We start from the raw sequence: 55,022 nt of genomic DNA, 5'->3' as shown, positions 1-55,022 counted from the left end.
GGCATTGAGGTAACTGGCGCTGACCAGCGCGTTGACGTCCAGGTGCTTGCCATCGATAGCCACCGGAAACATCTTCCAGTAGTAGTTGAGGTCGATCATCTGCCCGACATTGCGACCGTTGCCGTTGGTGCCCTGGGTGATGGCGCGGTTGCGCTCCGAACGTTGGTCGCCGTTCATGCGGATCGGCAGGGTGCCGTCGGCATCGCGCAGGTCGAGCTGGGTCACCCGCAGGTCCAGCGCGCTGCGCGGGGTGGGGCGGGTCTCCACGGCAAAGCCGTAGTAGCTCAGGTTGCGCAGGTCGAGGGCGACGAACGAGCTGGTCAGGCGGGTGCTGTACGAGCCGGTGCGGGTGATGCGGTCGGACTGGATGGCGTTCAGGCGGAAGCCGTCGTTCTCGTCGCCGGGCTTGTCAGTCAGGCCGCCGCGCAGCGCCACGCGCGGGGTCCACGCCAGGTAGTCGAAGCGCTTGCCGACTTCGCCCAGCACCGCCCAGCCCTTGCTGCTGTGGCCGGTGGTGGTGACGCCGTTGCCGTCGGTGTTGTCCATCTTGCCGTCCAGCGCCGCCAGTTCCAGGTGGTAGTCGCTGAGCACCGGGTAGGCGAGGTTGTCGCCTTTGAAGAACAGCCCGTAGCGCATGCCCTTGAAGTCGTAGCGGTCGTCGGCGTCGTGGCCGCTGTGGTCGTTTTCGTGCATCAGGCGCACACCGACCTGGTTGTTCTGGCTCCAGCGGTAGGCGTACTGGCCCATCAGGTAGGTGGTGCGCTCTTCGCTGTCGGCCAGGCGGTTGACGTCGGTGTTGTAGTTGTGGAACTTCTGGCCGACGGCGAAGAACGCCTCGCTGAAGGTGTCCTGGTAATTGAAACGCAGCGATTCGAGGCTGTCGTCCCACCAGATGCCGTAGTCGTCATAGAAGCGCTGGCGGCCAAACGAGGCAGAGAAGCGTGGGTCGTCACCGATCAGGTTGCGCTTGACGTACAGCTCGCGCAGTTCGGCGTACCAGCCTTCGGGCTGCTCGCGTTCGTTGGCGTTGGACGCTTCGTTGGTCAGGTTGCTTGACTGGCTGGAGTCGTAGTTCAACCACAGGCGGCCATAGACCATCCATTTGGCCCAGCGCTTTTCCGGCGAGTACCAGGCGAACGATGGCTCGTAACGCAGGCTGTAGAACATCTCGCGGTCGCTGCCGACCTGGGAGTCTTCGGGGCCGTAGCCGGTCTGCACGGTGAGCTTGTTGAACACTTCCGAGGTGATGACCGGCTCGCTGCCATCCAGCGCGGCGACACGCACCGGTTCGTTGCTGTCGGCTTCGGGGCCGGTGATTTCTTCTGCGGCGAAGGCCGCTGGCAGCGGTGCCAGGGCCAGCAGGGCGCCGAACAGGGGGTGATGCGCTTTCACAGGGTGGCCTCCTTGAACAGCCCGTTGCGAGCGGCCAGGGCACGCTCGATGTCATCCTTTGGCAGGGTCTTTTCCAGGCGCTTGATCAGGCTGCGCGCGCTGCGTTCACCCAGGTCGAGGGCGACGCGGGCGTAGGTGTAGGCCTTGACCGGGTCGTGGCACAGGGCACGGCCGTAGGCGTGCAGGGTGGCCATGCGGTACCAGGCGGCGGTGTTGCCCTTGTCGGCTTCGGCCTTGAACAGCGCCAGGGCCTTCTCCTGGTCGGGCTGGTCCTCGACGCCCTTGCTGTAGTACTCGCCCAGCAGCAGGCCGGCACCGGGGTAGCCGCTGGCACGCAGCTCCTCGATCAGTGCGCGGGCCTTGTCCGGGTCCAGGGTCAGCCAGTTGTTGACCATGTAGAACTGCGCCTGCAGGGCCTTGGCCCGGGTCGGCTCGCGTTCGCGCACCTGGTCGATCAGCGCCTGGGTTTCCTCGGCGTTGTGCTCGGTGGGGTTGGAGATCATATAGTTGGCCTTGGACACCATGGCCGGCACGAAGCCGCGAGCCACAGCCACATCGCGCCAGCGCTGGACCCGGGCGGTGGCCAGGTTCAGCGCATCGCTCCGGGCTTTTTCGCGGGCCAGCTGTTCCGGGGTGGGTGGCAGCTTCTCGGCGCCGGGCGTGCTGGCCTGGTTCTCGTAGCGGTCGGCTTCCTGTTCGGCGCGCTGCACGCTGGTGATGCTGTCGAGCAGCGCGGCGACGCGGTGAATGATCTCCACCGGCAGCTGCTCGCGCTCAGGTTCGAGCTGGTCGGCGAAGGGCGGGAACAGGCGGTCCTGCTGCTCGCCGAGGAAGGCGTAGTAGCGGTCCAGGGCGCGCACGTCCACGCGCACCGCCTGGCGGTACCAGCGCTCGGCGCTGGCGCGGTCGCCCTGGCGCTCGGCGAGCACGGCGTGATACAGCTCCGGGCGGCAGTTGAGCAGGCAGGCCTGCTCGTACAGCGCCAGCAGTTGGGCCGCCTGGGCGCTGTCGACCAGCTCCGGGTAGGTCAGGAACACTTCCAGCGTGGTGCTGGTGTTGCGCGGGTCGAGGTTGGCCGGGTAGCGCGTCAGTGCCTGCGCCATCCACGGGCGCTGCGCCTCGCGCAGGCTCGGGGTGCGGTCGATCAGGCGGGCTAGCGAAGCCAGTGCCGGGACCATGCCATGGCCGTCGGCAAACGCCTTCTGGTACAGCGCCACCACTTCCGCGCGGCTGGCGTCTTCGCGGCCGGCCAGCACATCGCCAAGCAGCAGGGTACTGGCCAGGTCGCCACGGGCAGCCAGTTCGCGCAGGTCGGTGGTGACCTCGGCCGACGGGTCCTTGTACAGCGCGTAGCGGATCTGTTCCAGGCTCTGCCCGGCACTGGCTGTGGTGGCACAGGCCAGGGCCAGGCCGGCCAGCAGCAGGCGGGGAGGCATATTGGCGGTCATGGCGTCATCGTCCTCGGCCGTTTAGTGCGCTGCGCCGAACGGCAGGCCCATGAACAGGTCGACCGCCACCGCTTTCTGGTAGGCCGCGGCCGGCAGCGGGCTGTCGGGCTGGATGGTCAGCGCCAGGTTGCGGTTGACCTCGTCGACGCGTGCGTCGACCACTTTGCCGCTGTAGTGCTGGTCGAGGCCGAACACCTGCATGTCCACCGACTTCACCCGGTCGACATCGGCGAGCTTGTCGAACGGCACGTTGGCGCGCACGAACAGGCCCTGGTCCTTGGGCAGCAGGTGCATCAGCGGTGCTTCCTTGTAGCCGTAACCGTCAAGGCGCTGGCTCGGGTAGTAGACCGTGCAGTCGCACGGGCTGTTGATCACCGTTTCGATGGTGGCGCGGCCGAGCAGGGTCTGCAGGTCGCCAGGCGACAGGTCGGCAACCGCCTTCATGTCGGCCGGGCTGGTGAAGCTGGTGGCCAGCTGCGTGGAGATGCTGGCCAGCGGCTGGCCGGCCTTCACGTCGGTGGTGCCGGCGGGCAGCAGGTACTTCACATAGCCGTTGTCGGGCATGCTGATCACCTGGGCGTTGGTCGCCACCTGGGCCTGCAGCGCCGGGATGCGGAAGAACAGCAGGTAACCCTTGTAGCCGACGAAGGCCAGCGCGGCGATGCCGGCGGCGGTGTACAGCAAGGTGCCGGTCAAGGCCTTGAGGCGAGCGCCCGGGGTGCGTGCGCTGGCGTACTTGTGCTTGCGTTCCTTGATGTAGTTCTCACGCTGCATGACATTGAACAGGCCATTGATGTCAGCGATTTCGCCGGACATGTAGGCGCTGATCAGGTAGCGCAGGATGTCGCGCTTTTGCGCATCGAGCTCCACGAACTGTGCGCCGACTTCGCTGCCACGCTGGGAGACGATGCGGATCTTGCTGTCGATGTTCAGGTCCACCTGGTTCAGGCGCAGGCGGATCGAGGCGTCGTACAGCGTGCCGACTTTCAGCGGCGCGTCATGGGTCAGGCCCAGGCCACCCAAGGAGATGTCCTGCAGGGCCACTTCGAACGGGGCATGGCCGGCACTGGCCAGGCGCACCCGTGCGTTCATGCGGGTGCGCACGTACTGGCGCTCGTCGACCGCTTCGTGGACGATGTTGGCCGCTGTCTTGCCCGGGGCCGCGGGAATGTTCGTGGTACTCATGTGCAGGCGCCTTTCCTTAACGTTGCGAGAGTTGTAAAAGAACGGTGATGACCCCGAAGAAGATGGCGATCGACGAGCACAGCATCGCCTTCGAGGACCAGCGGTTGAGGCGAGCGTCGAAGTCGACGCTGCCAGTGGCCAGGGTGGTCTTCTGCCGCGTCCAGCTTTGCTGGTCCATGTGGAACATCGCGTAGACCTTCATCAGCGAACCGACGATCTGGTTGTAATAAAGAACGAAGGGGTACATCGGGCTGACCGGGTGGCCGGCGAAGACGAACAGCACCGTCACCAGGCTGCGCGAGATCAGTACCCAGAACAGGTACACCAGCAGGTACTGGATGCCGAACACCAGGCCGGCCACCACCGAGGCGGTCAGCCCCATCAGGCAGGTCCACATCGACACACGCTGGTCGAGCAGCACGTACAGGGTGAACAACCCCAGGCGGGCGCGACCGAGCAGGGCAGTGGCGCGGAAGTTCTGCCGCAGCGAATTGCCATACCAGCGGAACATCAGCTGGCGGGTGGCGATCCAGAAGCTGTCGCTGGGTGGGTGCTCGACGGTCAGGGTGTGGCTGTCGGGCACGTAGTAGGTGTTCCAGCCGGCGCGCATTAGGCTCAGCCAGCTCGACTTGTCGTCACCGGTGAGGAACTGGAAGCGGCCCAGGCGCCAGTGTTCGAGGAAGTCGGCTTCGACGTCGCGGATGAACTCGGGGTCGGTCATCACTTCGGCGCGGAAGAACGACAGCCGCCCGGTCAGGGTCAGTACCCGGTGCGACAGGGCCATCGAGCACATGTTGATGTGGCGCTGGACGAAACGCATCGAGTGCCACTGGCGCATCCAGCGACTGCCCTCGACTTCGCAGAACTCGTTGGTAGTCAGGCCGCCCACGTCCGGCAGCACGGCAAACAGCTTGACCGCACGTTCGACACAACCGGGCAGCATCATGGTGTCGCCGTCCACCACGCCAACCACTGCGTCATTCAGCGGCATCTGCCGCGACAGCGCACGGAAGGCATGGGCCAGGCCGTCACGCTTGCCGGTGCCACGGGCGCGAACGATCACCAGCTTGATGTCGTCACGGTCCTTGACCTCGTTGCGCATGATCTCCTTGATGAAGGTCTCGTCGCCTTTCTCGACGATCGAGGCGATCACCGTGCACGGCACGTTCAGCCGTTGCACTTCCTGGAATACCGACTGGTAGACCTTGAAGGTGGTCGTGGTGGGGATGCGGAAGCTGGTCACCACCATGAACATGTGCGAGGGCAATGCGGCATCGCCCAGGCGCTCGACTTGCCGGCGCAGGCGCGGGAACTTCCAGTGCAGGAAATACATGCCGCGCAGGTAGTGGACGATGGCGTTGCCGTAGCGCCACATGCCCAGCGTGCCGATGATGAAGATGAACAGGTGATGGTTCGGGTCCAGGTACTGCGGCGCGACCATCTCCGAGGCCAGCGCGATCAGCCCGGCGAGGCACGCCCAGCCGAAGAAGCTGGCGCCTGCGCGCAGGTAGCCGGGTGCCACGAAGGGTGGTTGCTGTCGATCCATGTCGCCTTGACTCCTGTTTTTGCGGTGCCCGCGCGCCATCCCGCCCAGGCGTGAGCCTGTGGCAGGTGAAGCGCGGTAGGTGCCGGGTCGGTTACCAGCAGATGCCTTGGGTGCGGCTGTCGCTCAGGCCGGGCATGAAGCCGACCAGGTCGATCACCTGCTTGCCGTGGCCGGCTTGCAGGGCGCCGGTGAAGCGCGGGTCGTTGTTGCCAAGGACGATCACTTCGGCGTCATCGATCACCTGCTGCAGGTCGCTGTGCAGCAGCGACGACACATGCGGGATCTTCGCTTCGATGTACTCCTTGTTAGCCCCGTGCACGCGGGCGTATTCGACGTTCTCGTCGAAGATGTGCAGCTGGTACCCCTTGCCGATCAAGCGTTCGGCCAGTTCCACCAGGGGGCTTTCGCGCAGGTCGTCGGTGCCGGCCTTGAAGGCAAGGCCGAGCAGGGCGATCTTGCGTTTGTCCTGGCGCACGATGAGGTCGAAGGCGTTCTGCACCTGCGAGGCGTTGCTGGCCATCAGCGAGTCGAGCAGCGGCGCCTTCACATCCAGGCTGGCGGCGCGGTAGGTAAGGGCGCGCACGTCCTTGGGCAGGCACGAGCCGCCGAAGGCAAAGCCCGGGCGCAGGTAGTAGCGCGACAGGTTGAGCTTGTGGTCCTGGCACACCACATCCATCACCTCGCGGCCATCGACGCCGGCAGCCTTGGCGATGTTGCCGATCTCGTTGGCGAAGGTGACCTTGGCCGCGTGCCACACGTTGCAGGTGTACTTGATCATCTCGGCAACTTCGATCGGCTTGCGGATGATCGGCGCGTCGAGTTCGCTGTACAGCGACGCGAGCAGGTCGCCCGACTGGCTGTCCAGTTCACCGATCACGGTCATGGCCGGGAAGTCGTAGTCCTGGATCGCGGTGCTTTCGCGCAGGAATTCCGGGTTGACCGCTACGCCGAAGTCGACGCCGGCCTGTTTGCCCGAGTACTGCTCGAGGATAGGCACCACCACGTTCTTCACCGTGCCTGGCAGCACGGTACTGCGCACCACCACTGTGTGTCGGCTGCCCTTGTCGCGCAGGGCGGTGCCGATTTCCCGGCAGACCGCTTCCATGTACACCAGGTCCAGGTCGCCGTTCTTCTTGCTCGGAGTACCGACGCACAGCAGCGACAGGTCAGTGGCGAGGATCGCCGCCTGCACATCGGTGGTGCCGCGCAGGCGGCCCTTGCTGACGCCGTCCTGTAGCAGCTGCTCCAGGCCTGGCTCGACGATGGGTGACTTGCCCTGGTTGATCAGTTCGATTTTCGCCGGGGAAATATCCACCCCCAGCACATTGTGGCCGCGGGCCGACAGGCACCCTGCGCAGACAGCGCCAACATAGCCAAGTCCAAAGATGCTGATGTTCATAGATCCCTCTCCCTGGGGCACGGCAAAGCCGGCCGAGATACATCGTTCATGAAGTTGTCGAAATGGCAGACGCGCAGAAGTAAGCCGCGCTCAGAAGTGGCGTTGCAGGCTGTTTCTTAGTTGTCTTTTTACAGCCTAAAGGCGTTTATATTTTTATTGCAAGCCTTGATATCTGCTTGTTTGAAAATAACTTACAAGTTCCATGTGAAAGTTTAAAAACCGTTATAAATCAATAGGTTAAAGTTGTTGTTAGTTGGGCGTCAAAAAAATGATAACGCTGCCGATGGCAGTAAAGTGACGCCAAATGCGTGGCGCCTTTGCGGTTTCTTCCTCGCGATGCATGGTCTGGCGTGCACCGCCGGACGTATCAAATCCCTCTAAATCAGGGCCTCGCAGGGCTGAGTGGTGGCGCAATACTGGCTTGCGACCCTGGCCGGCGATGGGCATAGTGACTGCACAGTCTGCAACTGCTTACAGGATTGTGAGCGGCACCCATGACGGCAAAGGAACCAGGAGAAACGTCATATGAAAGGACTCGGTCCACGTCTGCGGGAAGAGCGTGAGCGGCTGGGCATGACCCAGCGGGTATTCGGTGATATCGGTGGCGTCGAGCCCAACGCTCAGGGCAAGTACGAAAGTGGTGAGCGTACGCCGCGGGCGGACTACCTGGCGGCGTTGGCGATCCGAGGCGTGGATGCGCTGTATGTGCTCAGCGGTGAGCGCACGCCAGCACCGCTGGAAAGCCTGACGGCCGATGAATGCGGTCTGCTGGGCGCGTTTCGGCGTTTGCCGGCGGCCGACAAGGCGGCTTTGTGGCACTTGTTGGGGCGTCTGGTGGGTGAGGGCAGCAGCAGTGAACTGGCACGGCAACCGCGTCATGAGCGTCAGACGTTTCTGTAGGAAGTTTTACGCTAGGTCCGCTATGAAAAATTTTGTTAAGGTGGCGGGATCCAATCGCCCTGTTGACGAGGTGTCTGCTTGATTAGGGTCCTAGTGGTCGACGATCACGATCTGGTTCGAACCGGTATTACCCGCATGCTGGCTGATATCGACGGCCTGCAGGTGGTAGGTGAGGCGGATTCGGGCGAGTCGGCGCTGAAGCTCGCCCGGGAACTGAAGCCTGACGTCGTGCTGATGGACGTCAAGATGCCTGGGATCGGCGGCCTGGAAGCCACCCGCAAGCTGTTGCGCAGTCACCCTGACATCAAGGTGGTGGCGGTTACCGTGTGTGAAGAAGACCCGTTCCCCACCCGCCTGATGCAGGCTGGCGCCGCCGGTTACCTGACCAAGGGCGCAGGGCTGGACGAAATGGTCCAGGCGATTCGCCTGGCATTTGCCGGCCAGCGCTATATCAGCCCGCAAATCGCCCAGCAGCTGGCGCTCAAGTCGTTCCAGCCGCAAGCGTCGCCGTTCGATGCGCTGTCGGAACGGGAAATCCAGATCGCCCTGATGATCGTCGGCTGCCAGAAAGTGCAGATCATCTCCGACAAGTTGTGCCTGTCGCCCAAGACCGTCAATACTTACCGTTATCGGATCTTCGAAAAACTCTCGGTCACCAGCGACGTCGAACTGACCTTGCTGGCCGTTCGCCACGGTATGGTTGACGCAAGCCTGTAAACCTTCATGTCACAAGTCTTTGATGCCAGCGCATTCCTGGCGACCTGCAGTGGTCGCCCGGGCGTTTACAGAATGTTCGACGCCGAGGCGCGGCTGCTCTATGTGGGCAAGGCCAAGAACCTCAAGAAGCGCCTGGCCAGCTATTTCCGCAAGACCGGCCTGGCGCCGAAAACCGCCGCGCTGGTGGGGCGCATCGCCCAGGTCGAAACCACCATCACCGCCAACGAGACCGAGGCGCTGCTGCTCGAGCAGAACCTGATCAAGCAGTGGCGCCCGCCGTACAACATTCTGTTGCGCGACGATAAGTCCTATCCGTACGTGTTCCTGTCGGACGGCGAATTCCCGCGTCTGGGCATTCACCGTGGGGCGAAGAAAGCCAAGGGGCGCTATTTCGGCCCATACCCCAGTGCGGGTGCCATTCGCGAGAGCCTCAGCCTGCTGCAGAAAGCCTTTTCCGTGCGCCAGTGCGAAGACAGCTACTTCGCCAACCGCACCCGCCCGTGCCTGCAATACCAGATCAAGCGCTGCAAAGGGCCGTGCACCAACCTGGTCACCCCCGAGGAATATGCCGAGGACGTGCGTCACTCGGTGATGTTCCTTGAGGGTCGCAGCCAGCAGTTGGGCAACGAGCTCAACGAGGAAATGGAAAAGGCGGCCATGGCCCTCAACTTCGAGAAGGCCGCTGAACTGCGCGACCAGATTGCCTTGTTGCGCCGGGTCCAGGACCAGCAGTACATCGAAGGCGGCTCAGGCGATGTCGATGTGGTGGCCGCCTTCGTCAACCCGGGCGGTGCCTGTGTGCACCTGATCAGCGTGCGCGGCGGCCGGGTGCTGGGCAGCAAGAACTTCTTCCCGCAGGTGGGCATCGAGGAGGAGGTGGCCGAAGTCATGGCCGCGTTCCTGTCGCAGTACTACCTGGGCAATGCCGAGCGCGAGCTGCCTGGCGAGCTGATCGTCAACGTGGTGCACGAAGACTTCGAGGCCATCACCGAAGCCGTACAGAGCCTGCGCGGTCGCGAGCTGACCATCAGCCACCGCGTGCGCGGCACCCGTGCGCGCTGGCAGCAACTGGCGGTGACCAACGCCGAGCAGGCGCTCAATGCCCGCCTGGCCAACCGCCAGCACATGGCCGCGCGCTTCGAGGCCCTGGCCGAAGTGCTCGGTCTGGATGAAGTACCGCAGCGCCTGGAATGCTATGACATCAGCCACTCCAGCGGCGAAGCCACGGTGGCCAGCTGCGTGGTGTTCGGCCCGGAGGGCCCGATCAAGTCGGATTACCGCCGCTTCAACATCGAAGGCGTTACCGGTGGCGACGACTATGCCGCCATGCACCAGGCCCTGACCCGCCGCTATGGGCGGATCAAGGATGGCGAGGGCAAATTGCCCGACGTGCTGCTGGTGGACGGCGGCAAGGGCCAGCTGAACATGGCCCGCGAAGTGATGCAGGAACTGGCCTTCACCGACCTGACCCTGCTCGGCGTGGCCAAGGGCGTGACCCGCAAGGCCGGTTTCGAGACCTTGTACCTCAATGACGTGGCCCACGAGTTCACCCTCAAGGGCGACAACCCGGCGCTGCACCTGATCCAGCAGATCCGCGACGAAGCCCACCGTTTTGCCATCACCGGCCACCGTGCCCGGCGCGGCAAGGCCCGCCGTACCTCGAGCCTAGAAGACGTCGCCGGGGTAGGGCCCAAGCGCCGTCGCGACTTGCTGAAACACTTCGGCGGGCTGCAGGAGCTCAACCGCGCCAGTATCGATGAGATCGCCAAAGCCCCCGGCATCAGTAAAAAGCTTGCCGAGTCGATTTATGCCAGCCTGCATAGCGAGTAGAATGCCGGGCTCAACCCGCAGCCAGTCGTACCGATGAATATTCCAAACCTGCTCACCGTTCTACGCGTCCTGCTCATCCCGATCTTCATCCTGCTGTTCTATGTGCCCTATCACTGGAGCTACATGGCTGCCAGCACGGTGTTCGCCATCGCCGCCGCCACCGACTGGCTGGACGGCTACCTGGCGCGTCGCCTGCAGCAGAGCACCCCGTTCGGCGCCTTCCTCGACCCGGTGGCCGACAAGCTGATGGTGGCCGTGGCCCTGGTACTGCTGGTGCAGGTGCACGCCAACTTCTGGCTGACCCTGCCGGCGGCGGTGATCATCGGCCGTGAAATCGTCGTTTCGGCGCTGCGCGAGTGGATGGCCGAATTGGGGGCACGTGCGCATGTGGCGGTGTCCAACCTCGGCAAGTGGAAGACTGCGGCGCAGATGCTGGCGCTGGTGATCCTGCTGGCCAACCCGCCGGTGGTGAGCTTCTGGGTGGTATTGGGCTATGGCCTGCTGCTGGTGGCGGCGGCCCTGACCCTGTGGTCGATGGTGCACTACCTGGTAGCCGCCTGGCCGCACCTGCGTGAAGGCTCAGAGCAAAAATAAAACTTTTTTGAATCAAGGGGTTGACGCCGTTTCAGATATCGCTAGAATGGCACCCATCACGACGCGGGAATAGCTCAGTTGGTAGAGCACGACCTTGCCAAGGTCGGGGTCGCGAGTTCGAGTCTCGTTTCCCGCTCCAAATTGGCCTTAACGAAGTATTTCGGTAAGGCAAGAAAGAAGGCCCTTCGGGGCCTTTTTTCGTTTCTGTCATATGCCTCTTTCACTCCGCGGGCACGCCTGTCTGCTTGACCGACACCATGCTAAGATTTGGTCAGGAATGGAGACTTGAGATGACCCGATCTTCTGATATCAGCGTCGCCACTGAGGTACGAAAGCTTGCCAAAATGCATAACGTTACCGCAGAGCGTGACGGGGTGAGTGGTATGGCTGTGACTATCAGTCGTCTGGCTGGCGATATCATCAACCTGGACGTTATCGAACAGTTGCTGGTGAACCTTAAAAGAAAAGGCGTGCTCAGCAAGGTTGAGATCATGGCACTGCAGGGGCGCTATCTCGCCGAAAAACGGCGTACCCGGAAACCGGTCCGCGCATGAGCTTCGATCCGTTCGGAGATTTCGAGGTGGCAGGTTATCTGCAGAATGCCCTGCAATTGAAAGACCCTGTCGAAGTCAAAGAATCGGAGCATTTGTCATTCGAAGCGAGTATCGAAGACGCGCTTGCGTTTCTCGAGAATGAGCCGTTGATCGACTATGGCGCTGTTCTCAAGGTCCATGAAATTCTCTTTTCAGACTTTTACCACTGGGCGGGCAAGGACCGGAATGAACTAGTGCCGCATCTGGCCGTCTTCAAGGGCGTGCATGGTGATCCCGGCACTACGATATTTGAGCATCCTGCACAGATCAGGCTGGCTGTGGATTATGCGCTCCAATTGGCCTGCAATCGTGAACGCTTTCGGGACCGCCCTGGCGAGGTCATGGGGCAACTGGCATTTGCTCACCCGTTCCTGGACGGTAATGGGCGCACCATCTTGCTGGTGTTCATGGAGCTCTCGTTCCGAGCAGGTTTCGCCGTCGATTGGTCAAAGACGCAGAAGGATCTGTATCTGCGCGCCCTCAGTGACGAAATTCGCGAGCCCTCGACCGGGCATCTTGACCGCTATCTGCAGCCGTTTGTGATCGACATTTGCAGCCGGGAAGAGTGGCCTGGGGTCATCAGTGGTATCAAAGGGCTGGATGGATTGGATAAAGAGGGGATTACATACGAAAGCCTCGATGATCCAGAAGTTCAGCAGATCTACAAGACCTATCGTACAGCTGCACAGGCCTCTGCGACCGAGGAGCCGAAAGCTGAATTTGAGCCTTGAGTTCGAGTGTCGTTTCCCGCTGCTGATTGGCCTTCTCGAAGTATATCGGTAAGGCAAAGATGAAGGCCCTCGGGGACTTTTACGTTTCTGGTTACTACAAAAATTCAGATTTTTTCCCTTCCTTGTAGTCCATTTCCCAAAGATACTGTTGCCCTCTGTTTTCCATTGCGGCTGAGCTCGCAGCGCTCTAGTCTCGGCCTGTCGTTGCATTCAACGACACGGCTTTGACAGGCCGCTTTCGACAGTGAAGTACGGCTTACCTCTATGGTGGCTGTGCGTGGGGCACCTTCGTGTGCGCCGGGTTAGGTATCTCTGTCGACCGGTCTGTCAACCCATGCACAGCTGCCACCCAATTGTTTGACAGCGATAGGTGTCGGCCTCATCGACAGAGGTACGCACATGCTCAAGATTGTCCCCGATCCACCCCACGATATTCATTCCCTCGAAGACACCCTGATCCAGGCCACCGACTATGCGCTGTGCGCGACGACAGTGGTGCATCAGGCGTTGCTGCTGCAGCCCAAATCACCGGCGTCGATCCTGATGATGACCTCGATGCATGAGTTGGAGGCGCTGCGGGCTTTGCTCGAATCCGCGTTGATCCAGGTGCAGATGCCCACTGGGCCTCGGACCTTGCACTAAGGCTCAGGTGATGTGCTGGCTGGTCTGGCCTCTTCGCGGGGCAAGCCCGCTCCCACGAGTACAGCGACGACCTTAGGCTGTGCGCTGACCTGTGGGAGCGGGCTTGTCCCGCGAAAGGGCCCGGCCAGGCAATGTAATTTCAGGGAGATTGAACAATGACCACAGACAACACCCAATGCACCGTCGGCAAGACCACCTTCTTCCAAGGTGAAAACCAGACCCACCCGCTGTTCCGCATCGAACCCGGCATTCCCTGCCAGGATGCCCGCGAACAGGCCTCGGAACTCATGGGCTATGTGCGGGAGCTGACCATCCTCGGCCTGATGGACGAAAAACCGATGATGATCTGGGCCTCGCATTACCTGAGCGCGATGGCCAAGGCGCTGATGGATGATGCCGAGTTGGGCATGAGGCATTGATGGGCCGGGGTTGAGGGTGCGTCAGGGCCGCAGGTGCATGCCACCACACCCTCAGCGCCCATGAGACCGAGCGCAGCGCGGGCGGCGCTCGATTTATGCCTCACCACTGAATCAAGGCAGACATGCTGATTCACACCCACAGCACCAGCAGCGCAGCCACCAGGGCTGGAGGCATCACCAGCAGACCCAGACGCAAGAATTGCCAGGCACTGACATGCTCGCCTTCGCGACGGATTGCCACCAGCCACAGCAGGGTCGCCAGTGATCCCGTTATCGACAGGTTCGGCCCCAGGTCTACGCCGATCAGCAGCGCAGCGGTCGCCTGTTGCGGCAATTGCACCAGCGAACCCATGGACCCGGCTATCAGCCCGGTCGGCAAGTTGTTCATCAGGTTACTGGCAATGGCGACACCCACTCCCGCAACCCAGCTGGCGGCGCCGGGCGAATCCTCGGCCAGCGTTGCCAGCGCTTGGGCAAGGCGCACGATCACGCCGGTTTGAGCGACCGCTTCGACCAGTACGAACAAACCCGCCACCAGTGGCAGGACGCCCCAGGCTACATGGCGCAACACCGGCATCGGGCTGCGCCGCTGGCGCAGGTGAACCAATGCCGTGGTCGCCACACCGGCGCAGAAGGTCGGCAGGCCCAGCGCCCGGTCCAGTGCCGACGCGCCCAGCAACAAGGCTGCGGTAAAGCCGATGCCCACTGCACTCAGCCGTGCGCCTGCGGTCAGTGGCTGGGTATCCACGGTCAAGGCCAGCGGCTGGCGGATCTGCCGGCGCTGGGCCAGGCGCAGCGTCAGGTAGGTGAGGGCAATCGCCGCCAGCGACGGCAGGCTGAACTGCCTCAGCCAGTCCAGCAGCGGTGGCATCTGGCTGCCGAACACCACCAGGTTGGCCGGGTTGGAGATCGGCAACACGAAACTGGCGGCGTTGGCGATGAAGGCACAGATGAACAGGTACGGCAACGGTTCCGCTCTGGCGGCCTTGCACGCGGCATACACCGCCGGGGTCAACACCACTGCCGTGGCGTCGTTGGACAGGAACACGGTAACCAGCGTGCCCACCAAAAACACCAGGTCGAACAGCCGTTGCCCGGAGCCCCGCGCATGGTGCACCGCATAACGGGCCAGCCAGTCGAACAGGCCTTCCTGGCGAGCCAGCTCGGCCAGCACCATCATGCCGATCAGAAACAGGTAGACGTCACTGCCTTTGGCAGCGGCGGCCAGCGCGTTGCCAGGAGTGATCAGCCCCAGACCGGCCAACAGCAACGCGCCGCCCATGGCCCAGACGTATTCGGGTATGCGCCAGGGGCGCAGGATGACGCCGCAGGTGGTCAAGGCGGCCACCGTCCAGATGATCGATGCGTTGTCGCTCAAGGGCATGCTGGGTCAGTTTCCGGAAGGTGCAGAGGAGGGCGAGGGTGAGGCGCCTGGATGGGTCTCGGGCAGCGCCACCAGCACCAGCGTGAAAGCGGCACCGGCAATCACGGCCAAGGTCAGGAATGCCGCGTTGTAACCGGCTGCCTGCACCACCAGCCCGGCAATGCCAGGGCTGAGTGCGGCGCCCAGGCCGAAGACTGCCGTCAATGCACCGAGGCTGACATTGAAGCGGCCGGTGCCTTCGGTCAGGTCCTTGACCACAATCGGGAACAGCGCGCCGAAAATGCCTGCGCCGATGCCGTCGAGCAGCTGCACCGCGACCAGCCAGAACGGGTTGTCGCTGAGCACATAAAGTGCCCCCCGCAGCGGCAGGATGAGAAAACCCGCCAGCAGGAAGGGTTTGCGTCCCCAGTCTTCGGCCTTGGCCCCCACCAGCAGTGCCATCGGTACCATCACCAGTTGCGCGGCAACGATACAGGCTGAGGTGAGGGGGGTGGCCAGCTGCAGGTTCACCTGCGAAAGCTTCTGGCTCACCAGCGGCAACATCGCCGCATTGGCCAGGTGGAACAGCGCGCAGCACACTGCGAACACCAGCAGGGTACGGTTGTGCAGCAGCAATTTGAACCCGGCGGGGTGCTCGTCGGTGGCGGGGCCCTGTGCCAGCCCGCGTGCCAGCTGGTGGTCGATCGCCGCTGCCGGTACCAGGCTTGCGGCCACGATGCTTGCCCCAGTCATCACCGCCATCAGGTAGAACACCACCACGGGGCCGAACAGGTAGGCCAGGCCGCCGGCCAGCATTGCCGAGCAGGCATTGCCGGCATGGTTGTAGGTCTCGTTGCGGCCCACGCGGGCAGTGAAGGCCTTGGGGCCGGTGATGCCCAGCGAGATGGCGGCGATCGCAGGGGCAAACACCGAGCCAGCCAGGGCACCGACAGTCTGGGTCAAGGCCACACCGGTGAACGATGAAATCCACGGCAGCAGCAGGCAGCTGCCAGTGACCAGCACGGCGGCGATCACTACCACCGCGCGCTTGGCCGTGGTCCGGTCGATCAATGCCCCGGCCGGCGTTTGCGCCAGCAGCGCCGCGATGCCTGCCAGGCTCATGACAAGGCCGATGCTTGCCGGCTGCCATTGGTGTACGGCGAGCAGGTAGATGGCCAAGTAGGGCCCAAGGCCATCGCGGACGTCGGCAAGAAAGAAGTTCAGCCAGTCCAGGGCGCGGTGTTGCGAAGCGAGTGGCCTTGAAGGTTCCAAGCGTGCAGTCTCGAAAAGCCATGGGGGGCGCGGTGGGCGGTTGCCCTGCGTCGTTTTCAGCCGATATGCAGGCGGTTGCGCCCCGCTGCCTTGGCGACGTACAACGCTTGGTCGGCGCGTGCCAGCAGCGCCTCGCTGTTGTCCAGGTCGCAGCCACGGGCACTGGCGACGCCGATGCTCACGGTCACCTGTTGAAAAGGACTGTCAGCGTGGGCAAGAGGTTCCAGGGCCAGGCAGTCGAGCATCGCCTGGGCGACCCTGGCCGCGCCTGCGCAGTCGGTATCCGGCAGGATCGCCGCCAGCTCCTCGCCGCCGTAGCGCGCCAGCAAGTCGGGTGGCCGGCGCGTGCAGGCCGCCAGGCGCTGGGCCACTTGCTGCAGGCAGGCGTCACCGGCCAGGTGGCCGTGGCTGTCGTTGTAACGCTTGAAGTGATCGATGTCGATCATCAGCAGCGCCAGGGGCCTGCCACTACGCCTGGCCCTGCCGACCTCCTGGGCAAGGGTTTCGTTGAAGCGGCGCCGGTTGGCTAGCCCGGTCAGCGCATCGTGCATGGCCAGGCGCTCCAGTTGCTGGTTGCTGTCGAGCAGTTGCTGCTGGGTCACCCGCAGTTCACCTTCTGCCAGGCTGCGACGACGCATGGCGCCGATCAACAGCCAGCCGATACTGCCGGTCAGCAGCAGCAGGCCGCTCACCACCAGCGCCGACAGTTGCGCTTCCAGCTGCCAGGCCGCCAGTGCCTCACGCTTGCCCAGGGCGACAGTGGTCACCAGAGGAAGCTGGTCGCTCTTGCGAAACGCATACAGGCGTTCGACGCCATCCAGGCTTGACGTGAACGAAGCGGTACCCACCGACTTGTCGATCAGGTACTTGGCATAAATGGGCGAGCTGGAAAAATTGCGCCCCATGTCCTGCTCGCGAAACGGGTAACGCACCAGCAGCGAGCCATCGGTGTAGGACAGCCCGATGGCCCCGTCGTGGCCGAGGTCGATCTGGCCGAACAGGCGCAGGAAGTTCTCCACGCCCAAGGTCACGGCCACCACGCCTGCGAATTGCCCGGTGGCGTCGTCGAAGCGGCGGCTGATGGTGATGACCCATTCTTGATTGGCGCGGCTGCGTATGGGCAGCCCTATGAAGGGCTCGCGGGAAGGGTCGTCACGGTGGTGGATGAAGTACGCCCGGTCGCTGCTATTGGCACCGGCCGGGATGGGGCGGTTGGACGACATCAGCCAGCGCCCGTCCCTGTCGTACACGGTGATCCCGCTCAACTGCGGCATCAGCGGTTGCTGCCTGCTGACAAGCTGGCTGAGGCGTTCGATCTGCCGTGGCCCGCTGCCTTCGGTTTCAAGGCGTTCGACCAGCCCGAGCAGGATCATGGAGCTTTGCCGGACAATCCCCTCGGAGTAGGTGGACAGGGCTTGGGTCAGGTTCAGGCCATGGATGTCGACTTCTGCAAGGGCGCGTTCGCGGGAAGCCATGACTTTCCAGAGCGTCAGCGAAGCGAGGGAGCAACCAATGACCGATAGCAGCAGAACGACGAGTTGAATGTCACGCTTCACGGTGGTACCTGATGGAAATCCGAATTCCGACGCTGGCGATCAATCGATGAAAGCCATGGCATATAGCCATTCCTGGCTGTTGGCAAGCATACAAGGCGCTAACTGAAAGCGCAGTAACTACCGTAACGCCGGGCCATGCCGAGCAGGGTGGCGCCATCCGTAGGCATGATCACTGGCGCCATAGCAACATGGCAGATTGAGACTATAGTAACGTCTTAAAAACAGGGACTGTGGGTGCCATGTCTACGATCGATCTGTCGTCCTCGCAAAGTCTTCGCAAACGCGTGTTGTTGGCTGGGGCGCTGAATATCGGCTCCATCGTCGCTTCCCAGGTCATACGACTGGGTGGCAACCTGATCATCACCCGCTTGCTGCTGCCGGAAATGTTCGGCCTCATGGCCATTGCCACCACGGTTTCGGTGTTGCTGCTGTTGCTGTCCGATGTGGGGCTGCGGCAGAACATCATTCAAAGCCCGCGCGGCGACGAGCCGCTGTTCCTCAATACCATCTGGTCGCTGCAGATCATTCGCGGCCTGGGGCTGTTCGTGGTGATGCAGCTGGTGGCGCTGGCGTCGTGGATTTCCCAGCATTTCGAAATGTGGCCGATGCATTCCACCTACGCTGACCCTCAGCTGCCTGGGATACTGGCTGTCACCGGCTTTTTCGCGATCATCTTCGCCTTCCAGTCGACCAAGATCGATGTGGCCATCCGCACCTTCCAGCAGAAGAAAGTGGTGCTGGTCGAGCTGGTTTCGCAAATCGCCGGCCTGGTGGTGATGCTGGTGATCGGCTACTTCTTCCGTTCCATCTGGGCGCTGGTGGCTGCAGGCCTGGTCTCCACCCTGGTCACCACGGTACTCAGCCACATGATTTTCCCGGGGCACAAAGACCGCCCACAGTGGGACCCGGCAGCCCTGCGCGAAATCATCAACTACGGCCGTTGGGTATTCCTGTCGTCCGCCATCGGCGTGCTGGCCATGCAGGGCGACCGGATCTGGTTCGGCGGTAGCATGACCGTGGCGCAGCTGGGTGTGTATTCGATTGCCATAGGCATTCTGGCGGCGTTCCAGCTCAGCCTGCAGCGGCTGGCCGGGGCGGTGGCCTTGCCGGCCTTCAGCGAGGCGGCCAGGACCGGTGACATGGATCGCCTGCGCAATTTGTATTTCCGCTTCAGGCTGATCTTCGATGTGCTGACCCTGTTCACCTGCGGCTTCCTGTTCACCGCCAGCCCGCTGATCATCCATTGGCTGTATGACGCCCGGTACCAGGACGCCGGGCAGATGATGGCTATCCTGTCGCTGTCGCTGTTCACCTTGCGCTACGGTCTGACGCAACAGATCTGGATGGCCTTGGGGCTGACCAAGTACATGGCCATGGACAATATCATCCGGGTGGTGGCGCTGTTCACCCTGATGCCGTTGCTGCTGGCCATCGGCGGGGTGACCTACGCGCTGTGGGGGGTGGCCCTGCATACCTTCTTCACGCTGTTCCTGATCTTCAAGGTCAGCCACCAGCTGGGCATGCTGAGTATCAAGCGTGAGCTGGTGGTACTGCCCGTCATGGTGTTTGGCGCCCTGTGTGGCCAGTTCATCAGCCACCTTTTCGCCTTCTGATCGGCTGTACCAAGGACCTGAACGATGAATGTGATCGACTTTTTTGATCGGACCCGAATCATCAATATCCCGTCCAGAACGGACCGCCGCGAAGAAACCGAAGCCGAGTTTGCCCGCAACGGCTTCCACATCGATGACCAAAAGATCGGCTTTTTCCCGGCAGTAACGCCTACCGACCAAGAGGGCTTCCCCAGCATCGGCGCCCGGGGCTGCTTCATGAGCCACATGCAGATACTGGAAGAAGCCGTGCGCCTGAATGTCGACAACATCCTCATCATGGAAGACGACATCCAGTTTTCCCGGCGCATTGGCCCGATAGGCAATAAAGCCATCGAGTCTCTGCAAGGCATGGACTGGGATATTGTCTACCTGGGGCATTGTTTCGAAGGCAATTCGGATACCCCCGGCTGGGTGCTGGTCGATCGCCCCATACACCTGTCGCACTTCTACGCGGTCAATGGCAAGAGCGTGGGCAAGCTGCGCGACTTTCTGGCGCAGATTCTGCAACGCCCGCCCGGGCACCCGGACGGCGGGCCGATGCACTACGACGCAGCTCTCAACACGCTCATCCACACCGACAAGAGCATCCAGGCCTACTACTTCACCTGGAACCTGGGTTACCAGAGGCCTTCGCGCACCGACCTGCATGCGCTGTCGATCTTCGACCGCATGGTCCTGCTGCGGCCGCTTATGGCCCTCTATCGGCGCTTGAAGGCAGAAAAGCTCAGGCTGACCCGCTAGCCGCTTCAGCTCAGCGCCGCAGCCTGCTGCAGGTTCAGTGAACGTGTCTCCGGCGCCAGCAGCCACGACAGCAGCAAGCCGAAGAAGGTGATGCCTGCGGCCACATACATGGTCTGGGCGATGCCGAGTGTGTCCAGCGAAATCGGCACCAGGTAGGTGCCCACCGCCGCGCCGATACGCGAGATCGAAGTGCCCACGCCCACCGCGAATGCGCGGATCTCGGTCGGGAAGATTTCGTTCGGATAGACCAGCGTCAGCACCTGGGCGCCGCCAATGAACAGCGCGTACAGGGCGAAGAACAGCAGCACCCAGATGCCCGCACCGTTGTTGAACGCGCCGAGGCAGAGTAGCGCCAGGCCCGACACGCTGAAGCTGTACAGCAACAGGTTACGACGGCCGAGGGTATTGATCAGGCGGGTGGCGATGATGCAGCCGAGCACGAAGAACAAAGTGATCAGCACCGAGCCGATGGAGGCGCTGTCGCCCTTCACGTTCATCGCGGCCAGCACCTTGGGCGCGAAGGCATACACGGCGAACAGCGGAATGATGCAGCAGGTCCAGAACACGATGATGAACAGCATGCGCTTGGCATAGCCCGAGTAGATCAGGCTCCACACGTTGACGGTGTAGTTCGGGCTCTCTTCCGGCAAGTTGTGCAGGCCGAAATCACCGCCGTAAACCTGTTTGATGACCTGCTCTGCCTCGGCATCACGGCCTTTGCTCAGCAGCCAGCGCGGCGATTCGGGGGTGCCGATGCGCACCAGCAACAGAGCCAGGCCGATGGTGGCCGAACTGGCCAGTACCCAACGCCAGGCGTCGTCGCCACCGCTGCGCAGCACCAGTTCACCGACGATGTAGGCCGCCGCTGCACCGGCAAACCAGAGGATTGTCAGCATCGCCAGGCGCGGGCCGCGGTATTTCTTGGGCATGAACTCCACCAGCAACGAAGTGGCGACCGGGTATTCGATACCCACGGCAATGCCGATGATCAGGCGCAGAACAAAGATCGCTGCAGCGCTATCAGCCCAGAACTGAGCGAGGGAGGCGAGAATAAAGAGGGTAGGGCCGACAAAGAACAAGCGCTTGCGGCCCAGGCGATCGGTCAGCCAGCCGCCGAGGAAACCGCCGAAGAAAATCCCGATCAAGGCCGATGCGGCAATCAGGCCTTCCCAAAAGTTGCTCAAGGACAGCGAAGTGCTGAGGTGTGCCAAGGCCACGCCGATGATACTGAGCACATAACCGTCGACGAACGAACCGCCGCCCGAGCGCAGCGTGAGTAGCCGGTGGAAGTTGTTGAGCGGTACATCTTCTACTGAAAGATTAGGGCGCGTCATTTTTATATCCTGATGCAAGGCTTTTTGAAATTTGGCAGCGCAATGTCGCGAAAAATGAACTTCGCGACCGAACTCGCTCAATAAATTCAGAGGGCGATAGTTGTCGTTATTGTTGTTGTGCAACCAGGCCTGTCCTTGACCTGATCAGGTTTCATACCTGATTTCTTTCGACGGCGGGTGCCCGAAAAAAGCGCTGTAGGATCGGCTGAAATGCGTGCATGAGACGAAACCGCACGCCAGCGAAACATCGAAGATCGAGGCATTGGAGTTTTGTATCAGGCGGCGGGCTTCGGTGATTCTGAGCTGGAAGTAGTATTTCTGCGGAGTGGTGTTCAGCTGGTCCTTGAACAGGCGCTGGATCTGCCGTATCGACAGGCCGACGACATCGGCAAGCTGGTCCGGGCTCAGCGGCTCTTCGATATTCGCCTCCATCAACGCGATGACTTCCCGCAGTACCTGGCTCACCTTGGGTTGTTGCGGTTTCTGCACACTGCGGTACTTGCTCTGGTCGGCGTCCAGCGTATCCAGTACCGCATCGGCAAGCTGGGGGGCAGAACCGACAGCGAGCCAGCGAATCATCATCTCGAAGGCGCCATTGGGCGTGGCGGATGTCATGCGATTGCGGTCGAACACCAGGGGTTCATGGGTGACGTTGGCATGCGGGGCCCGTTCGGCCAGGGCCGTGCGCTGTTCGGCGTGGATCGCGCAACGGTAGCCATCCAGCAGGCCTGCGCTGCCCAGGTACCAGGCACCGTTCCACAGGCCACCGAGGGCGATTGGCATTCTGGCGATCTTCTTCAGCAAGGTCGACAGCCAGTTCGGTGCTGTTCTGGCGGCCCGCAAGCCGCCACAGATGATCATCAGATCGAGGTCGGACAGGCGAATGTCGGTCAGCGGCGTGTCGGGCCTGATCGGGATGCCCAGGTCGCTCATGACTTCGCGGTGGTCATGGCTGAAGGTGTGCACGCGTACCGCACCCGGCGCCAGCAGATTGGCGGTGACCAGTACATCCAGTGCCTGGGTGAAGCAGGGTAACGAGAAGTTCTCGAGCAGGAGAAAACCTACCCTGGAGGTCTTTCGCTCGATCCGCTCGTGGGATATGAAGCCCAGGTTACGGTCGACGAAAGTACGGCTGAACGCTCTTGTAATTGTTTTCATGGCGGCACCCAGTAGCCCAGGCTCAATGCTTGCGCTACTCGTTGAATGTCGTTGCTTATTGAGGGCGGAAGTTGCCGTCAGTGTGCGCATTAATATAGGGGTGGTTCGCGGCGCTGGTCTAACGACTTTTCCAGGCTTTTCTTGATAACCCCTTGTTATGGCTGCGTAACATAATGTCGTGGGTAGTCGATTGTCCAGCGTCAATCAGCTTGGTTTCTCGCATGAATTTAAGTTATGTGTAAGGTAATTTTAGTGCCGGTGCAAGTTTTTCAGTGCGGCGTAATATGCGAAGGAGCGACTGAAGTTACAGTTATTTGCAGTGTCCGGAGGATAATAATGAACAGCAATGAATCCGTGATTGGCCTGATCAAGCAACGCAAACCTCGCCATGTGTTGCCGCGTGAGCTCTATCTCGATCCTGAGGTCTACCGGCAGGATCTCGCGCAGATCTGGCACAAGGATTGGGTGTTCGCCGGGCATACCTTCGAGATTCCCAAGGCTGGCCAGTATTTCACCCTGCAGATCGGTGATTACCCGGTGGCCGTGGTGCGCGGCAAGGATGGCGAGGTGCGCGCGTTCCACAACGCCTGTCGCCATCGCGGCGCCAAGGTGTGCGAGCATGCCAGTGGCAAGGTCGCCAAGCTGGTGTGCCCGTACCACAAGTGGACGTTTGAGCTCGATGGCAACCTGATCTATGCCGGCAACATGGGCGCCGACTTCGACAAGTCGAACTACGGCCTGAAGCCGGTGCATATCGAAGTGGTGCACACCTACATCTATGTTTGCGTCGCGGAAAAGGCCCCGGACTTCTCCAGCTTCCGCGCCGCCGTCAGCCCCTTCATCGCGCCGCACTTCCTGGAAAACTGCAAGGTCGCCTTCGAGTCGAACCTGATCGAGAAGGGCAACTGGAAACTGGTCTTCGAGAACAACCGCGAGTGCTATCACTGCGACGGCACCCACCCAGAGTTGCTCAATTCCTTTGTCGAAAACCTGTCGGTTGCCGGCGTGGGCGGCGATGACGATCCGGAACTGGTGGCGCACTGGGACCGCTGTGAAGCCGCTGGCATGCCCAGCCGGCTGAACATGGACCCGCTGGGGCGCTTCCGCATGACGCGTATTCCGCTGTCTGCCGGTGCGGTCAGCTACACCATGGATGGCAAGCCAGCCGTTGCGGGCCGGCTGGACAAGAGTGGCGAGGCGGATATCGGCGCGCTGCTGTACTTCAACTACCCCTCGACCTGGAACCACTTCTTGGGCGACCACGCATTGAGTTTCCGCGTGCTGCCGATCGGGCCAGGCGAGACGCTGGTGACCACCAAATGGTTGGTGCCGGAATCTGCGGTGGAAGGGGTCGATTACGATCTCGACCGCCTGACCAAGGTCTGGCTGGCCACCAACGACCAGGATCGTCGCCTGGTCGAAGGTACCCATGCAGGTGTTTCCTCGCCGAGTTACGAGCCTGGCCCGTTCTCCGAGAATGCCGAGAATGGTGTCTGCCAGTTCGATGACTGGTACTGCCAGACCATGCTCGAGCGCCTGGAAGGGCGGCCGCAGCTGAAATCGGTAGGTTGATTGGGCCAGGGCAGGGCGTCACGCGCCTGTCATGCGCGGCTGATAGTGTGCCGGTCCCCTTTCGTGGCACAAGGTGTGCGACACGGTGTATCCCGGCACGATCCGCAAGCAGTTCATGCTCCGTTCCAGCGACATGCGCAGCGACGAGTTCGCTGCTTTGTTCACGCAATTGTACGGCAACCTGTATGCCGACATGCGGCCACTGGGCGAAGGTATCGCCATCGGTGGCGTCTACGGCCGTTTCGACGGCATGAGCGTGCGGCGCATGCAATACCAGGGCGACTTCACCATTGTCCTGCCGGCGCCGCAGGACGAAATTACTTTTGTGCTGCCCACTGCGGGTAAGATCATCTTCGACCACCGCGGCGAGTCGATCGGTGGTGCTCAGGTTGGCCTGGCGGTGGACAAGCTCGACATCCGTTCGGTGAGGATCACCGAAGGGCACGCCCAGTGCGGCATGTCGATCCGCCGTGGCGCGTTCGCCGAGCGTCTTTCAACCCTGCTCGAACAACCCTTGCCTGCGCCGATTCGCTTCGCGCCGCAGGTCGACCTGGGCAACCCGGCGTTTCAGGGGATCCGGGCCTTGCTCGAGCTGGCAACCGGGGCCGAGTTCGACCAGCTGATCAACACCGGGCTGCTGATGCCTGTGCGTTTGCAGGAGATGCTGGTAGACGCGCTCCTCGAAACCTGGCCGCACAACTACAGCGAGGCGTTGCGCAAGCCGGCCCCGGCGATTGCACCGCGACACGTGAAGCTGGCCATGGCTTATTTGCGCGAGCATCCGGCCAGGCAGGTCAGTGGCAGCGAGCTGGCGGAGTTGGCCAATGTCAGCCTGCGGGCGTTGCAGGAGGGCTTCCGGCGTTTTGCCGGGACATCGATTGTCGGCTATCAGCGGCAGCTGCGGCTGGAGCAGGCGCGAGAGGTGCTGGCGCGCGGGGAGGGAGGGTCGGTGGCGGAGGTTGCCTTGCGCCATGGTTTCAGCAATGCCGGGCGGTTTGCCCTGTACTTCCGGCAAGCCTTTGGTGTCAGCCCGGCCTTGATTCGGCGCCGGTAGTCGGGGGCCACAAAGTGGCCCCCTTCAAGTATCAGAAGGCATAGCTGGCCTTGAGGCTGCCACTGACCCCATGGCTGTCCCCGCCACCCATGGCTGCCACCTCCGCACCGACACTCAGCGCCCCGAGGTTGGCCATCAGGTTCACGCCACCCACGAACTGGTCACGATTATCAAAGGCCGCCCGCTGCTCGATATCCAGCCCCAGCAGATGGCCTTCGCTGTCGACCTCATGATCGCCCAGCACATGCTCGTAACCCACCTCGACCCCTGGCACCAGCTGCCAGCTGCCCAGGGCGACCGGTGCAAAAGAGGCCTTGAGATTGGCCACGGCAGCGCGACGGGTTTCTTTCAGGTCATCCACCTGCAGGGCCAGCTCGCTGCCTTTCTCGGTGAAGCCATTCACGTCAACGCGGCTGACCCGCAGCCCGAGGCTCGGCTCCAGCACCAGGGCGCCGGTGGGCAGGCGATAGCCCAGCGCCAGGCTGCCGCCGGCCAGGGTGCCGTGGCTATCGCCCTTGGCCGTGCCCAGGCCGCCACCGAGTTCGCGCTTGCTCGAATAGTCGAGCCAGCCAGCGCTGGCATCGGCGTCGATGAACAGGCCTTGTTCCAGGCCATTGGGCGCGAAGCGCGCCCCCAGGCTGAGGAAGGTCAGATCGGTGTCCGCCTCGCCACCGGCTCCACCGACATTGCCATTGCTGTAGCCGAAACCGGCATGGGCGCTGAGCTGCTCGGAGAAGCGCTGGGTCATGCCGAGCATCAGGCCCTGGCTGTGCTCGTTGCTGCTGGCGGCGTGGGAAGAACCATCGGTACCCAGGTAGCCGGCCAGCGCGGTGCTCCACAGGCGCGACTGGCCGACCTTGAGGTCGCTGCCATCGGCAAAGGGCGCGGCTGCTCGGTCGATCATTGCGCCTTGGCGCAGCAGGAAGCTGGCTGCATCGGCGTGCACCTGGCCGCCCACGGTCGACTCGACGCCACCCAGCGTACCGGCGTCGATGGCCGACTGCAGGTAATAGTTGTAGGCGGTGTAGGTGCCCGAGAGCGAGGTGTCTTGCAGTTGGCGTAGCAGCTGCGCACCCGCCGCGGCGTTGCCCAGCAGGCCGGCTTCGCCTGGCAGCGTGCCATAGCGCACCATCTTGCCGCGCAGCACATAGATGGTTTCTTGCGACAGCCCCAGGCCCTGTTTCAGGTAGTTGTCCATGGTCCCGTATTCGGCGGTGACCTCATCCAGGCCGGCCTGCAGATAGCTGGCTTCGACGCCAAGCAGCGGCGCGTAGATCGCGGCCATGTTCGCCGGCATGGCGGCCAGCGTTGCCGCGACGCGGGCGGTGGTGTAGTCGTTGGTAGCCAGGTAGTTGCTCATGATGGTCGTGTCGTCGACCCCGGCGATGCTCAGTAGCACGGCTGCGGTCCAGCCGGTGCGGTCCTTGCCGGCGGTGCAGTGGAAAAGCGCGGCACCGTCGGCGCTGGCCAGTTCGTTGAACAGCACACTGAACTGCCCGCGCATGCCGGCATCGCTGACGAAGGCGCGGTTGGTTTCCTGCATCATCGCCCGCGCCTGGGCCGCGCTGGTGAACGAGATGCTGGTGATGTTCGAACCCGACGTGGTGCTGCCGATGATGTCGATGTTGGTATAGCTGGCGCCGGTCGGCAGGGTGTCGGGTGTGCTGGCGATTTCGCTGGGGGTGCGCAGGTCGTAGACATCGCTGATGCCCAGGCCGTTGAGGATGGCGAGGTCGGCCGTTGTCGGCGTCAAGGCGTTGGAGCGGTAGAACACCCCGGCACGCATCACCCCATCATGGCTGGTGGTGTAGGCACTGCTGGTGCCGGCGATGTCGCGGAAGTTATCCATGCCGGCCAGGCGCGGGGTGTCGAGCGCGTCGGCGGCATGGGCGGCGGAAATGGCCAGGGCCAGCAGGGACACGGAGCAGAACAGACGTTGCAACACGGAAGTAGCCTCGATCAGGTGCGTTGGGCTGGCTACTGTCGGTGAGCAAGATGAAACTGAATGTTACAAGTTGCCGCGCAGCGCAAATGGCTGCGCGTTCTGTCTGCTGCGTGCGTTTTTCGTCTCTGTGGACCGGTCAGAGGTGATCGGCATCCACCACTGCCTTGGTGAATGCCTGCGGGGCTTCTTGTGGCAGGTTGTGGCCAACACCGCCAGTGATCAGCCGGTACTCGTACTTGCCGGTGAAGCGCTGTGCGTAGGCCTCGGCTGGCGGGTGCGGCGCGCCATTGGCATCACCTTCGAGGGTGATGGTAGGTACAGCGATGCTGGGCAGTTTGGCCAGCCTGGCTTCCAGTGGGTCGTACTGGGTTTCGCCCTGGGCCAGGCCCAGGCGCCAGCGGTAGTTGTGCACGGTGATGGCGACCTGGTCCGGGTTGTCCAGCGCCTTGGCGCTGCGCTCGAAGGTGGCGCTGTCGAAGCCCCACTTGGGCGATGCGGTCTGCCAGATCAGTTTGGCGAAATCATGGCGGTTCTTCTCATAGCCGGCTCGGCCACGTTCGGTAGCGAAGTAGTACTGGTACCACCACTGCAACTCCGCGCTCGGCGGCAACGGCGCCTTGGCAGCTTCCTGGCTGCTGATCAGGTAACCGCTGACCGAGACCAGCGCCTTGACCCGCTCGGGCCACAGCGCCGCCACGATATCGGCAGTGCGCGCACCCCAGTCGAAGCCGGCCAGCACCGCGTGCTTGACCTGCAGTGCATCCATGAAGGCGATGACGTCGCTGGCCAGCGCCGAGGGTTGGCCGTTGCGAGGCGTGTCAGGCGAAAGGAAGCGGGTTTCGCCATAGCCGCGCAAGTAGGGCACCAGTACCCGATAGCCCTTGGCGGCGAGGGCGGGGGCGACGTCCTGGAAGCTGTGGATGTCGTAGGGCCAGCCGTGCAGCAGGATCACCACCGGCCCGTCGGCCGGGCCTTGTTCGACGTAGGCGACATCGAGGACGCCAGCCTTGATGTGTTTCAGCGGGCCGAAAGCGTCGCTTGCCTCGACGGCAGGCTGCGCATGCGCCGCCTGTGTGGCGGCGGCTGCCGTGACGGCCAGTGGCAGGAGGGCGCAGGCAAACAGGATGGAGCGGCTGAAACGACGGGGTGCGGTGGATGCAACGGGTACGTGGCGAGCTTGCATGGGGCGTCTCCTTGGCTTGGCCATCGGCGCTGTGGGATGCAAGTCATTCAAGACGATCGCTGTATCGAGGATGTGTCGATTGCAGCTGCGGTGAGCGTTCTTGTGTATCCGGTCTCAGTTTGTACACATTGAGATACAGGCGCACCGCTCGGTGCCGTGTGCCGAGCATGTCATCTGATCCGCTTTTTTTCTTCGAACCTGCATCTGTAACCGTATCAGCCTGAAGCCGACAATGCTTTTCATCCCTGCTATCACATTGAAGAGGTTCCGATGGGCAAGCTCGCGCTGTTTCTGGGTGGCTTTCTGCTGTTGACCATTCTGATTGGCCTGCTGGGTACCATTCCGCCAAGCTGATTCACCACACGCCCTCCGGCCTGTCTACCTCGAGAGATGGGCCAGATTGCTGCCAGACCCTGGCAGTCCCCCTACGCCGTACCGCTGGACCAGTGGTAGGTGCAAGTCGTTCTCAAGTGTAAAAGCCTCGTGTAGTCTCCCGCTGCGTCATAATGGGTCGTAAATTCGCACCCAGTCTTTTGCCTTGGGAGTCAGTACATAGATGGAATGCAAGAAGGGCACTTCAGCCATGCTGGAGTGGCGTAGCCGTTTTCTCAGCGAAGGTATCCTCGAAGAGGATCAATACGATCAGGCGCTGCGCTGTGCCGAGTCCCTGGAACAGGCCGGGGAGATCAGCGCGCAGGAATGGATCGAGCTGGTCAAGGCGGCGAATGTCGCGCTGCTGAGCGTGCGATAAGTCCTTCATTGCCCGAGGAAATCTGTCCACAAAAAACGTGGGTAGGTCTGTGGATAAAGTTCTGTAAGCCAGGAAATTTGCGGGTTCTGTTAGATTGAACAGAATTTGAACAGCATTCAGCCGGCCCATTCAGAGGCGGCTTCACCCGCCTGGCGCAACGCCAGCAGCAACTCGCGCACGCGGGCGGGCAGCTCGCCGGAGGGGTATACCGCGTGCATCTGCGGGTCCTGGCCGGTACTTGAGGTCAGCCGGTAATCCGCGCACACCCGCACCAGACGCCCAGCGTTCACCTGTGCTTCTGCCACCCAGTCGGCCAGACGTGAGATGCCGGCACCTGCGAGTGTGCTGTGGTACACCGCATCGCCAGAGCCCAGGCGCAAGCGTGGGTGCGGACGCAGGCTGGTGATCTGGCCGTCACGGCAGAAGTGCCAGGCCTTGAGGATGCGCGGGGCGGTATGCAGGATGAGGGCGTGCTGGTCCAACTACTCGGGCCGCTCGGGCATGCCGGCGCGAGCGACATAGGCCGGGCTGGCATACAAGTGCCGGTGGTAACGCCACAGTGGGTAACCAATCAGTTCGCTCGACTGCGGAAAGGCGCCACGAACCACGAAATCGAACTTGCCATGCAACGGGTCGAGGGCGGCGTCGCTGTATTGCACGTCGAGGGTCACTTGCGGGTGGCGCTGGCTGAAGCTGGCCAGCACGCCCGGTAAAACATGCTCGCCGAGCAGTTGCGGCGCAGCAAAGCGCACCCAGCCTTGTGCGCTGCCGGTGAGCGCGGCCAGTTCATCGGCCGCGTCGCGTTGCACATCCAGCAAGCGTTCGGCGTGGGGTAGCAGGCGCTCACCGGCTTCGGTGAGGGACACGGCGTTGGCGTTACGGTTGAGCAGCTTGCACCCGCTGTTGTCTTCCAGGGTTTGCACCGCCCGGGTCACCGCGCTGGGCGAGCGACCCAGGGCGCGTGCGGCGGCGACGAAGCTGCGCTTGTGCGCAACACTGACGAACGCTTGGATTTCGCGCAGCATGTCCAATGCCATGGAAGGCTCCTTGTTGCAGTTTTCGCAATATGGCATTTCAACACAAGCGCGCCGCTTTGATTAGCCTTGCAGTCTGTTTTCACTGCCTGGAACCGCGCCATGATGGATATCGCCGTACTTTCCCTGTTTGCTTTCGCTGCCGGCCTGATCGATGCCGCTGTCGGCGGTGGCGGCTTGATTCAGATCCCGGCGCTGTTCAACGTGTTGCCCACTGCGCAGCCGGCGGCATTGCTGGGCAGCAACAAGCTGGCTTCGGTGTGCGGCACGGCCTTTGCCGCTCGCTCGTTCATTCGCAAGGTGACCCTGGACTGGGGCTTGATCGTGCCTGCGGCGCTCAGCGCCTTTGTCATGTCGTTCGCCGGGGCAGCCACGGTTTCGCTGGTGCCACCCAGCGTGATGCGCCCGGCGGTGCTGGTGCTGATCGTGTTGATGGCGATCTATACCTTCTGCAAGAAGGACTTCGGCACCTTGCACAAGCCGGCGAAGATCGGCCGCCGGGAGCAGTGCCTGGCGGTGCTGATCGGGGGTGCGATCGGCTTCTATGACGGCTTGTTCGGCCCAGGCACCGGCAGCTTCCTGATTTTCCTGTTCATCCGCTTCTTCGCCCTCGACTTCCTGCATGCCTCGGCGTCGGCGAAGGTGGTCAACATCGCCACCAACCTGGCAGCCCTGGTGTTCTTCGTTCCGACGGGCAATGTGCTTTACGCCATTGCCCTGCCGATGGCCGCATGCAATATCCTCGGTGCCCTGACCGGGACCTGGCTGGCGGTGCGCAAGGGCGCAGGCTTTGTGCGCGGGCTGTTCCTGATACTGCTGTGCGTGTTGATCGCCAAGCTGTCCTGGGACCTGCTCATCTGATTCAGATGACTTGGCGTTGCGCCTCGGCCTGCTCGACGCGATTGCGGCCATGGGCCTTGGCCCGGTACAGCGCCTGATCGGCGCGTGCCAGCAGTTCGTCCAGGCTGGGCGCGGTTTCGTCCGCGGCGCAGCCGGCCAGGCCAATGCTCACAGTGATCTGCAGGCGCGCATCGCCCTGGGCTGCATGCAGGTCCTGCACGGCGCGGCGCAGGCGTTCGGCGGTGAACTTGGCCTGCTCCGGTGCCAGCCCCGGGAGCACCACCACGAATTCCTCGCCACCCAGGCGAGCCAGCAGTTCTTCATCGTGCAACTGGTCCTGCAAGGTGCGGGCGAACTGGCGCAGGACCTGATCGCCAACCGCATGGCCATGGCGGTCGTTGATCGACTTGAAATGATCGATGTCGAGCATCATCAGGGTCAGCGGCAGCGCATGCTGCTGGCGGCTGTCAAGCAGGGCATTGGCGCGGCGGGTGAAGGCGCTGCGGCTGAGCAGGCCGGTGAGGTGGTCGATGGTGGCCTGGCGTGCCAGGCGCGACAGCAGGCTGCGATTGGCCTGGCTGACACAGGCGACCACCAGCGGGCCGAGGACCAGCATGGCGATACCCAAGCGTGCCGACATCAGTGTGGTGACCCCGGGTTCGCTCTGCGGCACGCTGAAATGCATGAGGTTCTGCGCCACCGCGACGATCAGCGTGCTGCCGGCGGTGAGTGCCAGTAACGACACCAGGAAGGGTGAGTACGTCCAGGCACACCACAACAGCGCGGCAATCGGAAAGGCGATGGCGCCTGGCCCGCCAAAGGCGATGCTGAAGGCCAGTGAGGCCAGCAGCACCAGCAAGGGCGCCAGGCGGATGGCCTGGGCGCCGCTGCGCATCAGTACACGTGCCGAAGGGGCGGTGAGCAGTACGGGCAGCACCAGCACACTGGTCGAGAACTGTTCGCTGAACCAGGCCAGCCAAGTGGCCTGCAACGACTTTTCGAACCACGGTGCGGCCATCATGCAGGCCATGCTGGCCGCCACCACGGCACCTGCCGCACAGGCGCCGAACACACTGAGCACCCCATGCGGGGTGCGCATGCGCCGGTGCGGGCGGGGCAGTCGCGACAGCAGCCACCACACCGTCACCACCACGCCGAGGTTGCACAAGTTGAACCACAGGGCTGGCGCCCAGGCACTGCCACAGGCCAGGTCGGCCGCGACCATCGCCAGCCACACCAGGGTAATGCCCAACAGGCTGGCCTGGCGCGGGTAGCGCAAGAGCACGCCGGCCAGCACCGCATTGACCGGCCAGAACAGCGATAACGATTCGATCGGCCGGGCCAGGATCCCGCCGAGGGTCAGGGCAAAGGTCAGGCCGAACAGGCCAAGGTAGGGCAACAAGCGCGATTGTGCTGGAAAAACCATAGGCTCGACCGACAAGCGGAAACGAAATCCAGGACAACGGCTATAAGCACCTGGGGTGTTCACGTGTCAGTGTGTTGGCACTGGGTGCTTGATGTCAATCTGCCGTGATCGTGCAAGTTGATGTCAAATAGCCTCTATTCCTTGCCAGATAGCCTAAAGACCAAAGAACCAGGGCACCATCAGGACCGTCACCAGCATCACCAGCACAGTGAAGGGCACGCCGACTTTGAAGAAGTCGCCAAAGCGGTACTGGCCCGGGCCGAGCACCAGGGTGTTGACGGGTGAAGACACCGGCGTCATGAACGCCGCCGATGCTGCCAGGGCCACCGTCATGGCGAACGGATAGGGCGACATGCCCAGTTGCGTGGCCGTGCTGATCGCCACGGGTGCCATCAGCACGGCAGTGGCAGTGTTGGAAATGAACAGGCCAATGACAGCCGTTACCGTGAACAGGCAGGCCAGCATGGCCAGTGGCCCGGCCCCGCCCAGCAGGCTGACCAGCCCGCCCACGGCCAGGTCGATGCCGCCGGTTTTCTGCAGAGCCTGGGCGAACGGCAGCATGCCGACGATCAGCACCAGGCTCTGCCAGTGAATGGCCCGGTAGGCGCTGTTCATGTCGATGCAGCGCCCGGCGCCCATCAGCAGGCAGCCGATCAGCGCGGCGATGACATTGGGCACGGCACCGCTGACCATCAGCCCGACCATCACTGCCAGGCTCACCAGCGCGTGCGGTGCCCGGGTGCGGGCGGGCGCGACCTGATCGATTTCGGCCGGCAGGCTCAAGACCAGGAAGTCCTTTGGCTGGCTCTGTAGCTGGCGCACGGCCTTCCACGGGCCGACCACCAGCAGGGTGTCTGCGAGGCGCAGTTTCTCTTCCACCAGTTGCTCTTCGATGGCTGCCTGTTCGCGGCGCAGGCCGACCACGTTGAGGTCGTAGCGGCTGCGGAAGGCCAGCTCCAGAATGCTCTTGCCGATCAGTTGCGAGCCTGGCGGCAGTGACACTTCTGCCATGCCCAGGTCCTGTGACTGGTCGATGAAGTAGGCCGCCTTGAAGTGCAGCGGTTCCAGTTGCATGGTCTGGCACAGGTTGCGCAAGTCGTCACGATTGGCGAACAGGTCGAGCAGCAGCACATCGCCCTGGTGCAGGACGGTGCCTGAGTCGGCGGCGATCACCCGGGTGGTGAACTTGTGCTGGCGTTCGATGCCGATCACGTTGGCGCCGTGCTTTGTACGCAGCTCCAGTTCGCCCAGGGTATGGCCGATCAGTGGCGACTGCGGGCGGATGCGCAGGCGCCGTTCGCGGCCGCTGAGCTTGTAGTCGAGCACCAGGTCGAGCAGCGTGCGCCGGCTCTCCACGCGACCGTCCTTGCGCACTTCACCATTGAGCCAGTGGCGGGTCAGCAACATGTACCCGATGCCCAGCACCAGCACCACCAGGCCGAACGGGGTGAAACTGAAGAAGCTGAAACCGGGCTCGCCATGGCGTACCAGCTCGCTGTGCACCACCACGTTGGGGGGCGTGGCCACCAGGCTGAGCATGCCACTGATCAGGCCGGCGAAGCTCAGCGGCATCATCAGCCGGCTGGGTGACAGCTTCAGGCGTGCGGCAATGCTCAGCACCACCGGGATGAAGATCGCCACCACACCGGTCGAACTCATCACCGAGCCCAGCCCGGCCACCGACACCATCAGCAAGACCAGCAGGCGGGCCTCGCTGTTACCGGCTCGTTCGCTCATCCACTCACCGATGCGGTAGGCGATGCCCGTGCGCACCAGCCCTTCGCCGATCACGAACAGGGCGGCGATCAGCACCACGTTGGGGTCGCTGAAACCGGCCAAGGCCTGTTCCACGGTAAGGATGCCCGACAGCGGCAGGGCGAGGATCACCAGCAGGGCGACCACGTCCATGCGCGGCCGGTTGATGACGAAGAGGATGACGACGACAGCCAGCAGGCCGAGGACCCAGAGCAGTTCCTGGTTCATGGGGCGGGGGTGTTCCTTCACTCAAGGGGGCACGAAAGACAGTAGCAGTCAGAGTGGCAGCTTGCGGTGAAAGTGGTGTTGATGTGCTGCAAGGTTTGCACGCTTGCCACAAATGAAAAGGGCCGCAAGTTGCGGCCCTTTTCGTTGTCATCACTCAGTGACGGCGGTGATGGTGCTTCTTGCTGCCACCGTTGTCGCCCAGGTGGTTGCCCAGGGCACCACCGGCTGCGCCGCCCAGGCCGGCACCGATGGTAGAGCCATTCTTGCCACCTACCGCGCCGCCCAGCAGCGAGCCGCCGGCCGAACCCAGGCCACCGCCGATGGCGGCTTCGGTACGGTTGCCTTTCTTCGCCGCTACCGCACTACCGGCTGCACCGCCGACACCGGCGCCGATGGCTGCGCCGGTGCGGCCGCCCATTTGCTGGCCGACAACGTTGCCCAGCACACCACCCAGGCCACCGCCAATGGCGGCAGTACCGTCACCGGCGAAAGCGCCTTGGCACAGCAGCAGGCCAAGAGCGAGGGAAGGTAGAGTCAGACGCATGATTGGAACCTCGAAGGAATCATCAGGTTAAGGTGCCGCACGGTTGGGCGGCGGGTCAGGGTAGGGGAGACGCTTCAGCGGTAGTAGCGGTCACCGCGCCATTGGCGGTCATCGTCGTCATCGCGGTCGTGCCGGTGGTGATGACGGTGGCCGCGATCATCGTCGCGCCAGCCATCGTCATCACGGTGGTGATGGTGATAGCAGCCGGAAAGCAGCAGAATGGCAGCGATCAGCGAAAAGCTTGCAAAGCGGGTCATAACGATAGGTCCTTGATCCGCAAAGGTTTACGGGGCACTCACTGAGACTGGGATCGATCCATTTGGTTTCCATGGGGCGCAAAAAAATGCCGTGCGAGCGATGAATGGCATGCTGGCACGGCTGTAGTCACTAAAAGGCAGGAGTTCTGCGTGGCTCGCCTCAGGATGCGGGATGAATGGCCAGCACCACACCGTTGGTGATCTGAATCAGCACATAGTGCTCACCCATGCGCACCCAGTGGCTTTCTTTTTCGGGCGCAGGCAAGCCCTTGGCTTTCCAGTCGGCGATGGTCTGATCGTCGCGTTTGTACTGGTCCGGGGCCTTGTCGCCGACCTTGAGTTCACGGTTGTGCGTTTCCGGCGCCTTGATGCTCTCTTCAGCAGACGGTGCAGCCAGTGCCATCAGTGGCAGGGCGGTGAACAACAGCGCAGGTAACAGACGTTTGGCTTTCATCACGGTCTCCTTGATTGATAGGCTTTCCTTGCGACAACGGCTTGCTTGGGACAATTCATTCGGGGTGCTAGAGTCGCTTTCTTTTTTGCCCCGAGGATGGAACATGCGAGCAATTATGCCGATGGCTGCGGCGCTGGTGTTGGTCGGTTGCGCGAGCGCGACCATGGATACGGCGCGGGGCGGCAAGCCGACGGCCCAGCTCGATTCACGCAAGGCGCCGGAACTGGTGGCTCAGTGCATCCAGTTCAGCTGGCAGAAAGAGGATGTGTTCGGCGACGATGCCAGTGGCTACCTGGAGCCACGCAAGCAGGGCGGGTTGACTGTTTATACGCGCGAGGCGGAGTCGTTCGTGGATGTGTATCCGCAGGCGGGCGGGACGCGCGTGGATTACTACGCGCAGAAGAATGATGGCATGGCCCTGCAGCGCCGGGCGGCGGCGGCGACCTGCCTTTAGTACCTCTTGCGGGAACTGTCTTGCTCAGTTCATAGCAGTCGGCGCGATCCCTGTGGGAGCGGGCTTGTCCCGCGAAGAAGGCGGCGCGGAGCCTGGCACCGGCTTCGCCGGTGTTCGCGGGGCAAGCTCACAAAGAAAGAATGTACGTCAGGACAGGAACCCACCGTCGACATTCAGCGCAGTGCCGGTGGTGTAGCTGGAGGCATCACTGGCCAGGTACAGCACGGCCCCTGCCATTTCCTTGGGATCAGCCACCCGCTTGAGCGGGATCTGCTGCAGCGCGGCATTGAGGATGGCGTCGTTCTTCACCAGGGCGGAGGCGAACTTGGTGTCGGTCAGGCCTGGCAGCAGGGCGTTGCAGCGAATGCCGAACTGCGCGCATTCCTTGGCGAACACCTTGGTCATGTTGATCACTGCAGCTTTGGTCACCGAATAGATGCCTTGGAACAGGCCCGGCGAAACGCCGTTGATCGAGGCCACGTTGATGATGCTGCCGCCACCGTTCTCGCGCATCAGCTTGCCGGCCTCCACCGACATGAAGAAGTAGCCGCGGATATTCACATCGACGGTCTTCTGGAAGGCATTCGGGTCGGTGTCGAGCACGTTGCAGAACTGCGGGTTGGTGGCCGCGTTGTTGACCAGGATATCCAGGCGCCCGAACTGTTCGCGGATGCCGGCGAACACCTGCTGGATCTGCTCCAGTTCACCAATATGGCAGGCAACCGGCGTGGCCTTGCCGTCCGCTGCGATGATGGCCTCGGCCACTTGCTGGCAGCCCTCCAGCTTGCGGCTGGAGACGATCACATGGGCGCCCTGCTGGGCCAGCAGATGGGCAATGGCTTCGCCGATGCCACGGCTGGCACCGGAGACGAATGCGATCTTGCCGTCGAGGTCGAACAGTTGGGTCTTGGACATGCTGTTTTCCTTGTTGTCTGGCGTCAGAGCGTGGACTTGCCGATGACCTGCAGGCTCATTTGCTCCAGCAGCCGGTTCATGTGAATGAACTGGGCGAAGCGTTTGTCCTGGGTCTGGCCGTGGTAGAAGCGGTAGTAGATCTGCTGGACGATGCCGGCCAGGCGGAACAGGCCGTAGCAATAGTAGTAATCGAAGTTGTCCAGGCGGATGTCGGCGCGCTCGGCGTAGTAATCGACGAACTGGCGGCGGGTGAGCATGCCCGGGGCATTGCTCGGCTGGCGGCGCATCAGTTGCACCGGCGCCGGGTCGCTGGCCTCGATCCAGTAGGCCAGGCTGTTGCCCAGGTCCATCAGCGGGTCACCGATGGTGGCCATTTCCCAGTCGAGCACACCGATGATGCGCATGGGGTTGTCGGCATCGAGAATCACGTTGTCGAAGCGGTAGTCGTTGTGCACGATGCCCGGGCGCGGGTGGTCGGCGGGCATCTTCTCGCGCAGCCAGGCGATCACGTTTTCCCAGCGCGGGGCATCGGGAGTCAGGGCTTTTTCGTAGCGGCTGGTCCAGCCCTCGATCTGGCGCTGCACGTAACCTTCCGGCTTGCCCAGGTCGGCCAGGCCGCAGGCGTGGTAGTCCACCTGGTGCAGCTCGACCAGGCGGTCGATGAAGCTTTTGCACAAGGCCTCGGTACGGGCGGCGTCCAGGCCCAGCTCGGCGGGGATGTCGGAGCGCAGAATCACGCCCTTGACCCGCTCCATCACGTAGAACTCGCCACCGATCAGCGATTCGTCGGTGCAATGGGCGTAGGCTTTGGGGCAGTACGGGAAGCCGCTGTTGAGCTGGTTGAGGATGCGGAACTCGCGGCCCATGTCATGGGCCGACTTGGCCTTCTGGCCGAACGGTGGGCGGCGCAACACGAATTCACGGCCCGGGTAGCTGACCAGGTAGGTGAGGTTGGACGCGCCGCCAGGGAACTGGCTGATGCTCGGTGTGCCCTCGAGGCCGGCAATGTGGTCCTTCAGGTAAGGATCGATGACGGCCGCGTCGAGTTCTTCGCCGGGGCGTACCTGGGTGGACTGGTCGGTGAGCGTCATGCGTTTTCCTTATTATCTGGCGCAAGGACTATTGGCTAATCTAATGGCCTGGCGGTCGTGGAACAAGCGTGCCAGGTGCCATATAGGTGAGGGTGTTGCTGGTCGATCACTGCACCGAATGCCGGGCAAAAAAAAACCGAAGCCGTTCAGGCTTCGGTTTTCTCATCGTGCGTTGTGCCCATCACTCAGGAAGGGAACAGCTCGCTGAGTTTCATCGACAGCATCATGTCGCCTTCGACGCGCAGCTTGCCGCCCATGAAGGCCTGCATGCCGTCGGTTTCACCGCTGACGATGCCCTTCAGGGTTTCGCTGTCCAGCACCAGGGTGCAGTTGGCGTCAGCATTCTCACCTTCCTGAATTTCGCAGGTGCCGTCCTTGACCAGCAGCGCATAGTGCTTGTCTTCGTCGGTGATGTTGAAGCCGAACACCAGGTCCAGGCCTTCAGCAGCAGCTGGGTTGAATTTTGCTTTCATTGCCTCGACGGCTTTAGCTACATCGCTCATGGTGTTTTCCTTGTTAAGTGATATTCGCGTCCGCAAGGACACAACGGGCCGGGCTCAACGGTAGGTGATGAGCTCCGGCGCCCTCAACAGCTGCACGTGGGCTTGGCTGTTGAAGGAAGCCAATGTCACGTCGCGGCCGCGGAACTTCAGCTGGCTGAGCGACGTGTTGATGATCTGCCAGTTCAGCGCAAAGGCCTGGCTGGGGGTGATTCGGGTAATCAGGTGGAGCAGGGCGGCGATGGTGCCTCCGGAGGTGAACACGGCAATGTTGTCGCCACTCTTAGCAGTGCCCAGCACCCGCTGCAGGCCGGCTTCGACCCGTGCGGTAAAGGCCTGCCAGGTCTCCAGGCCGTCATCGGCATGCTCACCTGCGTGCCAGCGCTGCACCATCAGGGCGAACAGGCGCTGGAACTCGCTGCGGTTCTGCGCACCGTTGCGCAGAACATCCAGGGCATGCGGCTCCTCAGTCTGCAGGCCAGGCAGCAGGGCACGAATCACGCCGTCGGCGTCGAACTCATTGAACGCCGGGTCGGTCTCAATGGCCGGTACCGCGCAACCGCCGGCGTTCATCGCCTGCAGTGCGTGCCGGGCCGTGTCTTGCTGTCGCCGCAGATCACCGGCCACGCAGCGGTCCAGGCGCAGGCCGAGCTGGGCGAGGTGTTCACCCAAGGCTTGGCTCTGGCGCACACCGATGGGCGAGAGGACGTCGTAGTCGTCCGCACCGAAGGAGGCTTGGCCATGTCGGATCAGGTAGAGATTGCCCACTGCGGTATCCGGCGTTGGAGGTTGCTGCGAGGTTAGGATGCGCCACACAGGCTGTCAACGAAAAAACATACAAGCGTTTGAAAAGGTTGTTTGAACTGTGTTGCCAGCGTTTACCTCGGCTGGCGAGGGCACGGGCGCAACGGTATGCTTGCTAGAGTTTCGCGCCGATCTGGCGCAGGTTCATAAGGAGTCAACGTGGAGTTTCTTGCCGAATACGCAAGCTTTCTCGCCAAAACCGCCACCCTGGTGATTGCCATCCTGGTGGTGTTGTCCGCTATCGCCGGTTTGCGCGGCAAGGGGAGGCGCAAGGCCGGTGGGCAGTTGCAGGTCACCCGCCTCAACGAATTCTATAAAGACTTGCGCGAGCGCCTGGAAAGCGGCCTGCTCGACAAGTCCCAGCTCAAGGCCCTGCGCAAGCAGCAGGCCAAGGCGGAAAAACAGCAGAAGAAGGGCAAGGCCGAAGAGAAAGGCCGGGTGTTCGTGCTCGACTTCGACGGTGATATGAAGGCTTCCGCCACCGAAAGCCTGCGAAACGAGATCACCGCGCTGCTGACCCTCGCCACCCCACGCGATGAAGTGGTGTTGCGCCTGGAAAGCGGCGGCGGCCTGGTGCACAGCTATGGCCTGGCGGCCTCGCAACTGGCGCGCATCCGCCAGGCCGGCATCCCGCTCACCGTGTGTATCGACAAAGTCGCGGCCAGCGGCGGTTACATGATGGCCTGTATCGGCGAGAAGATCGTCAGCGCGCCATTCGCTGTGCTGGGTTCGATCGGTGTGGTCGCGCAACTGCCCAACGTCAACCGCCTGTTGAAGAAGCACGACATCGATTTCGAAGTGCTGACCGCCGGCGAGTACAAGCGTACCCTGACCGTATTTGGCGAAAACACCGAGAAGGGCCGGGAAAAGTTCCAGGAAGACCTGGACATCACCCACCAACTGTTCAAGGACTTCGTGGCCCGCTACCGCCCGCAACTGCACATTGATGAAGTGGCCACCGGTGAGGTCTGGCTTGGCGTAGCCGCACTGAACCGCAAGCTGGTCGATGCCCTGCAGACCAGTGACGAGTACCTCAGCGACCGCGCCCGCACGGCCAACCTGTTCCACCTGCACTATGCCGAGCGCAAGAGTTTGCAGGAGCGTATCGGCATGGCGGCCAGCGGCACGGTTGAGAACACCGTGGTAGGTTTGTGGAGTAAACTCGGGCGCCTGCGCTAACACCTTGAACCCGTTGAAATTTTTTTTCGTTCAGGGGGTTGCAAGGTGAAAGGAATGCGGACATAATGGCGCCCATCGAAACGCAGCAAACTTTGAAAAAGGTGCGGTGTTTCAAGGAGATAGTGAAGCGCAAGCTACTAGATCCGAACTTTGAGGCCGAGTAGCAAAGTGGTTATGCTCCGGATTGCAAATCCGTCTACGCCGGTTCGATTCCGACCTCGGCCTCCACCATTCGAAAGCCCCGCAGATGAGAGTCTGCGGGGCTTTTATTTATGGGCTCAAAAAAGCCATGAGTTCCGAAACCTTGGCTTTTCAGTGACCGGCGATGCCCAAATGGATAAGGGCATAAAAAAGTGCTTCAAGCTACTTTGACAGGCTTGATCAGGCTTTCCGCTGGTATGCCAAACAGCTTGTGCAACCTCCAAATCATGGGGAGTGTCAATGAGCGCTTTCTGTTAAGCACTTCGTACACCCGATTGGTCTTGCCGATAGCGGGCGCCAGATCCGCAGCAGTAAGCCCGGACTGCTCCATGCGAAACTTGATGGCTTCGATGGGGTCCGGCAAATCAACCGGAAAATGCTTTGCCTCGTAAGCCTCGATCAACGTGATCATGACTTCAAAAAAGTCACCCTCAGCGGTGCCTGGCTCGGGCTCATTTTCGAACAGTGGTGAAATTTCCTTGAGCGCTGCCCGGTAGTCTTCGTCAGTGCGGATTGGGCGGATATTCATGAGTGTACTGCCGTTTGATTGCGTCCGGACTGGTCCACGTGGCCTTCCTGGCTTCGTCGATCCATGCGAGTAGCGGCTGCTCGGCGTCCGGGTAGGTTTCCCGCCTTAAGCTGGCTGATGGCGATGATCTTAATGATTGGTATCGTAGTCCCATCTTGGGACTTCCAGCAAGAGGTTGTTGTGAGTGGCAAGGATTCGCGCCATATCGGCTCGATTCCGTTCGGCCTTCTCTATTCTAAAAACCCGCAGAAGGGATCTGCGGGTTATTCATTGGACCCGGCATTCAGCCATGGCTAAGCGAAAGCTCACTGATGATGCACACCGACCCATCATCGGCCGGCGTCGCATCGGTGTAATCGACCTGGTTGTAGATCCCCCCATGGAATTCGAACAGGCGAGTGTCCCAACTATCATCGAGCTGCAGTTCACTCGATGTTCTGGAGACGCCGTTGCACCTGGCGGTCACCTTGACCTCACCCGCCGAGGTGGCGTGAATGATCACGTCGAATTTCGTGCCAAGCGGCACGCCCTGCAGGAGGGTGCTGTTCACCGGGTTGGTCTGGTTGTAGGACGTCCGGAAACCCAGGGTGATGTTGCCCTTGTTCCAGAACACCTTCACCGGCGGACTGTCGTCCCCCCTGACGTGCATCTGGCTGACGACGACCTTTTGCGCCGAGTTGACCTTGGTCAGGGTCATGGTCTGGCGATTCCAGTGGTCCGGGGCGCTGCCCAGCTTCCAGTTTTGTGTCTCCGACCACTCGCAACGGGTTCTGTGGGTGCTCTTGCTCGAAGCCCCTTTGGTCGGTGCCGTGAACTGAACCGACCCGTCGCTAAGCACTTTTACCACGCTGGGGAACTCAGCGATGGCCTCGGCGCCATTGAGCTCAAGCGCGACTGGGTTCGTTGAAGAGACTGCCACTGGGGTAGCGATCGTTAGATTGCTGATGTTTACGGTCATAAAAACTCCTGACGATAAAATCATTGGCCTGGCACGATTGCCTTCCAACCATGATGCGTTCCTCCGCATCCGGCTGGGCACTCGTGAATGCGCAGGCGGATGTTTTGGAATGTGTGTTTGCTGTATGCATATACAGTACATTCGAATGATTTTTTTGCAAGGCCTGCAAACAAGCAAGGGGAGATGAAGGGTAAGAAAGTGGCTCAGGTATGCGGGTGAAAGCCAAAGAAAAGCCCGGCTCAAGGGCTTTGCTCGGATTTTTTCTGGCGATGAGGTGCTCGCCTGCGTGCGCTCAGGCATAGGATGCGACAACCTTCCGTACACATTTCCAGTACCCGGAAAAAGAAAAACCCGCCAACCAGTGGCGGGTCCTAAAGAACGTACGGAGCAGGGACAGAGTGCCAAAGCACTTGTCATGAACTCGTGAAGTGCACGTTGATAGCGTGTCGACATTCTTCATGAGCAAAAAAGCCCGCCATGAAGGCGGGCAACAGACGTTTTGAAGGGAGAGATTTCAGCCTGAGGCCCGCTGGTTAAGTCAGCATTAACCGCAATCCATTGACCACCGCCAACGATGCGCCTATACAGGCGAGCCAGATTTCCAGGAGCCACCATGCGCGACGAAGACGACTTGCACGAACCCGAGCACGATCACCTGCTCGATCACGAATTCCACTATGAAGACTACGACCCTGAAGCGGATGCCCAAGGCGCCGAGGACGAGGTCGAGGAAGACGAAGAGCTGCTGGATGACCTCGATGACGAAGAGCGCGATCACCCAGCCTGGCACGACGACCTGGACGACTGAATCAGCGCCCGTCGACCGAGAAGCGCCCTGGGCCGCTGACTGCCAACACCAGCAGGCCGCCGCAGATGCTGAGGTTTTTCAGGAACTGGGTCATGTTGGCGGCGCGCGCTGGGTCGACCATGTTCCAGAACGGATGGCCAAGCAGCCCGGTCCCCAGCACGAACAGGGCAAACAGGAAGGCCAGCGGGCGGGTGTAGAAGCCCAGGATCAGCAGGATGCCGACAACGAACTCCATGATCACCGCAACCGCCGCCGCCAGCATCGGGGCAGGGGCGCCCAGTGAGGTCATGTAGCCGACCGTGCCTTCGAAGCCGGTGAGCTTGGCCCAGCCGGAAAGGACGAAGAGGATCATGAGCAGCACGCGGGCGATCAGGAGGATGATGTCGCGTTGACCATCGAGCAGGGAGTAGCGCATGGCGGCATACCAAGGGATGGAGACAAGCTCCACTCTAGCAGTTGCGCGGGGGATTGCTGCCGGGCAGCAAAAAGGCGCCGCAAGGGCGCCTTTTCAAAAGAGTTTGGTGCGAGTGGCGGGACTCGAACCCGCAAGGCTCACGCCGACAGATTTTAAGTCTGCTGTGTATACCAATTCCACCACACTCGCACGCTTGACAGGGTCGTATCGACCGGCGCGCTTCTAGGCAGAAGGGCCTGACAATCAAGAGCGCTTTATAACCCATTGTTATAGTTGAGTCAATCGCAGCACCTATGATCAAAGCAATGAGGGCGTCGATCGAATGGGCAATTGACACCTTGCTGTCATTAGGCCACTGTTGCCCACTTCATTGGATCCAATGAGTGTGATGTCATGTCCCAGGCCGTTCCGCCGGTTGCCCCCAGGCGTACTGTCCGTCCTCGGTTGTTCTGGCGCCTGTTGTTCGCGCAGGTCATGCTGATGGGCGCTTTTCTGTACCTCAGCCTGATTACCCTCGGTGGCTACCTGCTGATGCTCGGTTTCGATGCCGAACACCCGCAACCGCAGCGCTTGATGGCGCTGGCAGGGGGCGGTCTGATTCTGCTGGTGGGCCTGTGGCTGCTCAAAGTGGCGATGCCGCGGCGCGTCAGCCCGGTCATGGTCGAACCCGAGCATTGATAATCTGTTGCAGCGCACGCGGTTGCAGAAGTGTACGCTTGGCTAATCTAATCAGGTCCCTCCTGCTGTGCCTGTGGAGTTTGCATGGTTTCAGCCGACTGTATCGATCACCCGGTAATGCCCGCCAGCCGCTATGAGCAGCTGGTGCAATCGGTGGTGGACTACGCCATCTACATGCTCGACCCCACTGGCCATGTGGTGTCCTGGAACGCAGGTGCCCAACGGATCAAGGGCTACCGTGCCGAAGAAGTCATAGGCCGGCATTTCTCGCTGTTCTTCACCCCTCAGGATTGCGCCGAAGGGCGCCCGGAGCGCCTGCTCAAGCAGGCCCTGGAGCAGGGTGTAGCGCAGGACGAAGGCTGGCGCGTACGCAAGGACGGCACGCAGTTCTGGGCCCTGGCCGCGCTGGATGTAATCCGTGATGAACAGGGGCAGATCGTCGGCCTGGCCAAGGTCACACGTGATATCACCGACCGGCGCGAATCGGCGCTGCAGCTCGACGCCGTACGTGCCCAGCTGTTCCAGGCGCAGAAGCTCGAAGCGCTGGGCCAGCTCACCGGCGGCCTGGCGCACGACTTCAACAACCTGCTGACCATCATCATCAACTCAGCGCGCCTGGCGCAGGCCAGCCAGGACCCGGTGCGAGTGCAGCGCATGCTCGAGCACATTCTCGATGCCGGGCAGCGTGGCACCGAGCTGACCCAGCAACTGCTCAGCTTCGCCCGCCATCGGCAACTCGATGTTTCGCTGATCGCCCCGGCCAGGCTGCTGGAATCCACGCGTGGCCTGCTGGAGCACGCACTGCCGCGTGAAATCGTGTTGCAGGAGTACCTGCAGCCCGATCTGCCGCTGATCGAGGTGGATACCGGGCAGTTGCAGATGGTGCTGCTCAACCTGCTGTTCAATGCGCGCGATGCGATCGGCGAGCGGGGTACGATCGACCTGGCGGTACTGACGGTCGATTTGGCAGGCGAAGTAGAGGGACTGCACGGCACGTTCGTGTGCTTCAAAGTGAATGACAGTGGTGACGGTATCGACCCGCAGGTGCTGCCGCGCATCTTCGAGCCATTTTTCACCACCAAGCCTTTCGGCAAGGGCACCGGCCTTGGCCTCAGCCAGGTCTATGGCTTTGCCAAACAGAGCAATGGCGCCATCAGCGTCGAAAGCACGCCCGGCCATGGCACATGCATGCGCCTGTATCTGCCGGCCTATCAGCCCGACGCAGGGGCACAACACGACAGGTAGCCACCATGGTGCAGGCACTCAAACGGCTGGTTACGGGAATCGAAGGTCTCGACGCGCTGCTCAAGGGCGGCCTGGTCGCGGGCGCTTCCTACATCGTTCAGGGGCCGCCCGGTGCGGGCAAGACCATCCTGGCCAACCAACTGGCCTGCAGCCATGTGCGTGACGGGGGCAAGGTGCTGGTGGCGACCTTGCTCAGCGAGTCCCACGAGCGCCTGTTCCAGTACCTGGCGACCCTCGAATTTTTTGACCCGGCGCTGGTCGGTGACCAGATCCAGTTCGTCAGTGCCTTCGACACCCTGGAGCAGGAAGGGCTCGATGCGGTGGTCAAGTTGCTGCGTCAGGAAATCGGCAGGCAGCAGGCGAGCCTGCTGATCGTCGACGGGGTACTCAATGCCCGGGTGCGTGCCGAAACGGCGCTGGATACCAAGAAGTTCGTCTCGGAATTGCAGGGCCATGCGGCGTTCGCGGGTTGTACCGTGCTGCTGCTGACCAGCGCCCGCCTGGAGGACAACAGCCCGGAGCACACCATGGTCGATGGTGTGATCGAGTTGGGCGAGCAACTGGTCGGTAGCCGCGCGGTGCGCCATGTGCAGTTGCGCAAGACTCGGGGCAGCGGGGCGTTGTCCGGGCGCCATGAGTGCCTGATCGATGAGGCGGGGATGCACGTCTATCCGCGACTGGAATCGCTTTACAGCCACCCCAGCCAGCTTGGCAGTGCCTCACTGAGCCGGGTATCCACGGGTGTCGAGGCATTGGATGACATGCTGGGCGGGGGCCTGACACTGGGCTCGGTCAGCTTGTTGATGGGGCCCTCGGGGATTGGCAAGACCTCCTTGGGGCTGGCATTTCTGGCGGCGGCCAGCGCCGAGCAGCCGGCCTTGCATTTTGGCTTCTACGAGACCCCCGCGAGGCTGAGGCTGAAGGCTGCATCGCTGGGTTACGACTTCGCTGCGCTGGAGCGCGTGGGTGCCTTGCAACTGTGCTGGCAACCGACCACTGAAGGCCTGCTGGACCAGGTGGGCGCGCGCCTGCTCGAGCAGGTCGAGCGGCAGGGCAGCAAGCGCGTGCTGATCGACAGCCTGGGCGCGTTCAGCCGCCTGGCGACCGACCCGGCGCGGCTCAATGCGTTCTTCCGAGCCCTGGCTGGCGAGCTGCGGGCGCGGGATGTCAGCGTCATGCTCACCTGGGAGATGCGTGATATTTTCGGTTCGGAAATCACCGCCCCGGCGCCAGACCTGTCGAGCATCGTCGACAACCTCATGCTGATGCGCTTCGTCGAGCTGGATTCACAACTGCGGCGCATGCTGTCGATCCTGAAGGTGCGCGACAGTCATCACGACCCCGCGCTGCACGAATTGCTTATCGGGCAGCAGGGTATCAGCCTGCGCAAGGCGTTCGAGGGCGCCTGCGGTGTACTGTCGGGTACTCCGGTACCGCAAGGGGGTGGCTGACGGGGCCTGCCGATGAACACCATCCTGATCGTCGATGACGAATACCTGATCGCCGATATCCTCGGCTTTGCCCTGGAGGACGAAGGCTTTCTGGTGGAAAAGGCGAGCAACGGGCGCAAGGCCCTGGAAGCGCTGAAAGAAAAGCGTGTGGAGCTGGTGATTACCGACTACATGATGCCGGTGCTCAATGGTGAGGAGCTGGTGCGGGCGATTCGCGACGAACTGGAGCTGCCTGACCTGCCGGTGATCCTCATGAGCGGCGCCCAGGCCGGCCAAGGGCGCCCGGAGCAGTTTGCTGCGGTCTTCGAAAAGCCGTTCGACATGGACGAGATGATCGCCAAGGTGCGCGAGCTGCTCGGCACCTGAGGTTCAGGTTGTGGCTTGCGCCGGCCATTCGATCAAGCGCGTCCGTGCGGCTTGAAGCGAGGCTCGGGTCAGTGTTGGTCGTCGTGCTTTTCCGGAGCCGGGCTGCCGGCCTGGATGCGCTTGAAGATCTCTTCACGGTGCACCTGAACATCCTTTGGTGCATCGATGCCAATCCTCACCTGCATCCCTTTTACGCCCAGAATGGTGACTTTGATGTCATCGTTGATGACGATACTTTCGCCAACCTTACGGGTGAGTATCAGCATGTAGTTCTCCTTGGTGATGTCGAAATCCGTCGGGCCATTGGGCTGCAACGGTGGGAGCTTGTCCCTCTTCCTTCTCATTAAAGACGCTTTCGGCGGATAGTAATTCCCCGAAAGACAAATTCTGTTGCGTGTCTTTAGTTGCAGGTGCCGAGGTAAATGCTGCTAAGCGTGTCGGCGAAGGTGCTCGGTGGCAAGAATAGGGGGCTTCGGCCTTTATGGGAAATTTCTCTGCATGATAGGCCGAATAGTTCGGCTCAATCATCGTCTGCTGTTTCCAGGGCCTGAAGGAACAGCAGCAAAGCCACCTCTTCGGCATCCAGCCCCTTGCGCACGCGGCGCCCGGGCAAGTCGGCCAGGCGCCCGAGGGCATAATGTTCGAGCACGGCCGGGTGGATATAACAGCGCCTGCACACCGCCGGGGTGTTGCCCAGGCGAGCGGCGACCTGCTTGACGATGGTCGCGACCTGGCGCTTTGCCTCGCTTTCCGGCTCCCAGGCCAGGGGCCTGAGCAGGCTCAGGGCCAGGCTGCTACCGGCCCAGGTGCGGTAGTCCTTGGCGGTAAAATCGGCGCCAGTCAGTTGTTGCAGGAACTGGTTGACCTCGCTGGAGCCGATGCTGTGCCGCTGGCCGTCTTCGTCCAGGTACTGGAACAGCGCCTGCCCGGGTAATTCCATGCAGCGCTTGAGCAGGTTGGCCAGACGCCGGTCACGCAGTGTGACGTTGTGCTCGACGCCGCGCTTGCCGCGGAACTGGAAGCGCACAGTGCTGCCTTTCACCTCTACGTGGCGATTGCGCAGGGTAGTCAGTCCATAGGACTGGTTGTCGCGCAGATAGCGCTGGTTGCCGATGCGGATGAGTGTGTGGTCGAGCAGGCTTACCACCAGCGCCATGACCTTTTCACGGTCAAGGCCCGGGCGGGCCAGGTGTGCTTCCAGTTGTGCCCGCAGCTTGGGCAGGGCCTGGGCAAAGGCCAGCATGCGCCCGTATTTGTGCTGGTCGCGCAGTTCGCGCCATTGCGCATGGTAGCGATACTGCTTGCGGCCTCGGGCATCGTGGCCGGTGGCTTGCAGGTGGCCCTGCGGGTCGCTGCAGATCCAGACATCGGTGTAGGCCGGTGGGATGACCAGTGCGGCGATGCGCGCCAGGGTTTCTTTGTCGCGTATGCGCTGCCCCTGGTCATCGAGGTAGATGAAACGGTCGCGCCAGCGACGCCGGGTCAGCCCCGGTTGGCTGTCATCAACATAATGCAGGCTGGGTGGCAGAGGGCAGTCGAGCATCGGCGGCAGGCCTCGATCAAGTCACTGATCAATGGACAACGGCCACCGCGAAGATGCTCAGCCCAGCAGTGCCACCGACTTGATCTGGGCGAACAGCGCCTGGCCTGGGTGCAGGCCAAGCTGGTCCGCCGAGAACCGGGTAATGCGCGCCAGCAAGGCGTTGCCGCCGGCATCCAGGCTGACCAGCACATGCGCCGGGTTGTCTGCCGGACGCGCTTCGCGCACCCGCACCGGCAAGCGGTTGAGAATGCTCGAGGTGCTGTCGGCGCGCAGTGCCAGGCTCACATCCCGGGCCTGGACTTTGACCCGCAAGGTGCTGCCCATGCTGTGCGCCGGGTGGGCGATGCGCAGCAATGGCGCGTCACTGCCGGGCAGGCGCAGGTCGAGCAGGTCGTAGTGCGGGTCGTGGCCGACGACCATGCCCTCGAAGACCACTCCGGCGTCCTCGCCCTGGGCCAGGGACAGGTCGAGGCGGGCCAAGGTCTCGCCGATCGGCCCACTGGCCATGGCCCGGCCTTGCTCCAGCAGCACCAGGTGGTCGGCCAGCCGTGCCACTTCGTCCTGGGCATGGCTGACGTAGATCAGTGGGATGTCCAGTTCGTCGTGAAGGCGTTCGAGGTATGGCAGGATCTCGCGCTTACGTGGGCCGTCGAGTGCGGCCAGCGGTTCGTCCATCAACAGCAGGCGCGGGCTGCTGAGCAGTGCGCGGGCAATGCCGACCCGCTGGGCCTCGCCGCCCGACAAGGTGGCCGGCTTGCGTTCGAGCAGGTGGCCGATGCCCAGCAGTTGGCAGGCCTGGTCGAGGCTGACCTTGCGCTCGGCCGGGGCGATGCGCCTCCAGCCGAACTCCAGGTTGCCGCGCACCGACAGGTGCGCAAACAGGCTGGCCTCCTGGAACACGTAGCCCACCGGCCGCAGGTGCGGTGCCAGGAAGTGAGCGCGGGCGCTGTCCTCCCAGACCTCGCCGTTGACCTCGATATAGGCACTGGCCGCCCGTTCCAGCCCGGCCAGGCAGCGCAGGCACGAGGTCTTGCCCGAACCGGAATGGCCAAACAGCGCGCTGATGCCGCGGCCTGGCAGGTTCAGGTCGACGTCCAGGGTGAAGTCGTCGCGCGCCAGCTTCAGGCGCGCCACAATCGATCCGCTCATTTCAGCTCCAGCCAGCTTTGCTACGGCGCCCGGCGTAGAGCAGGAGCAGTACCAGGAACGAGAATACCAGCATGGCACCGGCCAGCCAGTGGGCTTGCGAATATTCCATGGCCTCGACGTGATCGAAGATTTGCACCGAGACCACGCGGGTTTTGTCGGGGATGTTGCCACCGATCATCAGCACCACACCGAACTCGCCCACGGTATGGGCAAAGCCGAGGATGCTGGCGGTGACGAAGCCGGGCCGGGCCAGCGGCAGCACCACATGCACGAACGTGTCCCAGGGGCTGGCGCGCAGGGTCGCGGCCACTTCCAGCGGGCGCTGGCCGATGGCGTCGAAGGCGTTTTGCAGCGGCTGCACCACGAAGGGCATGGAGTACACCGTCGAGCCGATCACCAGGCCCGTGAAGCTGAACACCACGGTACCCAGGCCCATGGCCTGGGTCGCCTGGCCGAGCCAGCCGTGCGGGCCGAGGGCGATCAGCAGGTAGAAGCCGATCACCGTCGGCGGCAGCACCAGTGGCAGCGCCACCACCGCGCCCACCGGCCCGCGCAGCCACGAGCGCGTGCGCGCCAGCCACCAGGCGATGGGCGTGCCGATAATCAGCAGGATCAGCGTGGTCAGGCTGGCCAGTTTGATGGTCAGCCAGACCGCGCCGAAGTCACTGGCGTCCAGTGGCATCAGATTTCATAACCGTAGGACTTGATCACCGCTGCGGCTTTCGGGCCTTTCAGGTAGTCGACCAGGGCCTTGGCAGCCGGGTTGCCCTTGCCTTTGTTGAGGATGACCGCATCCTGCAGGATCGGCTCGTGCAGGTTGGCCGGGACGATCCAGGCCGAACCGCTTTCGACCTTGCCGTCCTTGTAGATCTGCGACAGGGCGACGAAGCCCAGCTCGGCGTTGCCGGTGGAGACGAACTGGTAGGCCTGGGTGATGTTCTGGCCTTCGACGATCTTGGCCTTGGTGGCCTCGGTCAGCTTCAGCTTGTCCAGCACCTGGGTGGCGGCCAGGCCGTAAGGGGCGGCTTTCGGGTTGGCGATGGACAGGTGCTGGAACTGGTTCTTCTTCAGTACTTCACCCTTGTCATCCACATAGCCCGGCTTGGCCGACCACAGGGCCAGGGTGCCGGTGGCGTAGGTGAAGCGCGAGCCCGGGACGATTTCCTTTTCCTCTTCCAGCTTCTTCGGGGTGCTGTCGTCGGCGGCGAGGAACACCTCGAACGGCGCACCGTTCTTGATCTGCGCGTAGAACTGCCCGGTGGCGCCATAGGCGGCGACCAGCTTGTGGCCGGTGTCTTTCTCGAAGTCCTTGGCGATGGCCTGGATCGGCGCGGTGAAGTTCGCGGCGACCGCAACCTGCACCTCGTCAGCCCAGGCGCTGTTGAGGGAGAACAGGCTGGCCAGGGTGATGGCGCTCAAGTGGTACAGACGGTTACGCATGAAGACAGCTCCTTGAGGTGGTTATCGTTATGGTGCTGACTATATAGCGATAGACCATTTGTCTGGAAGGGGCTGGAGGACGGGTTATAGCTTGGGGGTTATGGTTTGCCTGTGTCTGTCTCTTCGCGGGCAAGCCCGCGAAGAGACAGACACAGTTTTAAAGCCTTATCGAGCAATCTGCGCCAATGCCTTGGAGGCCATCTCCCGGGTCAGCTGCTCAGCTGGCATATGCCGGCCCAGGCGCAGCGCCTGCCCCGACCACAGGTTGCTGAAATCACTGTTGCCCTGCGCATCGGTAATCGCTCGCAGCGGCATTAGTGCGCCACCCGCCAGCGGGAAGCGCGGCGCCAAATCGCTCATCGGCCCCAGCTCGCGCATGATGCGGTTGTTGATGCCACGCGCCGGGCGCCCGGTGAACAGGTTGGTCAACGCGGTGTCGCTGGCCGGTGCGGTGTCCAGAGCGCGACGGTGGGCAGGGGAGACCTTGGCCTCCGGGCAGAACAGGTAGGCCGTGCCGATCTGCACTGCGCTGGCACCGAGGGCCAAGGCGGCCACCACGCCACGGTGGTCGCCGATGCCGCCAGCGGCGATCACTGGCAGGCGCACGGCATCGGCAATTTGCGGCACCAGGGCGAAGGTGCCGATCTGGCTGGTGATGTCGTCGCTGAGGAACATGCCGCGATGGCCGCCGGCTTCATAGCCCATGGCGATGATCGCATCGCAGCCATTGGCTTCGAGCCACTGCGCTTCTTCCACCGTGGTGGCACTGGACAGCACCTTGGCGCCCGTGGCCTTGACCCGCTGCAGCAGTGCAGTTTGCGGCAAGCCGAAGTGGAAACTCACCACCTCCGGGCGCAACTGCTCGACCAGCAGGCAGCTCTGCTCATCGAAGGGGGCGCGGTTGGAAACAGGCGTAGGCGCATCGAAGTCGGCGCCGACTTCGGCGTAGTACCCTTTCAGTGCCTGCTTCCAGCGGGCGCCACGCTCGGGGTCGGGCGCTGGCGGCTGGTGGCAGAAGAAGTTCAGGTTCAGCGGCTGGCCAGGGCAGGCGGCGCGGAAGGCTTCGATCTCGCCACGCACCTGGTCGCCGGTGAGCATGGCGCAGGGCAGGGCACCCAGGCCACCCGCCCTGGCCACGGCAATGGCCATGGCCGCACCGCTGGCACCGGCCATTGGCGCCTGGAGAATGGGCAACTCGATGCCCAGCAGATCGAGGATACGACGGTCGGGCCAGTTGCTCATGCGCTTCTCCTGGTCGGTGTTGCCTTACAGTGCTTTGCTCACCTGGATGTCGCTGATCTTCTCGGCGTCTTCGCCGTGGATCTTGCGCAGGGCTTCCATGGCCTGTTCGTGCGAGGCGTCGGCCATCACGGCGAAGTCCCAGCGGCGCTGGCCGTCGAGCTTGTACTTGATGACGTACTTGATGTTCTGGGTCATGGCAGGCCTTATCCGAGTTTCGACGACGAGCGGCGGATGATCTTGATCTTGTGGGTCAGGGTCGGTTTGCGCGTTACCGAGATCGGGCGGGTGGTCACGGTATCGATGGTGATGTTCCAGAAACCGGTGCTCGGCACAGTGATCTTGGCCGGGAAGCGCTCGAAGTGGCCACCATGGTAGGTGTGCCGGCCGCCATTCTTGAAGCTGCGGAAGTTGGCGTCGTTCATCAGGCGGATGTTGCAGCGCTGGGAGCACTCGATGACGACGATGTCGTCCTCGTTGAGGTGCTCGCGCTGGTGTACGAATTTCATGGGGTGCCCCGCAATGTTTGGTTCTGCAAAGGCGAACGATACCACGATGTCGGCTTGCACTGCCGCGCCTGATGGCACATGGCAGATAAAACGGCCAAAGCGGGGAGCAAAACCGCCTGACTGTTGTCCTACGCTCTCTTGTCAGTCGAGGTGCGGGAAATGAAGTGGATGGTGGCGGCGTTGTTCCTGGCGCTGGGAGGTTGTGTCAGTGTTTCGGAACTTGAGCAATCCCATGAAACCATGGATGTCATGTCTGGCAAGACGCCGCGTGAATACGCCGATTGCGTCAAGGCGCAGCTGGCCAAGAGCCGTGACCCTTTGGTGGAAGAACAACGCGATGAAGGATTGCGTCTGATTGTGCCGCAAAAACTCACGGCAGGTGCCGGGCCGGCGGCGTTGCTCGATATCCACAAACGCGGCAGCGGCAGCAGCATCAAGCTGCATGAGCGGATGAACAACTTCCCGCTGCGCCCGGGTGATGTGCGCGAGGCAACGACCGAGTGCATCTCTGGCAGTTGACCTGGCTCAACGGATCGGCGCTTAGAAGGCCAATTGCCAGCCAGTAGTCGGTTCGAGCGTTGTTGCGAATTCCCTGACAGGGCTAGTATCCATTTGCTTATGTTTTTTAGGCTTAAGCTTATAACAAAAGAAATGGAGATTCGTGATGACACCGTTGAGTCGCGTCGTGATCGGCAGCTTGCTGATCCTGGCCTGGCCTGCGGCGCATGCCGCCGATGGCCAGAAAGTCTTCACCCAGGGCGGGACCAACCCCGCCGCCATGGCCTGCCTGGGCTGCCATGGCCCGGACGGCAAGGGCATTGCCGCCGCAGGGTTCCCCCGCCTGGCTGGCCTACCGGCCGGTTACCTGAGCAAGCAGCTGCATGACTGGCGCACTGGCAGCCGCCAGCAGCCGGTCATGGAGCCGTTGGCCAAAGCGCTGAGCGAAGATGAGATAGAGGCCGTCAGCCATTACCTGGCTGGTCTGCCGGTTGATCCTGCTCCAGACCTGCGTCGCCAACAGATCGCAAGCAACCCCACCGAGCGCCTGGCCCTCTACGGCGACTGGGGCCGGCAGATCCCCGGATGCGCGCAGTGCCATGGCCCTGGTGGCAGCGGTGTCGGCGAGCACTTCCCGCCGCTGGCCGGGCAGCCCGCCGCCTACCTGATGGCACAGCTCAACGGCTGGCGCGACGGTAGCCGCAGCAATGACCCCAACCAGCTGATGGCAGGCGTGGCCAAGGCCATGACCGACGCCGAAGTCAAGGCGATTGCCGAGTACTTCGCCCACTCCGCCAGCCCGGAGGTCAAGCCATGAAAACCTTGCTGCCAACGTTACTGCTGCTGGCCACGGGCACTGCCTTTGCCAATCAGGCACCCATCGCCATGGAAGACCAGTCGCAACTGAAGGTCCCCGGTGCCCAGGCCGCGCCACAATTCGCACCACCCGCCGAAAGCGAGTTGCCGGACAATGCCTTTGGCAAGATGGTCCGCGAGGGCCACGCATTGTTTGTCGATACCCGCCGGTTGATGCCCGAGGCGGTCGGCAATGGCATGAACTGCAGCAACTGCCACCTCGACCAGGGCCGCCTGGCGCATTCCGCGCCGCTGTGGGGTGCTTATCCGATGTACCCGGCCTACCGCAAGAAGAACGACAAGGTGAACACCTTTGCCGAGCGTATCCAGGGCTGCTTCCAGTTCAGCATGAACGGCAAGCCACCGGCCGCCGACAGCCCGCAGATGACGGCGCTCGCCGTATATGCCTACTGGCTTTCGATCAAGGCGCCCACCGGCGTGGAAATTGCCGGTCGCGGTTACCCCGAGGTGGCGCAGCCAAAGGGGGGCTACGACTTCAAGCGTGGCCAGCAGGTCTACCGCGAACAATGCGCCATTTGCCATGGAGACAACGGCGAGGGGCAGAAGGTGGCCGGTGAATATGTGATGCCGCCACTCTGGGGCAAGGACTCCTACAACTGGGGCGCTGGCATGCACCGGATCAATACTGCGGCATCGTTCATCAAGTACAACATGCCCCTGGGCAAACCGGGCAGCCTGAGCGATCAGCAGGCCTGGGA

At 62.4% G+C, this 55,022-nt stretch carries 56 protein-coding genes, 3 tRNA genes and 2 pseudogenes (2 of these 61 running past the window's edge); 26 read left to right on the top strand and 35 right to left on the bottom strand.

The features are described 5' to 3' along the window. The 5 genes from C2H86_RS02360 to C2H86_RS02340 all read right to left on the bottom strand — a co-directional run. Positions 1-1,392, bottom strand: the 5' portion of a protein-coding gene (locus tag C2H86_RS02360) for an ion channel protein AlgE (RefSeq protein WP_159411280.1). 63 nt of this gene lie to the left of the window's left edge; only the first 1,392 of its 1,455 coding nucleotides appear in the window; the start codon lies at positions 1,390-1,392; its stop codon lies beyond the left edge, outside the window. Continuing rightward, entirely contained in the window at positions 1,389-2,840 is a 1,452-nt protein-coding gene (locus C2H86_RS02355) for a tetratricopeptide repeat protein (protein WP_159411279.1), read from the bottom strand. The genes C2H86_RS02360 and C2H86_RS02355 overlap by 4 nt, the downstream gene beginning before the upstream one ends. 21 nt (positions 2,841-2,861) lie before the next feature. After that, positions 2,862-4,025 (bottom strand): PilZ domain-containing protein, encoded by a 1,164-nt coding sequence (locus tag C2H86_RS02350; protein ID WP_159411278.1) that lies wholly within the window; start codon positions 4,023-4,025, stop codon positions 2,862-2,864. A gap of 16 nt (positions 4,026-4,041) precedes the next feature. Continuing rightward, positions 4,042-5,571, bottom strand: coding sequence for a glycosyltransferase (locus tag C2H86_RS02345; RefSeq protein WP_205524592.1), 1,530 nt, complete (start codon positions 5,569-5,571; stop codon positions 4,042-4,044). Between the two features lie 91 nt (positions 5,572-5,662). Then, positions 5,663-6,970 (bottom strand): nucleotide sugar dehydrogenase, encoded by a 1,308-nt coding sequence (locus C2H86_RS02340; RefSeq protein ID WP_159411277.1) that lies wholly within the window; start codon positions 6,968-6,970, stop codon positions 5,663-5,665. A 525-nt stretch (positions 6,971-7,495) separates the two neighbouring features. Here C2H86_RS02340 and C2H86_RS02335 point away from each other — a divergent pair. From C2H86_RS02335 to C2H86_RS02295, 9 genes are all read left to right on the top strand, one after another. Then, positions 7,496-7,870, top strand: a complete 375-nt coding sequence (locus tag C2H86_RS02335) for a helix-turn-helix domain-containing protein (protein ID WP_159411276.1) — start codon at positions 7,496-7,498, stop codon at positions 7,868-7,870. Positions 7,871-7,948: 78 nt separating this feature from the next. Further along, complete coding sequence (gene gacA / locus C2H86_RS02330) at positions 7,949-8,587, top strand: response regulator transcription factor GacA (protein ID WP_054884910.1); 639 nt, start codon at positions 7,949-7,951, stop codon at positions 8,585-8,587. 6 nt (positions 8,588-8,593) lie between these two features. After that, positions 8,594-10,417, top strand: coding sequence for an excinuclease ABC subunit UvrC (gene uvrC, locus C2H86_RS02325; RefSeq protein ID WP_159411275.1), 1,824 nt, complete (start codon positions 8,594-8,596; stop codon positions 10,415-10,417). A 33-nt stretch (positions 10,418-10,450) separates the two neighbouring features. Then, a complete protein-coding gene (pgsA, locus tag C2H86_RS02320) occupies positions 10,451-11,011 on the top strand; it encodes a CDP-diacylglycerol--glycerol-3-phosphate 3-phosphatidyltransferase (protein WP_028626065.1) in 561 nt (186 codons plus the stop codon). 63 nt (positions 11,012-11,074) lie between these two features. After that, positions 11,075-11,150 (top strand) — tRNA-Gly (locus tag C2H86_RS02315). 151 nt (positions 11,151-11,301) lie between these two features. Continuing rightward, on the top strand, positions 11,302-11,565 hold the full coding sequence (locus C2H86_RS02310; RefSeq protein WP_159411274.1) for a hypothetical protein: 264 nt from the start codon (positions 11,302-11,304) through the stop codon (positions 11,563-11,565). After that, positions 11,562-12,335, top strand: a complete 774-nt coding sequence (locus C2H86_RS02305) for a Fic/DOC family protein (RefSeq protein ID WP_159411273.1) — start codon at positions 11,562-11,564, stop codon at positions 12,333-12,335. The genes C2H86_RS02310 and C2H86_RS02305 overlap by 4 nt, the downstream gene beginning before the upstream one ends. 399 nt (positions 12,336-12,734) lie before the next feature. After that, positions 12,735-12,977, top strand: coding sequence for a hypothetical protein (locus C2H86_RS02300; RefSeq protein ID WP_110639487.1), 243 nt, complete (start codon positions 12,735-12,737; stop codon positions 12,975-12,977). Positions 12,978-13,132: 155 nt separating this feature from the next. Beyond that, on the top strand, positions 13,133-13,396 hold the full coding sequence (locus C2H86_RS02295; protein WP_159411272.1) for a DUF3077 domain-containing protein: 264 nt from the start codon (positions 13,133-13,135) through the stop codon (positions 13,394-13,396). Positions 13,397-13,526: 130 nt separating this feature from the next. Here C2H86_RS02295 and C2H86_RS02290 read toward each other — a convergent pair whose 3' ends face one another. Genes C2H86_RS02290 through C2H86_RS02280 form a run of 3 tightly spaced genes read right to left on the bottom strand, consistent with a single transcriptional unit; the run spans position 13,527 to position 17,587 of the window. After that, on the bottom strand, positions 13,527-14,780 hold the full coding sequence (locus C2H86_RS02290; protein ID WP_159411271.1) for an arsenic transporter: 1,254 nt from the start codon (positions 14,778-14,780) through the stop codon (positions 13,527-13,529). 6 nt (positions 14,781-14,786) lie between these two features. Continuing rightward, positions 14,787-16,031: an MFS transporter gene (locus C2H86_RS02285; protein ID WP_159411270.1), complete on the bottom strand. Its 1,245-nt coding sequence runs from the start codon at positions 16,029-16,031 to the stop codon at positions 14,787-14,789. Positions 16,032-16,087: 56 nt separating this feature from the next. Further along, positions 16,088-17,587 carry a sensor domain-containing diguanylate cyclase gene (locus C2H86_RS02280; RefSeq protein ID WP_159411269.1) on the bottom strand — a complete coding sequence of 500 codons (1,500 nt, stop codon included), beginning with the start codon at positions 17,585-17,587 and terminating at the stop codon, positions 16,088-16,090. 239 nt (positions 17,588-17,826) lie between these two features. Between C2H86_RS02280 and C2H86_RS02275 the strand changes: the two genes are divergently transcribed. Then, positions 17,827-19,200, top strand: a complete 1,374-nt coding sequence (locus C2H86_RS02275) for an oligosaccharide flippase family protein (protein ID WP_159411268.1) — start codon at positions 17,827-17,829, stop codon at positions 19,198-19,200. 24 nt (positions 19,201-19,224) lie between these two features. Beyond that, positions 19,225-19,941, top strand: coding sequence for a glycosyltransferase family 25 protein (locus C2H86_RS02270; protein WP_159411267.1), 717 nt, complete (start codon positions 19,225-19,227; stop codon positions 19,939-19,941). 5 nt (positions 19,942-19,946) lie between these two features. Here C2H86_RS02270 and C2H86_RS02265 read toward each other — a convergent pair whose 3' ends face one another. Both C2H86_RS02265 and C2H86_RS02260 read right to left on the bottom strand, forming a co-directional pair. Next, the gene (locus tag C2H86_RS02265) at positions 19,947-21,275 is read right to left on the bottom strand and encodes an MFS transporter (protein WP_159411266.1); all 1,329 of its coding nucleotides are present in this window, start codon (positions 21,273-21,275) and stop codon (positions 19,947-19,949) included. 144 nt (positions 21,276-21,419) lie between these two features. Beyond that, positions 21,420-22,433, bottom strand: coding sequence for a GlxA family transcriptional regulator (locus C2H86_RS02260; RefSeq protein WP_159411265.1), 1,014 nt, complete (start codon positions 22,431-22,433; stop codon positions 21,420-21,422). Positions 22,434-22,769: 336 nt separating this feature from the next. On the opposite strand from C2H86_RS02260, the gene C2H86_RS02255 reads away from it, so the two are divergent. Beyond that, the gene (locus C2H86_RS02255; protein WP_159411264.1) at positions 22,770-24,005 is read left to right on the top strand and encodes an aromatic ring-hydroxylating oxygenase subunit alpha; all 1,236 of its coding nucleotides are present in this window, start codon (positions 22,770-22,772) and stop codon (positions 24,003-24,005) included. 115 nt (positions 24,006-24,120) lie between these two features. Further along, complete coding sequence (locus tag C2H86_RS02250; RefSeq protein WP_430738570.1) at positions 24,121-25,059, top strand: AraC family transcriptional regulator; 939 nt, start codon at positions 24,121-24,123, stop codon at positions 25,057-25,059. Between the two features lie 31 nt (positions 25,060-25,090). Here C2H86_RS02250 and C2H86_RS02245 read toward each other — a convergent pair whose 3' ends face one another. Both C2H86_RS02245 and C2H86_RS02240 read right to left on the bottom strand, forming a co-directional pair. Next, positions 25,091-27,004 carry a tyrosine-protein phosphatase gene (locus C2H86_RS02245; RefSeq protein ID WP_159411262.1) on the bottom strand — a complete coding sequence of 638 codons (1,914 nt, stop codon included), beginning with the start codon at positions 27,002-27,004 and terminating at the stop codon, positions 25,091-25,093. 136 nt (positions 27,005-27,140) lie between these two features. After that, entirely contained in the window at positions 27,141-28,187 is a 1,047-nt protein-coding gene (locus tag C2H86_RS02240) for an alpha/beta fold hydrolase (protein ID WP_159411261.1), read from the bottom strand. 556 nt (positions 28,188-28,743) lie between these two features. Here C2H86_RS02240 and C2H86_RS02235 point away from each other — a divergent pair. Then, entirely contained in the window at positions 28,744-28,938 is a 195-nt protein-coding gene (locus tag C2H86_RS02235) for a hypothetical protein (RefSeq protein WP_159411260.1), read from the top strand. A 116-nt stretch (positions 28,939-29,054) separates the two neighbouring features. Here C2H86_RS02235 and C2H86_RS02230 read toward each other — a convergent pair. After that, positions 29,055-29,975, bottom strand: a pseudogene (locus C2H86_RS02230) (LysR substrate-binding domain-containing protein). A 99-nt stretch (positions 29,976-30,074) separates the two neighbouring features. On the opposite strand from C2H86_RS02230, the gene C2H86_RS02225 reads away from it, so the two are divergent. Continuing rightward, the gene (locus C2H86_RS02225; protein ID WP_159411259.1) at positions 30,075-30,833 is read left to right on the top strand and encodes a sulfite exporter TauE/SafE family protein; all 759 of its coding nucleotides are present in this window, start codon (positions 30,075-30,077) and stop codon (positions 30,831-30,833) included. A 1-nt stretch (position 30,834) separates the two neighbouring features. Here C2H86_RS02225 and C2H86_RS02220 read toward each other — a convergent pair whose 3' ends face one another. From C2H86_RS02220 to C2H86_RS02200, 5 genes are all read right to left on the bottom strand, one after another. Next, positions 30,835-32,253, bottom strand: a complete 1,419-nt coding sequence (locus C2H86_RS02220; protein WP_159411258.1) for a GGDEF domain-containing protein — start codon at positions 32,251-32,253, stop codon at positions 30,835-30,837. Between the two features lie 138 nt (positions 32,254-32,391). Then, complete coding sequence (locus C2H86_RS02215; RefSeq protein WP_159411257.1) at positions 32,392-34,221, bottom strand: SLC13 family permease; 1,830 nt, start codon at positions 34,219-34,221, stop codon at positions 32,392-32,394. A gap of 154 nt (positions 34,222-34,375) precedes the next feature. After that, on the bottom strand, positions 34,376-34,765 hold the full coding sequence (locus C2H86_RS02210; RefSeq protein ID WP_103446745.1) for a glycine zipper domain-containing protein: 390 nt from the start codon (positions 34,763-34,765) through the stop codon (positions 34,376-34,378). A gap of 74 nt (positions 34,766-34,839) precedes the next feature. Beyond that, the gene (locus C2H86_RS02205; protein WP_159411256.1) at positions 34,840-35,022 is read right to left on the bottom strand and encodes a hypothetical protein; all 183 of its coding nucleotides are present in this window, start codon (positions 35,020-35,022) and stop codon (positions 34,840-34,842) included. Between the two features lie 160 nt (positions 35,023-35,182). Beyond that, the gene (locus C2H86_RS02200; RefSeq protein WP_159411255.1) at positions 35,183-35,476 is read right to left on the bottom strand and encodes an RcnB family protein; all 294 of its coding nucleotides are present in this window, start codon (positions 35,474-35,476) and stop codon (positions 35,183-35,185) included. Positions 35,477-35,579: 103 nt separating this feature from the next. Here C2H86_RS02200 and C2H86_RS02195 point away from each other — a divergent pair, with 103 nt between their 5' ends. After that, on the top strand, positions 35,580-35,930 hold the full coding sequence (locus C2H86_RS02195; protein ID WP_159411254.1) for a hypothetical protein: 351 nt from the start codon (positions 35,580-35,582) through the stop codon (positions 35,928-35,930). 147 nt (positions 35,931-36,077) lie between these two features. On the opposite strand, the gene C2H86_RS02190 is transcribed toward C2H86_RS02195, so the two are convergent. The 4 genes from C2H86_RS02190 to C2H86_RS02175 all read right to left on the bottom strand — a co-directional run bounded on the left by C2H86_RS02190 (position 36,078) and on the right by C2H86_RS02175 (position 39,204). Further along, positions 36,078-36,845 (bottom strand): SDR family oxidoreductase, encoded by a 768-nt coding sequence (locus tag C2H86_RS02190; RefSeq protein ID WP_159411253.1) that lies wholly within the window; start codon positions 36,843-36,845, stop codon positions 36,078-36,080. 23 nt (positions 36,846-36,868) lie between these two features. Then, positions 36,869-37,936, bottom strand: a complete 1,068-nt coding sequence (locus C2H86_RS02185; protein WP_159411252.1) for a phosphotransferase family protein — start codon at positions 37,934-37,936, stop codon at positions 36,869-36,871. Between the two features lie 185 nt (positions 37,937-38,121). Continuing rightward, positions 38,122-38,439: an SCP2 sterol-binding domain-containing protein gene (locus tag C2H86_RS02180; RefSeq protein ID WP_159411251.1), complete on the bottom strand. Its 318-nt coding sequence runs from the start codon at positions 38,437-38,439 to the stop codon at positions 38,122-38,124. Positions 38,440-38,493: 54 nt separating this feature from the next. Next, the gene (locus C2H86_RS02175; RefSeq protein ID WP_159411250.1) at positions 38,494-39,204 is read right to left on the bottom strand and encodes a histidine phosphatase family protein; all 711 of its coding nucleotides are present in this window, start codon (positions 39,202-39,204) and stop codon (positions 38,494-38,496) included. 195 nt (positions 39,205-39,399) lie between these two features. Here C2H86_RS02175 and sohB point away from each other — a divergent pair, with 195 nt between their 5' ends. Further along, the gene (sohB, locus tag C2H86_RS02170; RefSeq protein ID WP_159411249.1) at positions 39,400-40,419 is read left to right on the top strand and encodes a protease SohB; all 1,020 of its coding nucleotides are present in this window, start codon (positions 39,400-39,402) and stop codon (positions 40,417-40,419) included. Positions 40,420-40,573: 154 nt separating this feature from the next. Further along, a tRNA-Cys gene (locus C2H86_RS02165) sits at positions 40,574-40,647 on the top strand. 130 nt (positions 40,648-40,777) lie between these two features. Here C2H86_RS02165 and C2H86_RS02160 read toward each other — a convergent pair. The 3 genes and pseudogenes from C2H86_RS02160 to C2H86_RS02155 all read right to left on the bottom strand — a co-directional run bounded on the left by C2H86_RS02160 (position 40,778) and on the right by C2H86_RS02155 (position 42,107). Next, positions 40,778-41,149, bottom strand: coding sequence for a helix-turn-helix domain-containing protein (locus tag C2H86_RS02160; protein WP_110638711.1), 372 nt, complete (start codon positions 41,147-41,149; stop codon positions 40,778-40,780). Between the two features lie 4 nt (positions 41,150-41,153). Further along, positions 41,154-41,283: pseudogene (locus tag C2H86_RS28295) on the bottom strand (type II toxin-antitoxin system HigB family toxin); the annotation flags it as partial. A 149-nt stretch (positions 41,284-41,432) separates the two neighbouring features. Further along, positions 41,433-42,107: a polysaccharide lyase family 7 protein gene (locus C2H86_RS02155; RefSeq protein ID WP_159411248.1), complete on the bottom strand. Its 675-nt coding sequence runs from the start codon at positions 42,105-42,107 to the stop codon at positions 41,433-41,435. Positions 42,108-42,720: 613 nt separating this feature from the next. On the opposite strand from C2H86_RS02155, the gene C2H86_RS02150 reads away from it, so the two are divergent. Next, positions 42,721-42,915: a hypothetical protein gene (locus C2H86_RS02150; RefSeq protein ID WP_159411247.1), complete on the top strand. Its 195-nt coding sequence runs from the start codon at positions 42,721-42,723 to the stop codon at positions 42,913-42,915. 1 nt (position 42,916) lies between these two features. Here the strand turns inward: C2H86_RS02150 and C2H86_RS02145 are convergent, their stop codons facing one another. Both C2H86_RS02145 and C2H86_RS02140 read right to left on the bottom strand, forming a co-directional pair. Continuing rightward, on the bottom strand, positions 42,917-43,330 hold the full coding sequence (locus C2H86_RS02145; RefSeq protein WP_159411246.1) for a DoxX family protein: 414 nt from the start codon (positions 43,328-43,330) through the stop codon (positions 42,917-42,919). A gap of 104 nt (positions 43,331-43,434) precedes the next feature. Beyond that, positions 43,435-43,519: transfer RNA gene (locus tag C2H86_RS02140), tRNA-Leu, on the bottom strand. A gap of 285 nt (positions 43,520-43,804) precedes the next feature. Here C2H86_RS02140 and C2H86_RS02135 point away from each other — a divergent pair. The 4 genes from C2H86_RS02135 (at position 43,805) to C2H86_RS02120 (ending at position 47,070) form a co-directional block, all read left to right on the top strand. Beyond that, positions 43,805-44,008 carry a hypothetical protein gene (locus C2H86_RS02135; protein ID WP_430738609.1) on the top strand — a complete coding sequence of 68 codons (204 nt, stop codon included), beginning with the start codon at positions 43,805-43,807 and terminating at the stop codon, positions 44,006-44,008. Between the two features lie 84 nt (positions 44,009-44,092). Next, positions 44,093-45,253: a two-component system sensor histidine kinase NtrB gene (locus tag C2H86_RS02130; protein ID WP_159411245.1), complete on the top strand. Its 1,161-nt coding sequence runs from the start codon at positions 44,093-44,095 to the stop codon at positions 45,251-45,253. A gap of 5 nt (positions 45,254-45,258) precedes the next feature. Next, positions 45,259-46,704: an ATPase domain-containing protein gene (locus C2H86_RS02125; RefSeq protein WP_159411244.1), complete on the top strand. Its 1,446-nt coding sequence runs from the start codon at positions 45,259-45,261 to the stop codon at positions 46,702-46,704. Positions 46,705-46,716: 12 nt separating this feature from the next. After that, the gene (locus C2H86_RS02120) at positions 46,717-47,070 is read left to right on the top strand and encodes a response regulator (protein WP_159411243.1); all 354 of its coding nucleotides are present in this window, start codon (positions 46,717-46,719) and stop codon (positions 47,068-47,070) included. Between the two features lie 68 nt (positions 47,071-47,138). On the opposite strand, the gene csrA is transcribed toward C2H86_RS02120, so the two are convergent. The 8 genes from csrA to C2H86_RS02085 all read right to left on the bottom strand — a co-directional run bounded on the left by csrA (position 47,139) and on the right by C2H86_RS02085 (position 52,950). Then, a complete protein-coding gene (gene csrA, locus C2H86_RS02115; protein ID WP_012315047.1) occupies positions 47,139-47,336 on the bottom strand; it encodes a carbon storage regulator CsrA in 198 nt (65 codons plus the stop codon). Positions 47,337-47,590: 254 nt separating this feature from the next. Beyond that, positions 47,591-48,613, bottom strand: coding sequence for a DNA topoisomerase IB (locus C2H86_RS02110; protein ID WP_159411242.1), 1,023 nt, complete (start codon positions 48,611-48,613; stop codon positions 47,591-47,593). Positions 48,614-48,670: 57 nt separating this feature from the next. After that, positions 48,671-49,762 (bottom strand): molybdenum ABC transporter ATP-binding protein, encoded by a 1,092-nt coding sequence (gene modC / locus C2H86_RS02105; protein ID WP_159411241.1) that lies wholly within the window; start codon positions 49,760-49,762, stop codon positions 48,671-48,673. A 1-nt stretch (position 49,763) separates the two neighbouring features. Next, positions 49,764-50,444: a molybdate ABC transporter permease subunit gene (gene modB / locus C2H86_RS02100; RefSeq protein WP_159411240.1), complete on the bottom strand. Its 681-nt coding sequence runs from the start codon at positions 50,442-50,444 to the stop codon at positions 49,764-49,766. After that, positions 50,444-51,202 carry a molybdate ABC transporter substrate-binding protein gene (gene modA / locus C2H86_RS02095; protein WP_159411239.1) on the bottom strand — a complete coding sequence of 253 codons (759 nt, stop codon included), beginning with the start codon at positions 51,200-51,202 and terminating at the stop codon, positions 50,444-50,446. Before modA ends, modB begins: the two co-directional genes overlap by 1 nt. 165 nt (positions 51,203-51,367) lie before the next feature. Continuing rightward, positions 51,368-52,444 (bottom strand): NAD(P)H-dependent flavin oxidoreductase, encoded by a 1,077-nt coding sequence (locus tag C2H86_RS02090; RefSeq protein WP_159411238.1) that lies wholly within the window; start codon positions 52,442-52,444, stop codon positions 51,368-51,370. Between the two features lie 24 nt (positions 52,445-52,468). Beyond that, entirely contained in the window at positions 52,469-52,639 is a 171-nt protein-coding gene (locus tag C2H86_RS28160) for a hypothetical protein (RefSeq protein ID WP_165837353.1), read from the bottom strand. An 8-nt stretch (positions 52,640-52,647) separates the two neighbouring features. Further along, the gene (locus tag C2H86_RS02085) at positions 52,648-52,950 is read right to left on the bottom strand and encodes a DUF1883 domain-containing protein (protein ID WP_008090281.1); all 303 of its coding nucleotides are present in this window, start codon (positions 52,948-52,950) and stop codon (positions 52,648-52,650) included. Positions 52,951-53,109: 159 nt separating this feature from the next. On the opposite strand from C2H86_RS02085, the gene C2H86_RS02080 reads away from it, so the two are divergent. From C2H86_RS02080 to C2H86_RS02070, 3 genes are all read left to right on the top strand, one after another. Continuing rightward, on the top strand, positions 53,110-53,469 hold the full coding sequence (locus C2H86_RS02080; RefSeq protein WP_159411237.1) for a hypothetical protein: 360 nt from the start codon (positions 53,110-53,112) through the stop codon (positions 53,467-53,469). A gap of 145 nt (positions 53,470-53,614) precedes the next feature. Next, positions 53,615-54,265, top strand: coding sequence for a c-type cytochrome (locus tag C2H86_RS02075; protein ID WP_159411236.1), 651 nt, complete (start codon positions 53,615-53,617; stop codon positions 54,263-54,265). Continuing rightward, positions 54,262-55,022: the 5' portion of a c-type cytochrome gene (locus C2H86_RS02070; protein WP_159411235.1), read on the top strand. It continues 160 nt past the right edge of the window; only the first 761 of its 921 coding nucleotides appear in the window; the start codon lies at positions 54,262-54,264; its stop codon lies off the right edge, out of view. The genes C2H86_RS02075 and C2H86_RS02070 overlap by 4 nt, the downstream gene beginning before the upstream one ends.

The sequence above is a fragment of the Pseudomonas putida genome, assembly GCF_009883635.2.
Lineage (GTDB): Bacteria > Pseudomonadota > Gammaproteobacteria > Pseudomonadales > Pseudomonadaceae > Aquipseudomonas > Aquipseudomonas putida_W.
This window is presented reverse-complemented; position numbering and strand designations above follow the sequence as displayed.

Coding starts and splice junctions, on each gene's coding strand:
- C2H86_RS02340 (WP_159411277.1), bottom strand. CDS start 6,970: ATGAACATCAGCATCTTTGGACTTGGCTATGTTGGCGCTGTCTGCGCA.
- C2H86_RS02270 (WP_159411267.1), top strand. CDS start 19,225: ATGAATGTGATCGACTTTTTTGATCGGACCCGAATCATCAATATCCCG.
- C2H86_RS28160 (WP_165837353.1), bottom strand. CDS start 52,639: ATGACCCAGAACATCAAGTACGTCATCAAGTACAAGCTCGACGGCCAG.
- C2H86_RS02305 (WP_159411273.1), top strand. CDS start 11,562: ATGAGCTTCGATCCGTTCGGAGATTTCGAGGTGGCAGGTTATCTGCAG.
- C2H86_RS02090 (WP_159411238.1), bottom strand. CDS start 52,444: ATGAGCAACTGGCCCGACCGTCGTATCCTCGATCTGCTGGGCATCGAG.
- C2H86_RS02225 (WP_159411259.1), top strand. CDS start 30,075: ATGATGGATATCGCCGTACTTTCCCTGTTTGCTTTCGCTGCCGGCCTG.
- uvrC (WP_159411275.1), top strand. CDS start 8,594: ATGTCACAAGTCTTTGATGCCAGCGCATTCCTGGCGACCTGCAGTGGT.
- C2H86_RS02130 (WP_159411245.1), top strand. CDS start 44,093: ATGGTTTCAGCCGACTGTATCGATCACCCGGTAATGCCCGCCAGCCGC.
- modC (WP_159411241.1), bottom strand. CDS start 49,762: ATGAGCGGATCGATTGTGGCGCGCCTGAAGCTGGCGCGCGACGACTTC.
- C2H86_RS02075 (WP_159411236.1), top strand. CDS start 53,615: ATGACACCGTTGAGTCGCGTCGTGATCGGCAGCTTGCTGATCCTGGCC.
- C2H86_RS02205 (WP_159411256.1), bottom strand. CDS start 35,022: ATGACCCGCTTTGCAAGCTTTTCGCTGATCGCTGCCATTCTGCTGCTT.
- C2H86_RS02355 (WP_159411279.1), bottom strand. CDS start 2,840: ATGACCGCCAATATGCCTCCCCGCCTGCTGCTGGCCGGCCTGGCCCTG.
- C2H86_RS02290 (WP_159411271.1), bottom strand. CDS start 14,780: ATGCCCTTGAGCGACAACGCATCGATCATCTGGACGGTGGCCGCCTTG.
- C2H86_RS02210 (WP_103446745.1), bottom strand. CDS start 34,765: ATGCGTCTGACTCTACCTTCCCTCGCTCTTGGCCTGCTGCTGTGCCAA.
- C2H86_RS02195 (WP_159411254.1), top strand. CDS start 35,580: ATGCGAGCAATTATGCCGATGGCTGCGGCGCTGGTGTTGGTCGGTTGC.
- C2H86_RS02185 (WP_159411252.1), bottom strand. CDS start 37,936: ATGACGCTCACCGACCAGTCCACCCAGGTACGCCCCGGCGAAGAACTC.
- C2H86_RS02235 (WP_159411260.1), top strand. CDS start 28,744: ATGGAATGCAAGAAGGGCACTTCAGCCATGCTGGAGTGGCGTAGCCGT.
- csrA (WP_012315047.1), bottom strand. CDS start 47,336: ATGCTGATACTCACCCGTAAGGTTGGCGAAAGTATCGTCATCAACGAT.
- modA (WP_159411239.1), bottom strand. CDS start 51,202: ATGCGTAACCGTCTGTACCACTTGAGCGCCATCACCCTGGCCAGCCTG.
- C2H86_RS02275 (WP_159411268.1), top strand. CDS start 17,827: ATGTCTACGATCGATCTGTCGTCCTCGCAAAGTCTTCGCAAACGCGTG.
- C2H86_RS02345 (WP_205524592.1), bottom strand. CDS start 5,571: ATGGATCGACAGCAACCACCCTTCGTGGCACCCGGCTACCTGCGCGCA.
- C2H86_RS02120 (WP_159411243.1), top strand. CDS start 46,717: ATGAACACCATCCTGATCGTCGATGACGAATACCTGATCGCCGATATC.
- C2H86_RS02310 (WP_159411274.1), top strand. CDS start 11,302: ATGACCCGATCTTCTGATATCAGCGTCGCCACTGAGGTACGAAAGCTT.
- C2H86_RS02145 (WP_159411246.1), bottom strand. CDS start 43,330: ATGCGCTACTCCCTGCTCGATGGTCAACGCGACATCATCCTCCTGATC.
- C2H86_RS02250 (WP_430738570.1), top strand. CDS start 24,121: ATGCTCCGTTCCAGCGACATGCGCAGCGACGAGTTCGCTGCTTTGTTC.
- C2H86_RS02350 (WP_159411278.1), bottom strand. CDS start 4,025: ATGAGTACCACGAACATTCCCGCGGCCCCGGGCAAGACAGCGGCCAAC.
- C2H86_RS02240 (WP_159411261.1), bottom strand. CDS start 28,187: ATGCAAGCTCGCCACGTACCCGTTGCATCCACCGCACCCCGTCGTTTC.
- C2H86_RS02190 (WP_159411253.1), bottom strand. CDS start 36,845: ATGTCCAAGACCCAACTGTTCGACCTCGACGGCAAGATCGCATTCGTC.
- C2H86_RS02180 (WP_159411251.1), bottom strand. CDS start 38,439: ATGAGCGATGTAGCTAAAGCCGTCGAGGCAATGAAAGCAAAATTCAAC.
- C2H86_RS02085 (WP_008090281.1), bottom strand. CDS start 52,950: ATGAAATTCGTACACCAGCGCGAGCACCTCAACGAGGACGACATCGTC.
- C2H86_RS02265 (WP_159411266.1), bottom strand. CDS start 21,275: ATGACGCGCCCTAATCTTTCAGTAGAAGATGTACCGCTCAACAACTTC.
- C2H86_RS02135 (WP_430738609.1), top strand. CDS start 43,805: ATGCTGATGGGCGCTTTTCTGTACCTCAGCCTGATTACCCTCGGTGGC.
- C2H86_RS02155 (WP_159411248.1), bottom strand. CDS start 42,107: ATGACCGTAAACATCAGCAATCTAACGATCGCTACCCCAGTGGCAGTC.
- C2H86_RS02255 (WP_159411264.1), top strand. CDS start 22,770: ATGAACAGCAATGAATCCGTGATTGGCCTGATCAAGCAACGCAAACCT.
- C2H86_RS02215 (WP_159411257.1), bottom strand. CDS start 34,221: ATGAACCAGGAACTGCTCTGGGTCCTCGGCCTGCTGGCTGTCGTCGTC.
- C2H86_RS02125 (WP_159411244.1), top strand. CDS start 45,259: ATGGTGCAGGCACTCAAACGGCTGGTTACGGGAATCGAAGGTCTCGAC.
- C2H86_RS02295 (WP_159411272.1), top strand. CDS start 13,133: ATGACCACAGACAACACCCAATGCACCGTCGGCAAGACCACCTTCTTC.
- C2H86_RS02300 (WP_110639487.1), top strand. CDS start 12,735: ATGCTCAAGATTGTCCCCGATCCACCCCACGATATTCATTCCCTCGAA.
- modB (WP_159411240.1), bottom strand. CDS start 50,444: ATGCCACTGGACGCCAGTGACTTCGGCGCGGTCTGGCTGACCATCAAA.
- C2H86_RS02110 (WP_159411242.1), bottom strand. CDS start 48,613: ATGCTCGACTGCCCTCTGCCACCCAGCCTGCATTATGTTGATGACAGC.
- C2H86_RS02260 (WP_159411265.1), bottom strand. CDS start 22,433: ATGAAAACAATTACAAGAGCGTTCAGCCGTACTTTCGTCGACCGTAAC.
- C2H86_RS02335 (WP_159411276.1), top strand. CDS start 7,496: ATGAAAGGACTCGGTCCACGTCTGCGGGAAGAGCGTGAGCGGCTGGGC.
- C2H86_RS02150 (WP_159411247.1), top strand. CDS start 42,721: ATGCGCGACGAAGACGACTTGCACGAACCCGAGCACGATCACCTGCTC.
- C2H86_RS02080 (WP_159411237.1), top strand. CDS start 53,110: ATGAAGTGGATGGTGGCGGCGTTGTTCCTGGCGCTGGGAGGTTGTGTC.
- C2H86_RS02200 (WP_159411255.1), bottom strand. CDS start 35,476: ATGAAAGCCAAACGTCTGTTACCTGCGCTGTTGTTCACCGCCCTGCCA.
- pgsA (WP_028626065.1), top strand. CDS start 10,451: ATGAATATTCCAAACCTGCTCACCGTTCTACGCGTCCTGCTCATCCCG.
- C2H86_RS02160 (WP_110638711.1), bottom strand. CDS start 41,149: ATGAATATCCGCCCAATCCGCACTGACGAAGACTACCGGGCAGCGCTC.